At 68.9% G+C, this 53,714-nt stretch carries 45 protein-coding genes, 1 tRNA gene and 1 pseudogene; 35 read left to right on the forward strand and 12 right to left on the reverse strand.

What is annotated here, in order from left to right; genetic code table 11:
- Window positions 1-592 precede the first annotated feature (592 nt).
- Window positions 593-1,285 carry a hypothetical protein gene (locus J7E89_RS40720; RefSeq protein ID WP_251060365.1) on the forward strand — a complete coding sequence of 231 codons (693 nt, stop codon included), beginning with the start codon at window positions 593-595 and terminating at the stop codon, window positions 1,283-1,285.
- A 194-nt stretch (window positions 1,286-1,479) separates the two neighbouring features.
- On the opposite strand, the gene J7E89_RS10790 is transcribed toward J7E89_RS40720, so the two are convergent.
- The 4 genes from J7E89_RS10790 to J7E89_RS10805 form a co-directional block, all read right to left on the reverse strand.
- Entirely contained in the window at window positions 1,480-1,698 is a 219-nt protein-coding gene (locus J7E89_RS10790; RefSeq protein WP_214971911.1) for a hypothetical protein, read from the reverse strand.
- A 625-nt stretch (window positions 1,699-2,323) separates the two neighbouring features.
- Window positions 2,324-4,333, reverse strand: coding sequence for a glycosyltransferase family 2 protein (locus J7E89_RS10795; RefSeq protein ID WP_214971913.1), 2,010 nt, complete (start codon window positions 4,331-4,333; stop codon window positions 2,324-2,326).
- Window positions 4,334-4,678: 345 nt separating this feature from the next.
- Complete coding sequence (locus tag J7E89_RS10800; RefSeq protein WP_214971916.1) at window positions 4,679-6,892, reverse strand: trypsin-like serine protease; 2,214 nt, start codon at window positions 6,890-6,892, stop codon at window positions 4,679-4,681.
- An 82-nt stretch (window positions 6,893-6,974) separates the two neighbouring features.
- Window positions 6,975-7,520: a hypothetical protein gene (locus J7E89_RS10805; RefSeq protein WP_251060366.1), complete on the reverse strand. Its 546-nt coding sequence runs from the start codon at window positions 7,518-7,520 to the stop codon at window positions 6,975-6,977.
- 621 nt (window positions 7,521-8,141) lie between these two features.
- Here J7E89_RS10805 and J7E89_RS10810 point away from each other — a divergent pair.
- Both J7E89_RS10810 and J7E89_RS40725 read left to right on the forward strand, forming a co-directional pair.
- On the forward strand, window positions 8,142-11,519 hold the full coding sequence (locus tag J7E89_RS10810; RefSeq protein ID WP_214971919.1) for an ALF repeat-containing protein: 3,378 nt from the start codon (window positions 8,142-8,144) through the stop codon (window positions 11,517-11,519).
- Between the two features lie 81 nt (window positions 11,520-11,600).
- Window positions 11,601-11,984 (forward strand): hypothetical protein, encoded by a 384-nt coding sequence (locus J7E89_RS40725; protein ID WP_251060367.1) that lies wholly within the window; start codon window positions 11,601-11,603, stop codon window positions 11,982-11,984.
- A gap of 88 nt (window positions 11,985-12,072) precedes the next feature.
- Here J7E89_RS40725 and J7E89_RS10820 read toward each other — a convergent pair.
- Window positions 12,073-12,222: pseudogene (locus tag J7E89_RS10820) on the reverse strand (transposase); the annotation flags it as partial.
- A gap of 376 nt (window positions 12,223-12,598) precedes the next feature.
- Window positions 12,599-12,670: transfer RNA gene (locus J7E89_RS10825), tRNA-Arg, on the reverse strand.
- 151 nt (window positions 12,671-12,821) lie between these two features.
- Here J7E89_RS10825 and J7E89_RS10830 point away from each other — a divergent pair.
- The 26 genes from J7E89_RS10830 to J7E89_RS10955 all read left to right on the forward strand — a co-directional run bounded on the left by J7E89_RS10830 (window position 12,822) and on the right by J7E89_RS10955 (window position 40,328).
- Entirely contained in the window at window positions 12,822-13,256 is a 435-nt protein-coding gene (locus tag J7E89_RS10830; RefSeq protein ID WP_214971925.1) for a response regulator, read from the forward strand.
- Window positions 13,257-13,334: 78 nt separating this feature from the next.
- Entirely contained in the window at window positions 13,335-14,327 is a 993-nt protein-coding gene (gene nrtL / locus J7E89_RS10835; protein ID WP_214971928.1) for an ArgS-related anticodon-binding protein NrtL, read from the forward strand.
- A gap of 25 nt (window positions 14,328-14,352) precedes the next feature.
- Entirely contained in the window at window positions 14,353-15,744 is a 1,392-nt protein-coding gene (lysA, locus tag J7E89_RS10840; protein ID WP_214971932.1) for a diaminopimelate decarboxylase, read from the forward strand.
- A gap of 96 nt (window positions 15,745-15,840) precedes the next feature.
- Window positions 15,841-17,142 (forward strand): homoserine dehydrogenase, encoded by a 1,302-nt coding sequence (locus J7E89_RS10845; RefSeq protein WP_214971935.1) that lies wholly within the window; start codon window positions 15,841-15,843, stop codon window positions 17,140-17,142.
- Window positions 17,143-17,148: 6 nt separating this feature from the next.
- The gene (gene thrC, locus J7E89_RS10850) at window positions 17,149-18,219 is read left to right on the forward strand and encodes a threonine synthase (RefSeq protein WP_214971937.1); all 1,071 of its coding nucleotides are present in this window, start codon (window positions 17,149-17,151) and stop codon (window positions 18,217-18,219) included.
- A gap of 268 nt (window positions 18,220-18,487) precedes the next feature.
- Window positions 18,488-19,408 carry a homoserine kinase gene (thrB, locus tag J7E89_RS10855; RefSeq protein WP_214971938.1) on the forward strand — a complete coding sequence of 307 codons (921 nt, stop codon included), beginning with the start codon at window positions 18,488-18,490 and terminating at the stop codon, window positions 19,406-19,408.
- A gap of 334 nt (window positions 19,409-19,742) precedes the next feature.
- On the forward strand, window positions 19,743-21,824 hold the full coding sequence (gene rho / locus J7E89_RS10860) for a transcription termination factor Rho (RefSeq protein WP_214971939.1): 2,082 nt from the start codon (window positions 19,743-19,745) through the stop codon (window positions 21,822-21,824).
- 246 nt (window positions 21,825-22,070) lie between these two features.
- Entirely contained in the window at window positions 22,071-23,828 is a 1,758-nt protein-coding gene (locus J7E89_RS10865) for a trypsin-like serine protease (RefSeq protein ID WP_308315429.1), read from the forward strand.
- A gap of 109 nt (window positions 23,829-23,937) precedes the next feature.
- The gene (locus J7E89_RS10870; protein ID WP_214971940.1) at window positions 23,938-25,050 is read left to right on the forward strand and encodes an LCP family protein; all 1,113 of its coding nucleotides are present in this window, start codon (window positions 23,938-23,940) and stop codon (window positions 25,048-25,050) included.
- A gap of 136 nt (window positions 25,051-25,186) precedes the next feature.
- Entirely contained in the window at window positions 25,187-25,405 is a 219-nt protein-coding gene (rpmE, locus tag J7E89_RS10875; RefSeq protein WP_214971941.1) for a 50S ribosomal protein L31, read from the forward strand.
- A 114-nt stretch (window positions 25,406-25,519) separates the two neighbouring features.
- Window positions 25,520-26,608 (forward strand): peptide chain release factor 1, encoded by a 1,089-nt coding sequence (prfA, locus tag J7E89_RS10880; protein ID WP_214971943.1) that lies wholly within the window; start codon window positions 25,520-25,522, stop codon window positions 26,606-26,608.
- Between the two features lie 50 nt (window positions 26,609-26,658).
- Window positions 26,659-27,504: a peptide chain release factor N(5)-glutamine methyltransferase gene (prmC, locus tag J7E89_RS10885; protein WP_214971945.1), complete on the forward strand. Its 846-nt coding sequence runs from the start codon at window positions 26,659-26,661 to the stop codon at window positions 27,502-27,504.
- Window positions 27,505-27,548: 44 nt separating this feature from the next.
- Entirely contained in the window at window positions 27,549-28,196 is a 648-nt protein-coding gene (locus tag J7E89_RS10890) for an L-threonylcarbamoyladenylate synthase (protein WP_214971947.1), read from the forward strand.
- Window positions 28,193-28,843, forward strand: coding sequence for a protein-tyrosine-phosphatase (locus tag J7E89_RS10895; protein ID WP_214971949.1), 651 nt, complete (start codon window positions 28,193-28,195; stop codon window positions 28,841-28,843). Before J7E89_RS10890 ends, J7E89_RS10895 begins: the two co-directional genes overlap by 4 nt.
- 106 nt (window positions 28,844-28,949) lie before the next feature.
- Window positions 28,950-30,212 carry a serine hydroxymethyltransferase gene (gene glyA, locus J7E89_RS10900; protein ID WP_214971951.1) on the forward strand — a complete coding sequence of 421 codons (1,263 nt, stop codon included), beginning with the start codon at window positions 28,950-28,952 and terminating at the stop codon, window positions 30,210-30,212.
- 105 nt (window positions 30,213-30,317) lie between these two features.
- Window positions 30,318-31,655, forward strand: a complete 1,338-nt coding sequence (locus J7E89_RS10905) for an MraY family glycosyltransferase (protein ID WP_214971953.1) — start codon at window positions 30,318-30,320, stop codon at window positions 31,653-31,655.
- A gap of 266 nt (window positions 31,656-31,921) precedes the next feature.
- Window positions 31,922-32,359: a hypothetical protein gene (locus tag J7E89_RS10910; RefSeq protein WP_214971956.1), complete on the forward strand. Its 438-nt coding sequence runs from the start codon at window positions 31,922-31,924 to the stop codon at window positions 32,357-32,359.
- Between the two features lie 225 nt (window positions 32,360-32,584).
- The gene (gene atpB, locus J7E89_RS10915) at window positions 32,585-33,403 is read left to right on the forward strand and encodes a F0F1 ATP synthase subunit A (RefSeq protein ID WP_214971959.1); all 819 of its coding nucleotides are present in this window, start codon (window positions 32,585-32,587) and stop codon (window positions 33,401-33,403) included.
- A gap of 75 nt (window positions 33,404-33,478) precedes the next feature.
- Window positions 33,479-33,727, forward strand: a complete 249-nt coding sequence (locus tag J7E89_RS10920; protein WP_070343060.1) for a hypothetical protein — start codon at window positions 33,479-33,481, stop codon at window positions 33,725-33,727.
- A gap of 41 nt (window positions 33,728-33,768) precedes the next feature.
- The gene (locus J7E89_RS10925) at window positions 33,769-34,311 is read left to right on the forward strand and encodes a F0F1 ATP synthase subunit B (RefSeq protein WP_028813210.1); all 543 of its coding nucleotides are present in this window, start codon (window positions 33,769-33,771) and stop codon (window positions 34,309-34,311) included.
- Window positions 34,308-35,123, forward strand: a complete 816-nt coding sequence (locus J7E89_RS10930) for a F0F1 ATP synthase subunit delta (protein WP_214971962.1) — start codon at window positions 34,308-34,310, stop codon at window positions 35,121-35,123. The genes J7E89_RS10925 and J7E89_RS10930 overlap by 4 nt, the downstream gene beginning before the upstream one ends.
- A gap of 128 nt (window positions 35,124-35,251) precedes the next feature.
- Window positions 35,252-36,847, forward strand: a complete 1,596-nt coding sequence (gene atpA, locus J7E89_RS10935; protein ID WP_214971965.1) for a F0F1 ATP synthase subunit alpha — start codon at window positions 35,252-35,254, stop codon at window positions 36,845-36,847.
- A 20-nt stretch (window positions 36,848-36,867) separates the two neighbouring features.
- Window positions 36,868-37,785: a F0F1 ATP synthase subunit gamma gene (locus J7E89_RS10940; protein ID WP_214971968.1), complete on the forward strand. Its 918-nt coding sequence runs from the start codon at window positions 36,868-36,870 to the stop codon at window positions 37,783-37,785.
- Window positions 37,785-39,227, forward strand: coding sequence for a F0F1 ATP synthase subunit beta (atpD, locus tag J7E89_RS10945; RefSeq protein WP_214971971.1), 1,443 nt, complete (start codon window positions 37,785-37,787; stop codon window positions 39,225-39,227). Before J7E89_RS10940 ends, atpD begins: the two co-directional genes overlap by 1 nt.
- A 141-nt stretch (window positions 39,228-39,368) precedes the next feature.
- Window positions 39,369-39,743, forward strand: a complete 375-nt coding sequence (locus J7E89_RS10950) for a F0F1 ATP synthase subunit epsilon (RefSeq protein ID WP_214971974.1) — start codon at window positions 39,369-39,371, stop codon at window positions 39,741-39,743.
- Window positions 39,744-39,881: 138 nt separating this feature from the next.
- Window positions 39,882-40,328 carry a DUF2550 domain-containing protein gene (locus tag J7E89_RS10955; RefSeq protein WP_214971977.1) on the forward strand — a complete coding sequence of 149 codons (447 nt, stop codon included), beginning with the start codon at window positions 39,882-39,884 and terminating at the stop codon, window positions 40,326-40,328.
- 90 nt (window positions 40,329-40,418) lie between these two features.
- Here the strand turns inward: J7E89_RS10955 and J7E89_RS10960 are convergent, their stop codons facing one another.
- The 4 genes from J7E89_RS10960 to J7E89_RS10975 all read right to left on the reverse strand — a co-directional run bounded on the left by J7E89_RS10960 (window position 40,419) and on the right by J7E89_RS10975 (window position 45,739).
- The gene (locus J7E89_RS10960) at window positions 40,419-42,269 is read right to left on the reverse strand and encodes a glycoside hydrolase family 18 chitinase (RefSeq protein ID WP_251060369.1); all 1,851 of its coding nucleotides are present in this window, start codon (window positions 42,267-42,269) and stop codon (window positions 40,419-40,421) included.
- Between the two features lie 183 nt (window positions 42,270-42,452).
- Window positions 42,453-43,103: a response regulator transcription factor gene (locus J7E89_RS10965; RefSeq protein WP_214971983.1), complete on the reverse strand. Its 651-nt coding sequence runs from the start codon at window positions 43,101-43,103 to the stop codon at window positions 42,453-42,455.
- Entirely contained in the window at window positions 43,100-44,305 is a 1,206-nt protein-coding gene (locus J7E89_RS10970) for a histidine kinase (protein WP_308315428.1), read from the reverse strand. Before J7E89_RS10970 ends, J7E89_RS10965 begins: the two co-directional genes overlap by 4 nt.
- Window positions 44,306-44,515: 210 nt before the next feature.
- Window positions 44,516-45,739 (reverse strand): RNA-guided endonuclease TnpB family protein, encoded by a 1,224-nt coding sequence (locus J7E89_RS10975; protein ID WP_214971985.1) that lies wholly within the window; start codon window positions 45,737-45,739, stop codon window positions 44,516-44,518.
- Between the two features lie 17 nt (window positions 45,740-45,756).
- On the opposite strand from J7E89_RS10975, the gene J7E89_RS42035 reads away from it, so the two are divergent.
- A complete protein-coding gene (locus J7E89_RS42035; RefSeq protein WP_214971988.1) occupies window positions 45,757-45,972 on the forward strand; it encodes an Arc family DNA-binding protein in 216 nt (71 codons plus the stop codon).
- 36 nt (window positions 45,973-46,008) lie between these two features.
- Window positions 46,009-46,548, forward strand: a complete 540-nt coding sequence (locus tag J7E89_RS10985; protein ID WP_214972017.1) for a hypothetical protein — start codon at window positions 46,009-46,011, stop codon at window positions 46,546-46,548.
- A 49-nt stretch (window positions 46,549-46,597) separates the two neighbouring features.
- Here the strand turns inward: J7E89_RS10985 and J7E89_RS10990 are convergent, their stop codons facing one another.
- Both J7E89_RS10990 and J7E89_RS41785 read right to left on the reverse strand, forming a co-directional pair.
- Window positions 46,598-47,170 (reverse strand): cob(I)yrinic acid a,c-diamide adenosyltransferase, encoded by a 573-nt coding sequence (locus J7E89_RS10990; RefSeq protein WP_214971991.1) that lies wholly within the window; start codon window positions 47,168-47,170, stop codon window positions 46,598-46,600.
- 82 nt (window positions 47,171-47,252) lie between these two features.
- A complete protein-coding gene (locus tag J7E89_RS41785) occupies window positions 47,253-47,384 on the reverse strand; it encodes a hypothetical protein (protein ID WP_285439225.1) in 132 nt (43 codons plus the stop codon).
- A 256-nt stretch (window positions 47,385-47,640) separates the two neighbouring features.
- Between J7E89_RS41785 and J7E89_RS10995 the strand changes: the two genes are divergently transcribed.
- The 4 genes from J7E89_RS10995 (at window position 47,641) to J7E89_RS11010 (ending at window position 53,631) form a co-directional block, all read left to right on the forward strand.
- Window positions 47,641-48,489, forward strand: a complete 849-nt coding sequence (locus J7E89_RS10995) for a 3-hydroxyacyl-CoA dehydrogenase family protein (RefSeq protein ID WP_214971993.1) — start codon at window positions 47,641-47,643, stop codon at window positions 48,487-48,489.
- A gap of 147 nt (window positions 48,490-48,636) precedes the next feature.
- Window positions 48,637-48,960 (forward strand): STAS domain-containing protein, encoded by a 324-nt coding sequence (locus tag J7E89_RS11000; RefSeq protein WP_069926899.1) that lies wholly within the window; start codon window positions 48,637-48,639, stop codon window positions 48,958-48,960.
- A 242-nt stretch (window positions 48,961-49,202) separates the two neighbouring features.
- Complete coding sequence (locus J7E89_RS11005; RefSeq protein ID WP_214971995.1) at window positions 49,203-51,965, forward strand: ATP-binding protein; 2,763 nt, start codon at window positions 49,203-49,205, stop codon at window positions 51,963-51,965.
- A 337-nt stretch (window positions 51,966-52,302) separates the two neighbouring features.
- On the forward strand, window positions 52,303-53,631 hold the full coding sequence (locus J7E89_RS11010) for an IS110 family transposase (protein WP_214971997.1): 1,329 nt from the start codon (window positions 52,303-52,305) through the stop codon (window positions 53,629-53,631).
- The last annotated feature ends 83 nt before the right edge of the window (window positions 53,632-53,714 follow it).

Below are 53,714 nucleotides of genomic sequence, written 5' to 3' on the forward strand. Positions count from 1 at the left end.
GGCAGCGCGGTCGCGGATTTGGCGGGCGAGTTCGGTGCGGAGCTGGTCCGTGCCATTCGCGTGGGCCTGGCCCAAGGGGGCAGCTCTGCCTCCGGGGCTCGGGGGCCGTCACAGCTGAGCTGGTACGCCTTCGCGACCGAGTACGCGCGGGCGCACTGGCCCGGGCGGGCGGCGAAGACCCGGAACGAGGTCAGCGAGGCGCTGACGGCCGTCACTGTGGCGATGCTCTGGGACCTTCCCGGCCGTCCGCAGGAGCAGCTGCTGCGCCGTGCCCTACGGCACTGGGCCTTCGTCGTACCTGGGCCAGGGCAGGGGGAGATGCTGGCGGAGGACCGGCTGGTGCTGCAGTGGGTGGCGAAGGCATCCCGGCCCCTGGCCGACCTGCACGATCCGGTCCTGGCACGCGATGTGCTGGAGTCGCTGCGGCGCAAGCTGGACGGGGGTGAGGCGGCGGTGGAGACGATGCGCCGCAAGCGCAAGGTGCTGGTGCACGCGCTCCACTACGCCGTGGAGAGAGGCGAGTTGGGCAGTCATCCACTGCAGCGGATCCGCTGGCGGGTGCCCAAGCCGGCGGGTCTCGGTGGATCCGCGGGTGGTGGCCAACCCGTACCAGGCGCGGGATCTGCTGAACGCCGTCTCCTATGTGGGTGGCTACCGGAGGGCTCGTGGTCGTCGGCTGGTCGGGTTCTTCGCGGGCATGTACTACGCGGGTCTGCGTCCGGAGGAGGCGGTCGCGGTGGCGCTGCCGGACTGCCGCCTGCCCCGTGCCGGTTGGGGGCGACTGATCGTGCACCGCACTCTGCCGCAGGCGGGCAAGCGGTGGACCGACACCGGCCAGTACCACGACGAGCGCGGGCTGAAGAACCGCCCGCCGGGAGAAACGCGGGTGGTGCCGCTCCCGCCCCATCTGGTGGCCCTGTGGCGCGAGCACGTCGCTGCATTCGGCACGGCCGACGACGGGCGGCTGTTCTTCACCGAACGCGGCCGGATCATCAGCTACACCACCTACCACCGGGTCTGGCACGAAACCCGCGCGCTTGCCCTGCCACCCGCGCTCACCAGCACCCCGCTTGCGAAGCGCCCGTACGACCTCCGGCACTCGGCACTGTCCACGTGGCTGTGCGCGGGCGCCGACCCGGCCGAGGTCGCCCAGCGCGCCGGCAACAGCGTCGAGGTCCTGCTGAGCCGGTACGCGAAGTGTCTGTACGACCGGCAGTCCATCAACAACCAGCGCATCGAAGGACTCCTGAGCGCCTACGACCAGCCACCCGACCTCGATCAGTAGCGCCTGAGCCGAAAAGTGCTACCTCATCGATGACGGGCCGACCAGACCTTGATCACGGTGGTCCGTCCGCCGCACAGCGCGGTCAGGTCCTCGGGATCCGAGGTGACCCACCGTTCGGCGAGCACTCGGAGCCGCACCACGGGGGCTGGCGCTGAACCAACCGATCCTTGTACGGGCCACGTCGCCCGGGACGGTCAGCTTTCCAGGTCGATCACGATGCGCCCGTTGTCTTCGACCCAAGCGTCGTAGATGGTGCCGTCGACGATCGCGCCGTCCACGATGACTTCCAAGTCGTCATCGGCGTCGATGCACAGCACGCCGTCGTCGTCCGTGTACGTCGGCCCGATCACCCCGTCGGCGATCACCGAGTCGAACATGACGCCTTTCGGCTCATGGCGTGTGAACCAGCCCATCACCGCCCCCTTCCGTTTTGTGCATACGGCCTGACGCGCCGCCAGGCCCTTCCAACAGATCCCCGTGCACACCTCCGGACAGCCCGGCCCCGGCTCCCGACCGGCTCAAGAACGCGCAGAGTTCGGGTGCACCGAAGCAGGCCGCCCGGCCCGCACCGTTACCGACGCACCCCAAGCAGCGCTTCACCTTCCCGCCGCCCCAGGCTGGGGACTACCAGCCCGCGAAGCAGCCGCGGTTCGCCGCCGCGCTGCGTGAGTGGTCAGACGACGCGCGGGACGACGGCGGTGTGATGCACGACCGCTGGAGGACCCGTGTCGGGCTCCGGAACTCGGCTGGCACGGCATGGCGAACTGGGTGAAGGCGGCGGTTGGCCTCGCTGGGATCTGCGCGGTGATCATCCTACTGGGCGGTGCGACCGACGTTCTGGCCGAAGCGACGCACCGCCTGCTGACCGCCGTGCCCCCCAAAACGTGCAGGTCGGCGCAGACACCCCACCGAAATCACGGCCGTGGCCGACCAACCGATCCGCTGGACCGATTCGCCCCACCACGTCTACCTACCCAGGCAAACAGCTCGGAGTGTGCAACTTATTCATCGCACGGAGGTCAATGGACGCCGAGGTGGTCAGCGTTTCATGCGGTTGGTTATCGCTTTGCTGATCTTCACACGGTCGACGCTCAGAGTGAGTTGGCCGTTTGCGTTGGTGAGTTTGGCGTACCGGGGAAGGCCGAGCCGTGACCAGCGCGCAGTCTCGGCGCTGGGCCGGACGGTGACGGGCACGTTCCATCCGGGGTCGTTGTCGGCGCCAAGGTGCAGGGACGCGGTCCAGGTGCCGGGCGTGAGGCGGGAGACAGGGACGCTGATCGTGAAGCGATCACCTTTGGTGCTGGCGGGGAAGTGAGTGCTCGCGCCGTGCTGGTCGGTCATCTGCAGCGTGAGGCGGTGGGTGGGCATGGCGGAGAGGGCGCACGTTCCGGTGATCTCCAGCACCGGCCGCTTCTGGGCGGACCAGGAAGCGCACTCGAGGCGAATCTTGTCTGGTACGCGGTGCTTGTTCTCGCCGATGTCCAGGGTGAGGTTGTCGTAGGGGTGGGTGTAGTACAGCGCGGCGGCCATCAGCTTGGAGTCGGTCACGATGATGTAAGTCCGCGGCTTGCTGGGGATTTCGGGCAGACGTGAGTTGCCGAGGCGAATTTCGCGCGTGAGGCCGCCGTCGAAGTCGAGGCTGAGGAACAGGTCCCACAGTCCCCTGGGGAGCGGTGCGTCGTCGGCGGCGCGGGCGATGTCGACGGTCACCTCGAAGCCGGCGTCTGGGTAGGCGTACAGGCCGCCGTCCTCTCCGGTGCCCGCGTCGGGGGCCGGCGCCGGGGTGAGCGGGAAGCGGTGCTCGGTCTTGCTGGTCCGCTCCCGCAGCACGAGTTCGCCGCCGGTACGGGCCCGAGGCAGGCGACGCAGGTAGGCATGGCCGGTCAAGGTCAGCAGGCTGCCGTTCACCTCGGCGTTGTCCAGCCGGTGGCGGCCGGGCAGCTCGCTGGTGACGTCGTATGCCTCGTCCGGGATGCCCCGGTGGGGATCGCGGAAGAAGGGCAGCTGCGCGTAGGCCCGTCCGCCGTCTAGCACGATGTCCGGGTACGTCCCGTCGGCCCGATGAGCCTCATCCACGCGCTCCAGCTCCACCACCCCATCCAGCAGTCCGCGCGTGATCAGGGTGTGGCGCAGCCGGTTCACCGTGCCTAGGCGCCGTACCAGCGACTCGTCGCCGATGCGCTCCACCAAGCACCTGAGTTCGGCGAAGTTCTTCTGCTGTAGTACCGGGTCACTCTCCTGGGCCAGGTGGATCAGCGCGTTGCAGACGTCGATCGAGAAGTGCCGGTGCATCAGCGCGTCGCGGCCGGCGCCGGGGTCGGTGTGCTCCTCGACCAGGTCGATCATCATGTCTAGTGCCCGGATGCGCTGGTCGGCGCCGCGGGTGGTGGAGGTGATGTTGCCGCCGTCGTCTCGCTTGACGATGTGGACACAGTCGTAGTCGGCCACGACCGAGATGCCGTTGGCATGGAGGTAGGCCATCGCCGTGAACGGCTGGTCCTCGCACACTGCGTATCCGGTCGCGAACCGCAGGCCAAGGCGCTCGATCAGCTCTCGCCGGAACAGCTTGAGCGGACTGAGGGTCCAGTACACCCGGGAGGAGAACACGTCGGTGCGCGGCTGGTTCTCCCGGAACATCGATGCCGGTGCGCCGCGGCCGTTGACGCCGACCATCTTGCCCAGGACCACGTCGGTGTCGTTGGTCTCGGCGGCGCTGAGCATCCGCTCCAGGGCCTCGGGGCCGAGGAAGTCGTCGGCGTCCAGGAAGAAGACGAACCGGCCCCGTGCGTGGTTCAGGCCCACGTTGCGTGGTTCGGCCGGACCGCCGGAGTTCTTCTGGTGCAAAACCGTGAACAGCGCCGGGTGGGCCGCCGCGAACCGCTCCAGCTCCTCGCCTGTACCGTCCGTCGACCCGTCATCGACCGCGATGACCTCCAGCCGCTCACGGCCGAGGGACTGCTCCAGCAGGGAGGTGAGGGTGTGGGACAGGTAGGGCATGGCGTTGTATGCCCCGATGATCACAGTGATGTCCGGCGTGCGCGTGCCCATGGCTCGTTTCTCAAGACTGAGGTGTTACAGAAATTTTGGCTGAAAAGTTCTTCGGTCGGACATTGTGCGTGTTCGCACAGTTTTTAGCTATCCGAAGGTGTTTCCGTCGATGTGGGGCAGGGCAGGGGGCCAGCTCGCTTCTGGTTGACTCACCTGCGCACCTGGAGTCGAGGGAGTCCCGCGGAGCAAGCGGCGGGCGGCGAAGAAGGGGCCATGTAGAGCATGGCCGTGCCTGGCCAGCCGTCTGCGGAACGACTTGCCACAGGCGGGCGAGAGCCCCGGAAGGCCCTGGTGGGTCCTTCCGGGGCTCTCGCCGTCTCAACGGGTTGGTCCGCTGGTTGTTGACTAGCGCGCCGCGTAACCGAAGCGTGCGCCTGCGGCCGGGAGGCCGCCTGTGCCCGGCTTGTATGTGGTTACCGCAGTGACCGTACCGCCTGCGGTCACGTTGGACATCGGCAGCGCGTAGAGGGCGCCGTAGGTGGACGGGCCGTAGGGCATGCCGACGTACAGCTTGGTGCCGGTGAAGTGGATGCTGGAGCCCAACTGCTGGTTGGCGCCTGGGGTGCCGGGGATGCCGTCGCCGTCGCCCGCCTCGATCCAGCGGTCGTTGGCGCCGGCCGAGCCGAGGAGCGAGAACGTGTGCACCGCGCCAGCCTTGGTCGCAGTGCCGACGAACTCGTTCGGGGTGCCGACCGCGAGCTTCATCGTCGCCGTGGTGCTCACCGCGCGAGGTGCGGTGTTCACGGCGGTCACCGCCGAGCCCATACGGTCGCCGGCCTCGGAGGTGCCGGAGACGTCATCGTCCCCGGCGCCCTGCTTGATGTCTTCGAGCTGGGTCCAGGTGCCCGCGGCGGTGATGCGGAGGGTGACGACCCTGCCCGCATCGGCCTTGCCGACGCTGTCGATGGTCAGGTCCTCGCCGGGTGAACCGATAGCGAGGATTGACTCGGTGGCGGCCGCAGCGCCCGACGGGCGGTACTCGGTCATGGACAGCGACGCACTGAACTGGTCACCAGGCTCGGCATCGCCGGAGATCGCGTCCAGGTCCTGGTCGATGCCGCTCAGCGGAGTGGGGATGTTGGCGGCATTCAGCTTGTGGTCGAAGATCGTCACGCCGCCGGAGCCCGCGTCGGAGCCGATGGCCTCGGTGGGCACACCGATGGCCAACTTGTTGGAGTCGGCCGCGATGCTGCCGCCGAAGGCGTCGTTCGCCTCCGCGTCGCCGGGGACGTCCGTCTTGTCCTGGTGGATCGAGACGTTGGTCGCACCACGCAGGTAGAAGGCCATGCCCGCCTTCGTGATGGAACCAAGGGCCTCGCCGGGCACACCGATGACGATGTACGGCTCGCCGGCGGCGGTGGTGCCGGCGGCGAGGGCGTCGCCCATGCGGTCGCCGCTCTCGCCGGCCGCCGCGGCGATGGCTCCCGAGCCGGCGCCCTGCTCGAAGTGCGTGGCCTTCTGGGTACCCGTGCCGAGACCGCCGCTCCCGCCGTAGAGGACGTCGACCATGCCCGCTGCGGTGGCGCCTTCGATGTCCTCGGATGGGGTGCCGACGACCAGGTCGGTGTAACCGTCCTCGTTGTAGTCGACGGTGTCGAGGCTCTCGCCGAACCAGTCACCGGCCTCGGCGCCGCCGGTCACCCAGTCGAGGTCCTGGCTGATCTCGGCAGTGCCCTTGCCACCGCCGTACACGGCCCGGACCACGCCGGCATCGGCGTCGCCGCCGACGGTGGCCTTGGGGTCGGATATCGCGACGTCCTCGACGCCGTCACCGTTGAAGTCGGTGATGCGGGTGGCGCCGACCTTGGAACTCACCCAGGAGGCCAGGTCGTCGACGCGGGCGGCGATGCCGCCGGTGCGGGTCTCGGCGGTGTCGATGCCGAAGCAGCCGCCCTGGTGGGACCGGCTGCTGAGGGCCACCAGCTGATGCGTGCCGTTGACCACGCGGACCAGCGGGCCACCGGTGTCGCCCATGCAGGCGGCCGCGCCGTCCTTGCCGGTGACCGTGGCGGTGGTGGCGGCGGAGGCGGAGGCGTCCACCGATAGCACGCCGGTGTGCAACTTCAGCGGCGCCCACTCGGTCTTGGTACGGCCGTACCCGGCGAACTTCAGCTCCTCGCCCGCGGTGGGCGCGGCGGTGGACAGGGCGGTGGGGGCGACGTTGGTGACTGGGCGGTTGAGGCGGGCCAGGACCACGTCGCGGTCGCTGCGTGGGACCAGCTCGACGACCTGGCGCACAGCGCCGCCGGTGGCGCTGGTGTCATTGCGGCCGATTGTCGCGGTCGTCTTCAGCTTCGGCGTGCCGGCCGGCACCGCGAGACTGGTGGCCGGGTTGTCGGCGAAGCAACTGGCCGCAGTGAGCAGCCACTCGGTGTCGACCAGGACACCGGAGCATCCGCGGTCGTGGTTGCCGACGATGATCTGCGCGGTGGAGCTGAAGGTGGCGTCGGCGGCGGGCGTGCCGGTGACGGCGGACGCCGGCGTGACGCACAGCGCGACCGGGCCCGCGATCAGGGCTGCGGCCAACGCGGAGAGGCGGAGGGGTCTGTTGTGTGGCATGACCTTGTATTCCTTGGTGCGGAGGTCTGCGCATCCGGTCAACGGATTGCGGCAGGGCGGACGTTGAGGCGCTGACCGGGTGTTACTTGGAGGACCTGATCTCCACGAGCATGTGCTCGCGGCCCTGCTCGTCCGCGCTCTCGCCCACTGCGGTCCAGGAGTTCTTGGCGACGTCGAAGGACTTCTCCTCGGTGCCGGTGGTCATGTCGACCTCCGTCGAGTAGTCGTTGCCCTTGACGGCGAAGACCGCGGGGATCTCCAGGGTCAGCCAGCCGGAATTGCCGACGACCTGGAAGCAGATCTTTTCCTTCTCACGGGCCCAGACCTCGAGGAAGCCGGTGCCGCTGGCGCAGTCGACGAGGGTGATGTGGCCGTCGCCGCGCTTGAGGACGATGTTCTTCTCCGCGAGGATTTTGTCTGCCTGCGGGTAGTTGAAGTCCTCGACAGCGTAGCCGGGGGCCTCGTCGGCGATGGGCACGGCCGCCCGAGCCTTGGTGCCGGTTTCGACGGGGGCGCCGCCCGCGAGCGCGAGCCATGCCAGGGCGCCGGCGGTGGCAGCGGCGCCCAGCGTGCGCGCTATGAATCTCTTCCGCTGCGGCTTCGCCGCATTTGCGGTACGTGCCTTCATCACAGTCCTAAATTCGTGGGTTCCGGTCGATGGCCGGAACGTTGTTCAAGACGGGCTTGAAGGCGACTGGAATAGAAATACAGCCCCCCACTTCCCGGCCGGAGCATAACCGTCGGCGAGGGTTTCCACTTCGGCGTACGCCGAAAGGGAAATTCTCGCTCAAGTTGGGGAGCTACTTCGGCTTGGCCATGGAATCTCCCTCTCCACACTTTGTCCACTCCGTGAACTACCCCAAACCAGCCGAAGGTTACGGCCCCGTTGTGACCCTCCTCACCTTCCGGAAAGGTTGTACGGTTCCTTATGGAGGAAGTGTAAAGGATCTTGGGGGTCCCCCTCCCCCGCGACGGCCGATAATCCTCGGGGTGGCGTCCTTATTTCCCTGAAACTAGTTGGATGACCCACATAAATATGGACAACTCGTCACGGCGATGCCGTGCAAATTTTTTCTAACTGCGCTGCGCTGCTGTCTGCATAAAAACGCGTTGGTATCGTCGCTGCACTGCGCAGGCACTCCCATACGCCTCACTCGCGCCACAGGTAACTGCCGGGCGGGCGGGGGGCCTACCGCGTCAGTGATCACTGAGCTGCCTCACGGGCAAACACCACGAGGACCACACCCTTATGCAGACGATGTTTTGGAGTCGGCGCCGACTCCTCGGCGCCCTGGCCGCCGTCACGGCCGCCGCCGCGTGCCCCACGGCGTTCATGCCCATAGCCCGCGCCGCCACTGCGGAGGGCGAAGCCACTGATCCGCTCACGCTGCCGGACACCGACCGGGCGAAGGTGATCAAGGCATGGATGACGGGCGGAAAGGCCGTCAGAGCGGCAGCGGCCGATGCGCTTTACGGCACCGATGTCGCCATCCAGACCTTCCTCGCCGAAACCCTGCCGAAGGCGACCGTGGAGGACAACCGCGTCGCCATCGTCGCCTACCTCGCCCGGGCCGGCACGGGACTGCGCCGTGAGGCCGTCGCAGCCCTCAACAACGGTGACAGCACTATCGCCGCCTTCCTCAACGACGGCTTCAAGCCCGCCCTCGAGGAAGACCTGCGAGTGGCCACGGCCACCGTCTCGAATACCGGCGGCAAGGCGGTCAAGCGCGAAGCCTCCGCTGCCCTAACCGCCAACACGCAGACGGCTCTGGAGGACTTCCTCACCAGCGGCCAGTTCACCGCCCGCGTGGAGGACATGCGGGTAGAGGCCACCACCATGCTGTTCAGGGGCGGCCCGGAGGTGAAGAAGTACGCGGACCGCGCCCTCAGCGGCACCGCGGCGGACGTGAAGTGGTTCCTCGACACCGGCCAGCACATCGCCCGCGCCCGTGACCAGGAGTCGGCGACGATCGAGGAACTCGTCGCGGTGGTCGAGCGGGAGGGGAAGCGCGCGCAGGCCGAGACCAACCTGGCCGTCGAAGCATCCGATCGCGCACAGACCGCCGCACTGAAGGCGAAGGAGGCGGCCGAGAAGGCGGCGGCGGAGGCGGCAGCGGCCAAGGACGACGTGAAGAAGTCCGGGGAAGCGGCCCGCAAGGCGGCCAGTGCCGCCAAGGGCGCGGCAGACGCCGCCCGGAACGCCATCAACGCCTCCCACGCCGCCGTGGCCGCATCCCGCCGCGCCTCCTTTGCCTCCACCGCCGCCTCCCAGGCCGCCGCGACCGCCGGATACGCCGCATCCCGCGCCTACAATGCCGCGATCGCCGCCTCCAAGGACGCCTCCCAGACCGAGGCGGCCAAGAACGCCGCGGTCGTGGCCCGCAACGCCGCCGCGAAGGCGCGCTCGGCGGCCAAGGCGGCCGATCAGGCCGCGATAGCCTCCGCACAAGCTGCCAGTGCCGGCTCCACAGCCGCCTCCGCCGCCCGCAACGCCGCCGCCGCTGCAAGCGCCTCGGCCCAGGCCGCCGCATCCGCCGGCGTAGCGCAGCACGAAGCGGCGGAAGCGAAGCGTCAGGCCGCCATCGCGACCACCGCCGCGAACCGGGCCACCAACGCCGCCTCCACCGCACAAGCCCTGGCCAACTCGGCCGCAACGGCCGCGCGCACCTCGCGCGATGCCGCCAACTCCGCTGCCGACCATGCCGAGAAGGCGGCAATCGCGGCCGAGGAGGCGGTGAAGTACGCGGGTCAGGCGGTTGACTACGCGAACAAGTCCACCGCCCACGCGGCCGAGGCGGTGAAGGCTGCCAACACCGCAACCAAGGCCGTCGACGATGCCCTCACGGTGGAGCAGGCGGCCCGGGACGCGGAGCTGGCGCGCCTGGAGGAGGACAAACTGCAAGGCCTGGACGAGGCCAGGCAGCTTGTCCAGATTGAAGCGGACGAGCGGGCGACGTACGAGGGCAAGCGCGCGCAGGCGGAGCAGACCGAGCAGGCCGTCAAGGACCTGATCGCCAATGCCGAGCAGGCGCTGGCGGGCAATGACCTGGCAGTGGCGGCCACACTGGGCCGCAAGGCCGCCGTGGGCCTGCTGAACGCGAAGGGTGCTTGGACGCGGGAGGCCGCCCAGTTCGCCCTGTCCGGCACGGACGCCGACGTGCACGCCTGGATCGACACAGACCGGGCCCTCGCACAGGGGCAGGACGACCGGGAAACCGCCCTCTACCTCGCCCAGATATCCGCCCCCAAGATCGGAACGGCGGCGCAGACGGCACTGGCGAGCGATGCCCCGGACGCGGCGCGGGACTTCCTCACCACAGGGCTGATCGAAGCCGCCGCGGACGACAACCGCGTCCAGATCTTCCGCGTCCTCAACGACAGCCCCGGAACGGCCGTCAGGGCGGCGGCTGAGGCCGCGATCGAGACGAACACCGCGAAGGCGCTGCAGGACTTCTTCGACCACGCCTACCCCGACGCGGTGCGGGAGGACGACGCGGTCACCACCGCGACGCTCCTCAGCAACGGCGGCCCCTACACCAAGGCGCACGCCGAGGTGGCACTCGAGGGCCCGACGTGGATGCGCAGGAACTTCGTCGATGTGGTGCAGCACAAGACGGCACAGTTCGACCACGACTCCGCCACCCACATCGCGGCGATCCGCGGCGCAATCGCGGCAGCGGCCAAGATCGCCCACAAGGCGCAGCAGGACGCGGCTCTGGCATCGAAGGCGGCAGCGGAGGCCCGCAAGGCGGCGGCGGAAGCTCAGGAGTGGGCAAACAAAGCGCTGGCCTCGGCGGACAAGGCCGCCGGATACGCCACGCAGGCGAAGCAGCACGCCGATGACGCGGACAAGTCCGCCGCCGCCGCTCAGGCATCGGCGGACAAGGCCAAGACAGCGGCAACGACAGCGCGCGGCGCCGCCCGCTCGGCGAACTACTCAGCGAACAAGGCGATCGACGCAGCCCGCAGCGCCCTAAACTCTTCGTACAGCGCCCAGGCGTCGGCATCGAGCGCGCGTCACTCCGCAATCGCGGCGGGCCAAGACGCACAGACTGCCGCGGTTGCGGCCACCGACGCCCGCCGCATCGCCACCGAGAAGCGCAGGGCCGAGCTGGCGGAGGCCGTGCAGAAGGCTGTCGAGGCGGCGAAGGCCACCCAGGCGAGCGGGAGCGACCCCGCCAACAGCACCACACACGACCAGGTCAACCCGAACGGCACCAGCACCAGCACCGAGAAAGACGAGTTTTGGACCGACGCCGGGTGGTGGGCTGACACGTTCAACTACGTCAGCATCGGAACCGGGTTCATCTCCGCCGGACTCGGCCTCGCCAGCATCTGGTTCCCCGTGGTGGCCCCCTTTGCAGCGGGCTTCGGCTACGCCTCCCTTGCGACCGCCGGGCTCAGCTCCCTGTTCACGGGCCTCGAATACGGGTTCTCCAGCGGTGAGTTCTCCTCCTCTGCCGGGGGAACCGCCCTGGGACTGCTCACGTTCGGCCAGTCCAAGTGGATCGGAGCGATCACCAAGGTCGGTGACGAGGTGGTGGCCCCTGTGGCCACGAAGATCGGGCAGTTCGGCCACGATCTCGTGTCCCCGATCACTGGGACACTGGGCTCAGTGTTCGGATAGGGACCCTCACGTAAGCTGACCAGCAGGGGCTGGTGTCGTCACCAGCCCCTGCACCGTTCTCAGGGAAAAGGACCTCACATCATGCTCGCGTCCGTTGCCACCGGTTGGCTGTGGCTGATGGCCGCAGCAGCCACCGTGATCCACTGCTCCGCCATGGCGAAGTGGATTCCCCGCCGGAAGTTCCGGATGGTGTATCCGTTCATCATTACCGGATGCGGTATCGGCACGATCGCGTTCGGCCAGCTCAGGGGATTCACGCTGGCTGCCATGATCGCCCTGTACTCGTTCTCCCTCATCGGCCTGACCGTGGGGTTGTTCCCGAGCCGCAAGCTGTTCACCATGTGGGCCCACGAGCTCAACGAGGGCGTGACACGCGAAAGGTACGACTTCCCGCGCTGGCACGTCCCATTCAGTATCTTCTGCGTGATCGTCATGCTGATTGCCGCGTCCGTGCTGACGCGGTGATAGCCACTGTCCTCCCGCAGCTACACGCGCCGATCGTCATCGCGGTCCGTGCCAGGATGTCCGCCAGTTGGTGGTTAAAGAGGTCGTCTCAGTTGGTGTAGCGGCAGCAACAGATGAGGACGCTGGCGATGCCGACGAAGGCCAGGAAGTGCTCGGCTTTGCGCTCGTAGCGCGTGTGCGGGCGGCGGCAGCCATTGAGCCAGGACGTGGTGCGCTCGACCACCCAGCGGTGGCGGCCCGTCAAGGACCTCCACGTCTTGATAGGCGGCCTCGGCCTGGGCGTATCGCTTGTCGGTCGGCGAACAGGCCACCAGACCGCTTACGTTTCCGCGTGGCGGCAGCCACATTTAGGCAGGTCAGACGCAGTCATCTGGAACGAGATGATGTTCCCCGCCAGATCGGCGCCAGGGTCGGATTTCCGCCGCGAGTACGGCTCCCGAGAACCGTGCCGAGTTGCTTCGATCTGCGGATACATGCCAACCGAGCGAGACGGCCACGTTGTTCGGAGTGCCGCAGGACCGGAAAAGAGCAACGGTCAAAAGACCGTTTGCGTTTTGGCGTGTACGCAAAAGCTCCCGACCTGTATTTCTGCAGGTCAGGAGCTTTTCCCGGAGTGCCCCCGGCAGGATTCGAACCTGCGCACACGGCTCCGGAGGCCGTTGCTCTATCCCCTGAGCTACGGGGGCGTACCGCCGTGGTTAAGCGGCGACGAGTTGAACACTACCAGCTCCGGGCGGGTGTCCATGAACAGGTTTTGCGGGCTCCCGGCGTCCCCCTCGCGGGGCGGAAGTCGGCAAAAGCCGGACGCGGCGGTCGGGGGCGACCTACTCTCGAGTTGTGCCAGGCGTGTCCGGCCGCGTGCTTGTTGTGGACGACAACAAGGTCATCCGGCAGTTGATCAGGGTCAATCTCGAGCTGGAGGGCTTCGAGGTGGTGACCGCGGCCGACGGTGCCGAGGCTCTGGACATCGTTCACCGGGTCTGCCCCGATGTCGTGACGCTGGACGTCGTGATGCCACGGCTCGACGGGCTGCGTACGGCCGCCCGGCTCCGAGAAGACCCGCGGACCAGTCGGCTCCCTGTCGCGATCATCAGTGCCTGCACGCAGTACGAGGTGGAGAGCGGCCTCGCCGCCGGCGTCGACGCCTTCCTCTCCAAGCCCTTCGAGCCCGCCGAGCTGGTCAGGCTCGTACGGCAGTTGATGCACCGGGAGGGCCCGCCGTCTGCCGACGGCAGGCATGAAGCCGGGCAGGCGGGGCGTACAGTCGGTTGAGGTGGCCGCCGACCCGCGGGTGACCGGATGGCGAAACCGGTTCGCGTTGTGACCCCCCTCCTCCCATACGCTGGTCCCGTGACCCCCGCAGAGCTCTCCCGTACCGTGCTGCGCGCCGTGCGTCGCGCCGTGGACGAGGACGTGCTGCGGGCGCCGGTGCCGGAGCACGCCGTCGTCGAGCGGCCGCGGCCCGGCGGCCGCGGCGATTACGCCACCAACGTCGCCCTCAAGCTCGCCGGCCCCGCCGGCCGCCCCGCCCGTGAGGTGGCCGAGATCCTCCGGGGTGTGTTGCTGGAGATGGAGGAGGAGGAGGGGACCATCTGCGACGTCGAGGTCACCGGGCCCGGCTTCCTGAATCTCACGCTCGCGCACGACGCGCACGCTTCGCTTGTACGTACCGTCCTCTCCCAGGGGCATGCCTACGGGCACGGCCACGCGCTCGCCGGTGACGTCGTCCGGGTGGGCAGCGGGCCCCACGCCGACGCCGTGGCCCGGCTCGTCCACGCCCAGGGCGGGACCGTCGTGCGTACGAGCGCGACTGATGCCCCGGTGGCCGACCTTGGTGCTCTCCGCGCCCGGCTCGGGCGCGACGGTGCCACGTGGCGGCTGATCTGGCCCACCGCGACCGCCGCCCCCGACGACCTCCTCGTGCAGCGCGAGACCAATCCCCTCTTCCGGGTGCGGTACGCCCACGCCCGTTGCCGCGCCCTGGTCCGCAACGCCGCCGCACTTGGGTTCATCGGCGATGGCGACAGGGGAGAGGGAGAGGGAGCGGGAGTGGGAGGGGGAGGGGGAGTGAGTGAGGAGTACGGGGTGGCTCGGGTTCTTGCCGATTACCCCGGCGTCCTCGACGCCGCTGCCCGCCATCGCGCGCCCGACCGGCTCGCGCGGCACCTCGACATGGCTGCGGAGGCATTCTTCCGCTTCCACGACACCCACCCCGTCCTCCCCCTCGGCGACGAGAAACCCTCGGTCGCCCACCGTTCCCGGCTGGCCCTCGCCGAGGCCACCGCAACGGTGCTCGCCGGCGGCCTGTCCTTGCTCGGCGTCAGCGCCCCCGAACATCTGTGACAGCTGTGAGAGAGACAGAAGAGACATGAGCCGTTCCGCACACCCCGCCGGGCCCCGTCACGCCGACGTCTACCCCGAGGGCCACTACACCGCCCCGGCGGCCGACCTCAACGTCCTCGACGAGAAGGTGTGGGCCAGGACCGTCCGCCGTGATGACGACGGTGTCGTTTCTGTCGGCGGCATCGAAGTGAGCCGCCTCGCCGAGGAGTTCGGCACGCCCGCCTACTTCCTCGACGAGAGTGACTTCCGCGCCCGCTGCCGCGCCTGGGCCGACGCCTTCGGGCCGGACGCCGACGTGTTCTATGCCGGCAAGGCCTTCCTCTCGCGGGCCGTCGTCCGCTGGCTTCAGGAGGAGGGGCTCAATCTCGATGTCTGCTCCGGTGGGGAGCTCACCACCGCGCTCGACGCCGGGATGCCCGCCGAGCGCATCGCCTTCCACGGCAACAACAAGTCCGTGGAGGAGATCGAGAGGGCCGTGCGCGTGGGCGTCGGGCGGATCGTGCTCGACTCCTTCCAGGAGATCGTCCGTGTCGCGCACATCGCGCAGAGCATGGGCCGCCGGCAGCGCGTGCAGATCCGCGTGACTGTGGGTGTCGAGGCGCATACGCATGAATTCATCGCCACCGCCCACGAGGACCAGAAGTTCGGGATCGCGCTCGCCGACGGGCAGGCGGCGGAAGCGGTACGTCGGGCCCTGCGGCTCGACGGGATCGAGCTCATCGGCATTCACTCCCACATCGGGTCGCAGATCTTCGACATGGCCGGGTTTGAGGTTTCCGCGCGGCGCGTCGTTCAGCTGCTTGCCGAGGTACGGGACGAGCACGGCGTCGAGCTGCCCGAGATCGACCTCGGCGGCGGGCTCGGCATCGCGTACACCTCCGAGGACGACCCCAGCGAGCCGCACCAGATCGCCAAGGCGCTCAACGAGATCGTCAGCAGGGAGTGCGAGGCGCACGGGCTGGCCACCCCCCGCATCTCCGTCGAGCCCGGTCGCGCCATCGTCGGGCCCACCGCCTTCACCCTCTACGAGGTCGGCACCATCAAGCCGCTGGAGGGGCTGCGTACGTACGTGAGCGTGGACGGCGGCATGTCGGACAACATCCGTACCGCGCTGTACGACGCCGAGTACAGCGTGGCGCTGGTGTCGCGCGCCTCGGACGCCGAGCCGATGCTCGTCCGTGTCGTCGGCAAGCACTGTGAGAGTGGCGACATCGTGGTGCGGGACGCGTTCCTGCCTGCCGATCTCGCGCCCGGTGATCTCATCGCCGTGCCCGCCACCGGGGCGTACTGCCGGTCCATGGCCAGCAACTACAACCACTCCCTGCGCCCGCCCGTCGTAGCGGTCAATGACGGCCGGGCGCGCGTAATCGTCCGGCGCGAGACGGAGGAAGATCTCCTGCGTCTCGATGTCGGCTGATGAAATAGATGTCTCGCAATCTGGACCGGGGATAGAAACTCCCGTCCGGTGAGTGAGACTGGTTCACACTCAAGCAAGAAGACGAAACGAGGTCGGATGATGCGTACGCGTCCGCTGAAGGTGGCGCTGCTGGGCTGTGGTGTGGTCGGCTCAGAGGTGGCGCGCATCATGACGACGCACGCCGACGACCTCGCCGCCCGCATCGGGGCCCCGGTCGAGCTCGCCGGGGTCGCGGTCCGCCGCCCCTCCAAGGTCCGCGAGGGCATCGACCCCGCCCTGATCACGACCGACGCGACCGCCCTGGTCAAACGGGGCGACATCGACGTCGTCATCGAGGTCATCGGCGGCATCGAGCCGGCCCGCACCCTCATCACCACCGCATTCGAGCACGGCGCCTCCGTCGTCTCCGCGAACAAGGCCCTCCTCGCCGAGGACGGCGCGGCCCTGCACGCCGCCGCCGAGGAGCACGGCCGGGATCTGTACTACGAGGCCGCTGTGGCAGGTGCCATTCCGCTCGTACGGCCGCTGCGCGAGTCCCTCGCCGGCGACAAGGTCAACCGGGTGCTGGGGATCGTCAACGGCACGACCAACTTCATCCTCGACAAGATGGACACGAGCGGAGCCGGTTACTCCGAGGCGCTCGACGAGGCCACCGCCCTCGGGTACGCCGAAGCCGACCCCACCGCCGACGTCGAGGGCTTCGACGCCGCCGCCAAGGCCGCCATCCTGGCCGGCATCGCCTTCCACACCCGGGTGCGGATCGGCGACGTACACCGGGAAGGGCTGACCGAGGTCACGGCCGCTGACATCGCTTCCGCGAAGCGCATGGGATGCACCGTCAAGCTGCTCGCCATCTGCGAGCGCGCCGCCGACGGCCAGTCCGTCACCGCGCGCGTCCACCCCGCGATGATCCCGCTGACCCACCCGCTGGCCTCGGTCCGCGAGGCGTACAACGCGGTCTTCATCGAGGCCGAGGCGGCCGGGCAGCTCATGTTCTACGGTCCGGGCGCCGGCGGCGCTCCGACCGCCTCCGCCGTTCTGGGCGACCTCGTCGCCGTCTGCCGGAACCTGGTCGCCGAGACCACCGGACCGGGCGAGTCCGCGTACACCCAGCTTCCTGTCAGCTCCATGGGCGAGGTCGTCACGCGCTACCACATCAGCCTCGATGTGGCCGACAAACCGGGTGTTCTCGCCCAGGTCGCTACGGTCTTCGCCGAGCACGGTGTCTCCATCGACACCGTGCGCCAGCAGAGCCGGCAGGACGGAGGCGGCGAGGCATCCCTCGTCGTCGTCACCCACCGCGCGCCCGACGCCGCCCTTTCGGGGACCGTCGAGGCGCTGCGCAAGCTCGACACCGTGCGCGGTGTCGCCAGCATCATGCGTGTTGAAGGGGAGTAAGGACCCATGACCAGCATCGGCACCCACCAGTGGCGCGGCATCATCGAGGAGTACCGGGACCGTCTTCCGGTGACGGAGACGACGCCGGTCGTCACGCTCGGCGAGGGTGGCACGCCGCTCGTACTGGCGCAGGTCCTCTCCGAGCGCACGGGCTGCGAGGTGTACCTCAAGGTCGAGGGCGCCAACCCGACCGGGTCCTTCAAGGACCGCGGCATGACCATGGCGATCACCCGCGCCAAGGAGGAAGGCGCGAAGGCCGTCATCTGCGCCTCCACCGGCAACACGTCGGCCTCGGCCGCCGCCTATGCCGTACGAGCCGGGATGGTCTGCGCCGTCCTCGTACCGCAGGGCAAGATCGCGCTCGGCAAGATGGGCCAGGCGCTGGTGCACGGCGCCAAGATCCTCCAGGTCGACGGCAACTTCGACGACTGCCTGACGCTGGCCCGCAGCCTGTCGGACAACTACCCCGTCGCGCTGGTCAATTCGGTCAATCCGGTCCGCATCGAGGGGCAGAAGACCGCCGCCTTCGAGATCGTCGACCGGCTCGGTGACGCCCCGGACATTCACGTACTTCCCGTCGGCAACGCCGGAAACATCACGGCGTACTGGCGCGGGTACCGCGAGTACGCGGCCGACAAGATCTCGACGCACAACCCCCGAATGTGGGGCTTCCAGGCCTCCGGCTCGGCGCCGATCGTGCGCGGCGAGATCGTCAAGGACCCGCACACCGTCGCCACCGCGATTCGCATTGGCAACCCCGCCTCGTGGCAGTACGCCCTTGAGGCCCGGGACGAGTCGGGCGGCTTCATCGATGAGGTGACGGACCGGCAGATCCTGTCCGCCTACCGGCTGTTGGCGGCTCAGGAGGGCGTCTTCGTCGAGCCCGCCTCGGCGGCCAGCGTCGCCGGTCTGCTCAAGGCCGCGGACGAGGGCAAGGTCGACCCGGGCCAGAAGATCGTGTGCACGGTGACCGGAAACGGCCTCAAGGACCCGGACTGGGCGGTGGCCGGAGCGCCGCAGCCAGTCACGGTGCCCGTGGACGCCGCCACGGCCGCGGAGCGCCTCGGCCTCGTGTAGGCGGCAGGCGCCCGGGGCAGACGTAGAATGTGGCCGGGGCAGACGTAAAAACCCCGTAAGCGCCCGTAAGCCCAGACATAGGCGCACAGGATGGCTCGCGACACGCATCGTGCGCCTCCTGTGCGCCCTATGTCGTCACAGAACCTTCCTTCGATAGGCTGTACTGAACCCGCCCCGCCGCATATGCCGCGGTGCTGTTGCCGTCATGGCCTTCGGGTGTTCGTACTTCGTCAAAATCTCGCAGTCCCACAAGGAGAGTCGTCGAGCGATGGCCGGTCCCGCGTTCCGCGCCGCCGCCGTAAGGGTGCGCGTCCCCGCCACCAGCGCAAATCTTGGTCCCGGCTTCGATGCCCTGGGCCTGTCGCTGGGGCTGTACGACGATGTCGTCGTCCGGGTCGCCGACTCCGGGCTGCATGTAGACATCGCAGGTGAGGGCGCCGAGACGCTGCCCCGCGACGAGAGTCATCTGCTCGTACGGTCGCTGCGCACCGCCTTCGACCTGCTCGGCGGACAGCCGCGCGGCCTCGAGGTCGTGTGCGCCAACCGCATCCCGCACGGCCGCGGCCTCGGCTCCTCCTCCGCCGCCATCTGCGCCGGCATCGTCGCCGCACGCGCCGTGACCATAGGCGGCGACGCGCGGCTCGACGAGGCCGCGCTGCTGGAGCTGGCGACCGAGATCGAGGGCCACCCCGACAACGTCGCCGCCTGCCTGCTCGGCGGCTTCACGCTCGCCTGGACCGACGGGGGAGCGGCCAGGGCGATCAGGATGGATCCTGCGGCTTCCATCGTTCCGGTGGTTTTCGTCCCCGGAAAGCCGGTGCTCACCGAGACCGCCCGCGGCCTGCTGCCGCGGACCGTCCCCCATGTGGACGCGGCCGCCAACGCCGGTCGCGCCGCCCTGCTCGTAGAGGCCCTGACCAGGCGTCCCGGGCTGCTGCTCGCGGCGACCGAGGACCGACTCCACCAGGACTACCGGGCCCCGGCGATGCCGGAGAGCCTGGCCCTGGTCAACCGACTGCGCGCGGACGGCGTCCCGGCAGTCATCTCCGGCGCGGGCCCCACGGTGCTCGCGCTGGTCGAGGACAGTGCGGCCGACAAGGTCGCACAGCTGGCGGGCGAGGGGTGGGCGGCCAACCGGCTGGCTCTCGACGCCGCCGGAGCGAGTGTTCTGCCGCTCGGAGCGCAGTGACACGCGATTGCCGGTGAACGAGAGGGGGAATATTTATTGGATCCGGTAGTGTTAATCTCAAGTCTGCACCCGGCGTCCTTGTGGCGCGGTGCACCGTGTCCCCGTTCGGGACCACCATTCTTCCGGGAGCCTCCCCAACTGCCTGAGCAGCCTGCCTGAGCAGTTTCGAGCACGCTCCGGAACCGGTAATGCAAGAGCCGGACCCCCAGCACGTTATTTCTTCCGCCGTATCCGGCGGACCACCGCCCCGGCACGGTTTACCAAGACCGCAGTCGGACAGCACAACCGGTCGCCGAGCCAGAAGGCCGACGTCCGCTCCAGGGAAGGACCCTTCGTGAGCGACACCACCGATCTGATGGGCGTGACTGCCGACAAGAATGTCGACAACACCGCGTCCGCCGCAGGTGCTGCCACTGGTAGTGCCGCACGGCGCCGCCGCTCCGGCACCGGCCTCGACGGCATGGTCCTGGCCGAGCTGCAGCAGGTCGCGTCCGGCCTCGGCATCAGGGGCACCGCGCGTATGCGCAAGAGCCAGCTGATCGAGGTCATCAAGGAAACGCAGGCCGGCGGCTCTGCCCCGGCGAAGAGCGCCGACACGGCCGGCTCCGCTGCCGAGACCAAGCCGAAGCGCCGCGCCACCTCCAAGGCTCGTACGGGAGACGAGGCCGCTGCGGCCCCGGCCCCCGCGCCTGCCGCCGAGAAGGCTGTGGCCCAGCAGCAGATCGAAATCCCCGGTCAGCCTGCCAGTGACGACCAGCCGGCCGGCGAGCGCCGCCGGCGTCGGGCCACCGCCCAGGCGGGCAGCCCCGACACGGCCGTCGCCACCGAGGTGAAGGCCGAGCCCAAGGGCGACGTCAAGACCGAGCCGAGGACCGACGCGCAGCCCGAGGCCAAGGCCGAGACTGCCGTCGACACCTCCGAGGGCCGCCGGGGTGACCGCCAGGAGCGCGGTCAGCGCGGTGACCGCCGCGAGCGCGGCGACCGCCAGCGTGACCGCGGCGACCGTGGTGACGGCGCGCGTGGCGACCGCCAGGACCGTGGCGACCGCGGCGACCGTGGCGACCGCCGTGACCGTGGCGGCAAGGCCGACGACCAGGGCGGCCAGCGCCAGCAGCGCCAGGGTGGCCAGGGCCAGGGCGGCCCCCAGGGCGCCGGACCGCAGGACGACGACGATTTCGAGGGTGGCCGTCGTGGCCGCCGCGGCCGCTACCGCGACCGCCGGGGCCGTCGTGGCCGCGAGGAGTTCGGCAGCGACGCGCCGCCGGTCTCCGACGACGACGTCCTGATCCCCGTCGCGGGCATCCTGGACATCCTCGACAACTACGCGTTCATTCGTACGTCCGGCTACCTGCCGGGCCCGAACGACGTGTACGTGTCGCTGGCCCAGGTCCGCAAGAACGGCCTGCGCAAGGGTGACCACGTCACCGGCGCCGTCCGCCAGCCCAAGGACGGCGAGCGCCGCGAGAAGTTCAACGCGCTTGTCCGGCTGGACTCTTCGAACGGCATGGCGGCCGATTCCGGTCGCGGGCGCCCGGAGTTCAACAAGCTGACGCCGCTGTACCCGCAGGACCGTCTGCGTCTCGAGACCGACCCGGGCGTCCTGACGACCCGGATCATCGACCTCGTCGCGCCGATCGGCAAGGGCCAGCGTGGCCTGATCGTGGCCCCGCCGAAGACCGGTAAGACCATGATCATGCAGGCGGTCGCCAACGCGATCACCGTCAACAACCCCGAGTGCCACCTGATGGTCGTCCTCGTCGACGAGCGTCCTGAAGAGGTCACCGACATGCAGCGGTCGGTGAAGGGCGAGGTCATCTCCTCGACCTTCGACCGCCCGGCCGAGGACCACACCACCGTCGCCGAGCTGGCCATCGAGCGCGCCAAGCGTCTCGTCGAGCTGGGTCACGACGTGGTCGTCCTGCTGGACTCGATCACCCGTCTGGGCCGTGCGTACAACCTCGCGGCTCCCGCCTCCGGACGCATCCTGTCCGGTGGTGTCGACTCGACCGCGCTCTACCCGCCGAAGCGCTTCTTCGGTGCGGCGCGCAACATCGAGGACGGCGGCTCGCTGACCATCCTGGCCACCGCGCTGGTCGAGACCGGCTCGCGCATGGACGAGGTGATCTTCGAGGAGTTCAAGGGCACCGGCAACATGGAGCTCAAGCTCGACCGGAAGCTCGCCGACAAGCGCATCTTCCCGGCTGTGGACGTCGACCCATCCGGCACCCGTAAGGAGGAGATCCTCCTCAACGCGGAAGAGCTCGCCATCGTCTGGAAGCTGCGCCGGGTGCTGCACGCACTCGACTCGCAGCAGGCGATCGAGCTCCTGCTGGACAAGATGAAGCAGACGAAGTCGAACGCCGAATTCCTGATGCAGATCGCGAAGACGACTCCTTCGGGCAACGGCGGCGACTAACTGTCGCCGGCGTAAACAGCGCCAACTGAGCCGCCCCGTCACGAAAGTGGCGGGGCGGCTTTGTCGTGTCCGCCCATGAAAGCCCGGCCGTAAACGCATCTCGGACGGAGATGTTGCCAAGTTGTGTTCACCAGTTGGTCACAAGTGACTGTTGGTGTACGGGAGTCGGTCGTACGATCGGTCGGCCACAGGTGGGGGGATCCATTTGGGGCGCCTCATCAATATCTGAATCAGGAGTCCCGAGTGATCTCTGGCAAGCAGGGCGGAAAGCACCGCCGCCGGATACGCATAGCCGTGCCGGCCGCGGCCGCCGCGATCGCGGCCGCCGTCGCCGGTGCGATGCTGATGGCCCCGGCCAACGCCGCCGCGGATCCGCTGCCCAAGCCCACGATCAAGCCGGTCATCAGCTCGGCCACGCAGGCCGAGCTGGAAGCGCGCCTGGAGGCCGCGGCCCAGAAGGCCGAGGAGCCGTCCAAGGGCGCGAAGTTCTCCGGCTCGTCGGGCTCCTCGGTCGACCCGAAGGTCATCGGCGGTACGGAGACCAGCATCAGCTCCGCCCCGTGGATGGCGCAGCTCTTCTACGAGGACGGCGACAACTCCTTCTTCTGCGGCGGCGCCGTCATCGCGCCGACGAAGATCCTCACCGCGGCGCACTGCGTCAAGGGCGCGGACTGGAAGAACAAGGGTGTCGTCGTCACCGGCACCGAGACGCTGGCGACGGACGCGAACCACGGCGGCACCGTCACCGGTGTCTGGCGCCAGTGGAACCACCCGTCGTACAGCGACTACACGCTCGACAACGACATCGCGGTGCTGACCCTGGCCTACCCGGTCACGGCCAAGCCGATCAACATCACGAAGTCGGACGACACCACGTCGTACAAGCCGGGGACCACCGCCACGGTCTACGGCTGGGGCCGCACGACCTCCACCAACAACGACATCTCGCCGACGCTGAAGAAGGCGAGCCTGCCGATCAACTCCGACGCCACGTGCGCCGATTGGCAGCTCGGCGGCGAGTTCATCCCGAAGCACATGGTCTGCGCGGGCAACCCCGCGAGCGGTCAGGACGACGGCACGACGACCGCCTGCAACGGCGACTCGGGCGGCCCCCTGGTCGTCGGCGGCAAGATCGTCGGTGTGGTCTCGTGGGGCATCCAGGACTGCGTGGAGAAGGGCGCGTACAGCGTCTACTCCAAGGTCAGCTGGTACGCCGGCTCCGTCGTCCCGCGCGTGGACGACGCCAACATCACCAACGACCACCGGTCCGACGTGCTGGCCCGTCGCAGCGCGTCCGACGGCACGCTCTACTACTACGCGTCCAAGGGCACCTCGTTCGCCACGCGCGTCTCGGCCGGCAACTACAGCGGCACCAATGTGATCCTCCAGACGGACCTCAACAGGGACGACTACGAGGACATGGTCATCCGGACCACCGCCGGTGACGTCTGGTGGTCGCACTACGTGCCGTCCACCGGTGAGTGGGCCGACACCAGGATCGCGACCGGCTGGAAGACCAGGAAGCAGATCATCGTCCCCGGTGACGTCACCGGCGACGCCGTGCCCGACCTGCTGTCCGTCGACTCCGCGGGTGTCCTGTGGATCTACCCGGGCAAGGGCAACGGCACGTTCTCGGCCCGCGTCCAGGTCGGCACCGGCTGGAGCCAGTTCAACTCGGTGCGCGGCAACGGTGACTTCACCGGCGACGGCAAGGCCGACCTGATCGTGCGCAAGGCCAGCACGTCCGAGATGTTCCTCTACAAGGGCACGGGCAAGGCCGGCACGACCGCCTTCGCGGCCAAGCAGAAGGTCCGTACGTGGAGCGGCTACAACGCCTTCGACGCGGCCGGCGACGTCACCGGTGACGGCAAGGCCGACTACCTGGCCCGTACGCCCGGCGGCACGCTGTACCTCTACCCGGGCACCGGCAAGGCCTCCTCGGAGATCTTCGCCACACGCATCACCATCGGTACCGGCTGGCAGCAGTACAACATCTTTGGCTGAAAACCCTGGTGAGAGGGGCCTTTGACCCCTTTCCGCCGGACCGTTCGAACGACGTCCTGTGGCCCCTGCCCCCAGCAGGGGCCACAGGACGTTGTGCAACCCTTCACGGATGTCCGAGCAGCAGCAGACCAGGAGCAGCCGAATACGGGGGACCGGCAGACGCCGGAAGGAACCCAGTGTCCGCACGAAGGCGGCCACCGTCACGGCGTGGGCCGCGGCGGGCGCGGTGCTGCTGGGCGGCACCGGACTCGGCTACGTGTACTTCAAACTCAACGGCAATCTCAAGGCTGTTGACATCAACACCCAGCTCGGCAGCGACCGCCCCGACGACGTCGACAACGGTTCCCTGGACATCCTCGTCCTCGGCTCCGACTCGCGCTCGGGCGACAACTCCGAGTACGGCGAGGACGAGGGCGGCGCCCGCTCCGACACCGCGATGGTCATGCACGTGTACGAGGGCCACAAGAAGGCCAGCCTCGTCTCGATACCGCGCGACACCCTGATCACCCGCCCCACGTGCACCTCCGACACCGGCGGCGGGACCGTCCCCGGCGGCGAGCACCGGATGTTCAACACGGCGTACCAGGTGGGCGGCCCCGCCTGCGCGGTCAAGACCGTCGAGAAGATGTCCGGCATCCGCATGGACCACTACGTCGAGGTCGACTTCACCGGTTTCAAGAAGCTCGTCGACGATCTGGGCGGCGTGGAGATCACCACCACCCAGTCAATCCACGACGACAAGAGCCACCTCGACCTGAAGCCGGGCACGCACACCCTCGACGGCGAGAAGTCGCTCGGTCTCGTACGGACCCGCAAGAGCGTCGGCGACGGCAGCGACCTCGGCCGCATCCAGCTCCAGCAGGCCTTCATGAAGGCACTGATCAACCAGGTCAAGGACGTCGGCGTCTTCACGAGCCCCAAGAAGCTGTACGACCTGGCCGACAGCGCCACCAAGACCGTCACCACCGACTCCGACCTCGCCTCGGTCAACGAGCTGGTGAGCTTCGGGGGCGGCCTCAAGGGCATCGGCCCGGGCGACATGAAGATGGTGACGCTGCCCGTGCAGTACGACCCGGCCGATCCCAACCGCGTCCTGCCGCTCCAGCGCCAGTCCAAGCGGGTCTGGGACGCGCTTCGCCAGGACAAGCCCGTACCGGCCTCCGCGACCAAGGGTTCGGCGGGCGACAAGGGCGGCGCGGGCAAGGTCGTACAGAGTCAGTAGCGGGATGGGAATAGTTCCGCCCCGTCCCCGGTTTTGGGAGATGCGGCCAGTGCTGGCAGACTGGTACGTCGGCCCCGGTTCACGTCCGCGCAATCCGCGCGTGCGACCCGGCGCCCTCCCGAAACTAGGAGACACCTTGAAGCGCGAAATCCACCCCGAGTACGTCGAGACCCAGGTCAGCTGCACCTGTGGCGCGACGTTCGCCACCCGTAGCACGATCTCCAGCGGCACCGTCCGCGCCGAGGTCTGCTCCGAGTGCCACCCGTTCTACACGGGCAAGCAGAAGATCCTCGACACCGGTGGCCGCGTGGCCCGCTTCGAGGCCCGCTTCGGCAAGGCTGCCGCCGCGAAGTAGCGAGCCACTGCGCCGGTCCTCGGCCGCTCCGTACAGGGGTGGGGAGGACCGGCGCTTTGTCGTGACGCACAGGCCGCAGTTCCCTTATCTTTTTTGCAACCCAGGAGCCCGAAGATGTTCGAGGCGGTCGAGGATCTGATCGGCGAGCACGCCGATCTTGAGAAGAAGCTGGCCGATCCCTCGGTCCACGCCGACCAGGCGAACGCGCGCAAGCTGAACAAGCGCTACGCCGAGCTGACCCCGATCATCGGGACGTACCGGGCCTGGAAGCTGACCGGCGAGGACATCGTCACGGCGCGCGAATACGCCCACGACGACCCGGACTTCGCCGCCGAGCTCAAGCTGCTGGAGAAGCAGCGCGACGAGCTCACCGAGAAGCTCCGCCTGCTCCTCGTCCCGCGCGACCCCAGCGACGACAAGGACGTCATCCTCGAGGTCAAGGCGGGCGCGGGCGGCGACGAGTCGGCCCTGTTCGCCGGCGACCTGCTGCGCATGTACCTGCGGTACGCGGAGCGCGTCGGCTGGAAGACCGAGATCATCGACGCCACCGAATCCGAGCTGGGCGGCTACAAGGACGTCCAGGTCGCGGTGAAGACCAAGGGCGGCAACGGCGCGACCGAGCCCGGCCAGGGCGTCTGGGCGCGGATGAAGTACGAGGGCGGCGTGCACCGCGTGCAGCGCGTGCCCTCCACCGAGTCGCAGGGCCGTATCCACACCTCCGCGGCGGGCGTGCTGGTCACCCCCGAGGCGGAGGAGGTCGACGTGGAGATCCACGCCAACGATCTCCGTATCGACGTCTACCGCTCGTCGGGCCCCGGCGGCCAGTCCGTCAACACCACCGACTCCGCGGTCCGCATCACGCACCTGCCGACCGGCGTCGTCGCCTCCTGCCAGAACGAGAAGAGCCAGCTCCAGAACAAGGAGCAGGCCATGCGCATCCTGCGCTCGCGGCTGCTCGCCGCGGCCCAGGAAGCGGCCGAGCAGGAAGCCTCCGACGTACGCCGCAGCCAGGTCCGCACGGTTGACCGCTCGGAGAAGATCCGTACGTACAACTTCCCGGAAAACCGGATCTCGGACCACCGCGTGGGCTTCAAGGCGTACAACTTGGACCAGGTACTCGACGGCGACCTGGACGCAGTGATCCAGGCCTGCGTCGACGCCGACTCCGCTGCCAAGCTCGCGGCAGCCCAGGAAAGTCAGTAAGCCAGTAAGCCAGCAAAGCCAGTAAGCCCCCTGCAAGTCGGAGGACCGGGATGAATCTGCTGCTCGCCGAGGTGGCTCAGGCCACCCAGCGGCTGGCCGACGCCGGCGTGCCCTCACCGCGGTTCGACGCGGAGGAGCTCGCCGCGTTCGTGCACGGCGTCAAGCGGGGAGAGCTGCACAACGTCAAGGACGCCGACTTCGACGCGCGCTACTGGGAGACCGTCGCGCGCCGCGAGGCCCGCGAGCCGCTGCAGCACATCACCGGACGCGCCTTCTTCCGCTTCCTGGAGCTCCAGGTGGGCCCAGGCGTCTTCGTACCGCGACCGGAGACCGAGTCGGTCGTCGGCTGGGCGATAGACGCCGTACGGGCCATGGACGTCGTCGAGCCGCTCATCGTCGACCTGTGCACGGGATCGGGCGCCATCGCGCTCGCCATGGCGCAGGAGGTGCCGCGCTCGCGCGTGCACGGCGTGGAGCTGTCCGACGACGCCATCAAGTGGACCCGCAAGAACGCCGCGGGCTCGCGCGTCACGATCCACCAGGGCGACGCCAAAGACGCGCTCCCGGAGCTCGACGGGCAGGTGGATCTGGTCGTCTCCAACCCGCCGTACATCCCGCTCACCGAGTGGGAGTACGTCGCTCCCGAGGCCCGCGACCACGACCCGCAGATGGCCCTCTTCTCCGGCGAGGACGGCCTCGACCTGATCCGTCACATCGAGCGCACCGCCCACCGGCTGCTGCGGCCCGGCGGCGTCGTCGTCATCGAGCACGCCGACACCCAGGGCGGCCAGGTGCCGTGGATCTTCACCGAGGAGCGTGGCTGGGCCGACGCGGCCGACCACCCCGACCTGAACAACCGGCCCCGCTTCGCGACCGCCCGCAAGGCCATGCCGTGACCGCCGGCCGCAAAAACCAGTTCCCGCACGAGGAGGCCCGTTAAATGGCACGGCGATACGACTGCAACGACGCGACCGACCGCAAGACCGGTCTTCGCGAAGCCGCGGCCGCCGTCCGTCGTGGCGAGCTGGTCGTCCTGCCGACCGACACCGTCTACGGCATCGGGGCCGACGCCTTCAGCGCCGAGGCCGTCGGCGACCTTCTGGAGGCCAAGGGCCGTGGCCGGAACATGCCCACGCCGGTCCTCATCGGCTCGCCGAACACCCTGCACGGCCTGGTCACGGACTTCTCCGAGCAGGCGTGGGAGCTTGTCGACGCGTTCTGGCCGGGAGCTCTGACGCTCGTTGCCCGCCACCAGCCGTCCCTCCAGTGGGACCTGGGCGAGACGCGTGGCACGGTCGCCGTCCGTATGCCGCTGCACCCGGTCGCGATCGAGCTGCTGACCGAGTTCGGCCCGATGGCCGTCTCCAGCGCCAACCTCACGGGACACCCGGCGCCCGAGGACTGTGACGCCGCGCAGGAGATGCTCGGCGACTCGGTGTCCGTGTACCTCGACGGCGGGCCGACGCCCGGCATCGTCCCGTCGTCGATCGTCGACGTCACGGGCAAGGTCCCGGTCCTGCTGCGAGCCGGCGCGCTGTCCGCCGAGGAGCTGCGCAAGGTCGTACCCGACCTCGAGGTGGCCAGTTGACCGCCCTTGACGGGCGTGGCATAGCCGAAGGCAGCACCAGCGACACCTTCCGTATCCTCCACGTCAGCACCGGCAACGTCTGCCGCTCGCCGATCACCGAGCGGCTGACCCGCCATGGCCTCATCGACCGGCTGGGCGACCCTTTGACGCGTGGCCTCGTGGTGGAGAGCGCGGGCACGTGGGGGCACGAAGGCGCGCCCATGGAGGCCAATGCCGCCGCGGTGCTCGCGGACTTCGGCGCGGACGCGGCGGGGTTCACCGGGCGTGAGCTGCTCGACGAGCACGTGATCCGCGCGGATCTTGTCCTGACGGCGACGCGGGACCACCGCGCGCAGGTCATCTCCATGGGCCATTCGGCGGGTCTGCGCACCTTCACGCTGAAGGAGTTCACGCGGCTGGTACGGGCCATAGACCCGGCGACTCTGCCTGACCCCCTTCAGGACGGCGTGGTCGAGCGTGCGCGGGCGCTGGTGCGGGCGGCGGCGGCGCTTCGGGGGTGGCTGTTGGCTCCGAGCGTCGAGGCGGACGAGGTGTACGACCCGTACGGCGCGCCCATCACTTTCTTCCGGTCGATCGGCGACGAGATCAACACGGCGCTGGACCCGGTCGTCACCGCCCTGACGGGGATGCCGGCCCGCACGGGCTGAGTGGGCTTTTCCTTTCCCCACCCCGCTGTGGCGTACGGCGGGCGGAGCGGCCTGGCCCGGCCTACATTGGAGGGGCCGCACCCCTTCGCCAGGCCCGGAGCCAGCCATGCCGGTCACCGCCGCACCCGTTCAGCAGGAGCACGCGCCCCTCGGGAAGGGGTTCGACGAGCTCCGCCGTCAAGACCCGGAGATCGCCGACGTCATCCTCGGTGAACTCCAACGCGAAGCCACCGGCCTCCAGCTGATCGCGGCCGAGAACTTCACCTCGCCCGCCGTCCTGGCGGCCCTCGGCTCCCCGCTCGCCAACAAGTACGCCGAGGGCTACCCCGGCGCCCGCCACCACGGCGGCTGCGAGCTGGTCGACGTCGCCGAGCGCATCGCGATCGAGCGCGCCACGAGCCTTTTCGGGGCCGACCACGCCAACGTCCAGCCGCACTCCGGCTCCGCCGCCGTCCTCGCCGCGTACGCCGCCCTGCTGCGTCCCGGTGACACCGTGCTCGCCATGGGGCTCCCGTACGGGGGACACCTCACCCATGGTTCCCCGGCCAATTTCTCCGGCCGCTGGTTCGACTTCATCGGGTACGGCGTCGACCCCGACACCGGCCTGATCGACTACGACCAGGTGCGCCTCCTCGCCCGTACGCACCGCCCCAGGGCCATCGTCGTCGGCTCGATCGCCTACCCCAGGCACCCGGACTACGCCCAGTTCCGCGAGATCGCCGACGAGGCCGGCGCGTACCTCATCGCGGATGCCGCGCACCCCATCGGCCTGGTCGCCGGGGGAGCGGCGCCCAATCCGGTCCCGTACGCCGATGTCGTCTGCGCCACCACCCACAAGGTGCTGCGCGGCCCGCGCGGCGGAATGCTGCTGTGCGGCGAGGAGCTCGCCCAGCGCATCGACCGCGCGGTTTTCCCCTTCACCCAGGGCGGCGCCCAGATGCACTCGGTGGCCGCCAAGGCGGTCGCGTTCGGTGAGGCGGCGACCCCCGCATTCTCGACGTACGCCCATCAGGTCGTCACCAACGCGCGCGCACTCGCCGACGGCCTTGCGGCGCAGGGTTTCGCCGTCACCACCGGCGGTACGGACACCCACCTGATCACCGCGGACCCGGCCCCGCTGGGTGTGGAGGGCCGCACGGCACGCGGCCGGCTGGCGGCGTCCGGCCTGGTGCTGGACTGCTGCGCTCTTCCGTACGGCGACGAGCGCGGCATCCGCCTCGGCACCGCGGCCGTCACCACCCAGGGGATGGGCGAGGCCGAGATGGCGCGTATCGCGGAGCTTTTCTCACTGGCTTTGCGGGGGGACGGCAGGGAGGCGGCAGCGGAAGTACGCGATCTGGCCGCTGTTTTTCCGCCGTATCCCGCCTGAGAGCGGGTCGTGCAACCATCTGCGGATACCCGAATGTCCTGAAGCATGTGGCCGCGAAGCTAGGGTGTGGGGCTGAGATGGCCGTCGATACCTGTGGGGCAGCCCGTGCGTGAATATCTGCTGACGCTCTGTGTCACGGCGGCGGTGACTTACCTGCTGACCGGACCGGTGCGGAAGTTCGCCATCGCGACCGGCGCGATGCCGGAGATCCGTGCTCGCGACGTACACCGGGAGCCGACACCGCGGCTCGGTGGCATCGCGATGTTCGGCGGTCTGTGCGCCGGGCTGCTGGTCGCGGACCACCTGCAGAACCTCAGCAGTGTCTTCGATTTGTCGAACGAGCCGCGGGCGCTGCTCTCGGGCGCCGCCGTGATCTGGCTCATCGGCGTACTGGACGACAAGTTCGAGATCGACGCGCTCATCAAGCTGGGCGGCCAGTTCATCGCCGCCGGCGTGATGGTCATGCAGGGGCTGACGATCCTGTGGCTGCCGGTGCCCGGCGTCGGCCCGGTCTCGGTGACCGCCTGGCAGGGCAATCTGCTCACGGTCGCGCTCGTCGTCATCACCATCAACGCGGTGAACTTCGTGGACGGCCTGGACGGCCTGGCCTCCGGCATGGTGTGCATCGCCTCCGCGGCGTTCTTCATGTACGCGTATCGGCTCTGGTACGGATACGGCATCGAGGAGGCCGCTCCGGCCACCCTTATCGCCGCCATCCTGTTGGGCATGTGCCTCGGCTTTCTGCCACACAACATGCATCCGGCGCGCATCTTCATGGGAGATTCGGGATCCATGCTCATCGGCCTGGTGATGGCGGCGGGCGCCGTCTCGATCACCGGCCAGGTGGACCCGGACCGGCTCGGGCTCTTCACGGGAAGCCAGCGCGAGGTCACGCACGCGATGCTGCCGGTGTTCATCCCGCTGCTGCTGCCGCTGACGATCATCGCGATTCCGGTCGCGGACCTGCTGCTGGCCATCGTGCGGCGTACCTGGCAGGGCAAGTCGCCGTTCGCGGCGGACCGGGGCCACCTGCACCACCGACTGCTGGAAATCGGCCACTCGCACAGCCGGGCCGTGCTGATCATGTACTTCTGGTCGGCCCTCATCGCCTTCGGCGCCGTCGCGTACTCCGTGCACTCGGCGAGCATGTGGATCCTGCTCGGCATCGTCGCGCTGAGCGCGGTCGGCCTGGTGCTGCTGCTCCTCCCGCGCTTCACACCGCGCGCCCCGCGCTGGGCGGAGTCCTTCATTCCGCCGCGCTACCGCCGGAGCAGCAGGGCATTCTCCTCCGCGGCGTACGAGACGCAGGAGGCGGCTGAGGTCTCCGGGGCGGTGGAGGAGCCGCAGGAGCGCACCCCGGTCCCGGCGGGCGTCAACGGGGCGACCGCCATCGGGCCCCGTTCGCGCTTCCCCGAGCGGCGTAAGGCCGGAACGTCTCGCTGACGATTTGCCGCGCTGGGTCCCAATAGCAGACAAAGCGCCGAGTTGTCGTGCACAGACGGGCGCTGTCACTCTCATGTGTGACAGTTGGCACACCTCTTGGTAAAGACCTCATCAAATAGTTTGTGATACCGTTCACGAGACCCGGCGACAGAGCCGAAGGGCCGTAGTGCGACGGCCTTTTGGCCGTGAGGTGCCACCTCGGTCCCGGCTTACGCTCGTCCATGACGACACCTATCTGCCCCCACCAAGCAAGCGGAGCTGCCGCCATGCCGTCCAACGACGTCCGGAGTCTCCTCCAGACCGCCGTACCCACCGCTGTCGCCGGCGCGATCGCCGCCGCCGTCAGCGCTGTGGTCGCGGGCGGCGAGGGAGCGCTCGGAGCCGTTGTCGCGACGCTGGTTGTGATCCTCTTCATGGGGGTGGGACTCGTCGTACTCCAGCGGACCGCGAAGTCGCTGCCGCAGCTTTTCCAGGCGATGGGGCTGATGCTCTACACCGCCCAGCTGCTGCTGCTGTTCATCTTCGTGGCGCTGTTCAAGGACACCACCCTGTTCAACCCCAAGGCGTTTGCCATCACATTGGTCGCGACGACCCTTGTGTGGATTGCCGCTCAGGCACGTGCGCACATGAAGGCCAAGATTCTTTACGTCGAACCGGAATCCTCCGAGGCGAAGAAGCCCGGAGACTCGGGGTCATCGTCGTGAAGGGTAGGGCCGGTATAAAGGCGCGTTCGAGATCCTGCTATCGTCCGGTGCCAACTGCGGCACTGCGGGCGCGGGCATCCGAGCTGACGCCTGTTCCATCGCGAGGCTCAATGCCTGACAGCCGCCCCCACATCCGTTACACCAGTCCAGTGCCGAACCGCGGCCGCTTGCCGCGCCGACACAACGAGGTTGCCGTACCTATGCGCCACGCTGAAGGAGCCCGCGGTGAGTGCTGAAAAGACGACGCTCGCCTTCGATTGGAGCTGCCGCATCCTCGCCGACAACGGCTGTGGATTCCCGGCCCCGGGCCTGCACTCCTTTCTCTTCAAGCCGATGTTCACCGTCGGTGGCTACGAGTTCAACAAGCCGATGCTTCTGGCGCTGATTTCGACCGCCCTGGTCGTCGGCTTCTTCTGGGCGGCGTTCAGCAAGCCCAAGCTCGTGCCGGGCAAGCTTCAGATGATGGGCGAGGCGGGCTACGACTTCGTACGCCGCGGCATCGTCTACGAGACCCTCGGTAAGAGGGACGGTGAGAAGTACGTGCCGCTGATGGTGTCACTGTTCTTCTTCATCTGGATCATCAACATCTGGTCGATCGTTCCGCTCATGCAGTTCCCAGTGAGCTCGATCATTGCCTTCCCGGCCGCGCTGGCGCTCATCGTTTACGTGCTCTGGATGTCGCTGACTTTCCGCAAGCACGGTTTCGTCGGCGGACTGAAGAATGTCTCCGGTTACGACAAGTCGCTCGGCGCGGTACTGCCGCTCGTCGTCGTCATCGAGTTCTTCTCGAACGTCCTCGTCCGGCCGTTCACGCACATGGTCCGACTGTTCGCGAACATGTTCGCCGGTCACCTCCTGCTGGTGATGTTCACCGTCTCCAGCTGGTACCTGCTGAACAGCTGGATGATCCCGGCCGCCGGTGTCTCGTTCGTCATGACCATGGTCATGATCATCTTCGAGCTCTTCGTGCAGCTTGTGCAGGCGTACGTCTTCGTGCTCCTCGCCTGCACCTACATCCAGGGCGCGCTCGCCAAGCACCACTGAGTGCCTGCCCTACCCACCCCATAGATGTCCGGTGGCCAACCCCCACCGGTCCGTGAAAGAGAAGGAAGAACCGGCATGTCCGCTGCTCTCACGAACCTCGCCGCCGTGTCCGGCGACCTCAAGGCCCTCGGCTCCATCGGCTACGGTCTCGCCGCCATCGGCCCCGGCGTCGGCGTCGGCATCATCTTCGGTAACGGCACCCAGGCCCTGGCCCGCCAGCCCGAGGCTGCCGGCCTGATCCGCGCCAACCAGATCCTCGGCTTCGCCTTCTGTGAGGCGCTCGCCCTGATCGGCATCGTCATGCCGTTCGTCTACGGCAGCTGACGTATCGCTACGAACAGCTCTTTTCGACGAAAGGCATTGATGTGAACGCGCTGGTATTGGCGGCGACCGAGGAGCAGAATCCCCTCGTTCCGCCCGGTCCAGAGTTCGTCGTCGGGCTGCTCGCCTTCGCCGTCGTCTTCTTCTTCCTCGCGAAGAAGCTCCTCCCGGCCATCAACAAGGTCCTGGATGAGCGTCGCGAGGCGATCGAGGGCGGCATCGAGAAGGCCGATGCAGCTCAGACCGAGGCCCAGAGCGTGCTTGAGCAGTACAAGGCTCAGCTCGCCGAGGCCCGCCACGAGGCCGCCCGCCTGCGCCAGGAGGCGCTGGAACAGGGCACTGTCCTGAAGGAAGAACTTCGGGCAGAGGGTCAGCGCCAGCGCGAGGAAATCATCGCCGCAGGCCACGCCCAGATCGAGGCGGACCGCAAGCAGGCCGCACAGTCGCTGCGTCAGGACGTGGGCAAGCTCGCCACCGACCTGGCCGGCAAGCTCGTCGGCGAGTCCCTCGAGGACCACGCCCGGCAGAGCCGCACCATCGACCGTTTCCTCAGCGAGCTCGAGGAGAAGGCCGAGGCTGCCCGATGAACGGAGCGAGCCGCGAGGCACTGGCCGCCGCACGTGAGCGTCTCGACGCGCTGACCGACAACACGTCGGTCGACGCTGCGAAGCTCGCTGGCGACCTGGCCGCCGTCACCGCGCTGCTCGACCGCGAGGTGTCGCTGCGTCGGGTCCTGACCGACCCGGCGCAGGCCGGATCGGCCAAGGCCGACCTGGCCGCGCGACTGCTGAGCGGTCAGGTGGGTGGCGAAGCCGCCGACCTGGTCTCCGGCATGGTCCGCTCCCGCTGGTCGCGGTCGCGTGACCTGGTCGACGCGATCGAGGAGCTGTCGGCCACCGCCGACCTCACCGCGGCGCAGCAGGCCGGCGTACTCGACGACGTGGAGGACGAGGTGTTCCGGTTCGGCCGGATCGTCGCGTCCGCCACCGGGCTGCGGTCCGCGCTGACCGACAAGTCGGCTTCGGCGTCCGCCAAGAGCGAGCTGCTGCGCAGCCTGCTCGGCGGCAAGGCCCAGCAGGTCACCGAGCGTCTTGTGGTGCGTCTCGTGGTTCAGCCGCGTGGACGTAGCCTGGAGGCGGGACTCGAGACCCTGTCCAAGATCGCCGCGGCGCGCCGGGACCGTATGGTCGCCGTCGTCACCACGGCGGTGCCGCTCACCGACCAGCAGAAGCAGCGCCTCGGCGCCGCACTGGCGAAGCTGTACGGGCGCCAGATGCACCTGAACCTCGAAGTGGACCCCGAGGTCCTCGGCGGGATTCAGGTACAGGTCGGTGAAGAGGTCATCAACGGGACCATCGCGGACCGTCTCGAAGAGGCGACCCGCCGCATGGCCGGCTGACCAGCCAGCAACTGAACACGTATCACTAGCGGCCCGGTTGGGCCGTGCAGAGATTGCAGAAGATTCCTGGGGGACGGCCCCCAGACCCCCAAGAACTTCGGGCCCAACAAGGAGAGCAGGGAACCCAGATGGCGGAGCTCACGATCCGGCCGGAGGAGATCCGGGACGCGCTGGAGAACTTTGTCCAGTCGTACCAGCCGGACGCGGCCTCGCGCGAGGAGGTCGGAACGGTAAGCGTTGCCGGCGACGGCATCGCGAAGGTCGAGGGTCTTCCCTCGGCCATGGCGAACGAGCTGCTGAAGTTCGAGGACGGCACCCTCGGTCTCGCCCTCAACCTTGAGGAGCGGGAGATCGGTGCGATCGTCCTCGGCGAGTTCAGCGGTATCGAGGAGGGCCAGCCGGTGCAGCGCACCGGTGAGGTGCTCTCCGTCGGCGTCGGCGAGGGTTACCTCGGCCGCGTCGTCGACCCGCTCGGCAACCCGATCGACGGTCTCGGCGAGATCGCGACCGAAAGCCGTCGCGCCCTCGAGCTGCAGGCCCCCGGTGTCATGGTCCGCAAGTCGGTCCACGAGCCGATGCAGACCGGCTACAAGGCCGTCGACGCGATGGTGCCGATCGGCCGTGGCCAGCGTCAGCTGATCATTGGTGACCGTCAGACCGGCAAGACCGCTCTGGCTGTCGACACGATCATCAACCAGCGCGACAACTGGCGCTCGGGTGACGTGAACAAGCAGGTTCGCTGCATCTACGTCGCCATCGGCCAGAAGGGCTCCACCATCGCGTCCGTTCGCGGTGCGCTGGAGGAGGCGGGCGCGCTCGAGTACACGACGATCGTCGCCGCCCCGGCTTCTGACCCGGCCGGCTTCAAGTACCTGGCGCCGTACACCGGTTCGGCCATCGGCCAGCACTGGATGTACGCCGGCAAGCACGTCCTGATCATCTTCGACGACCTGTCGAAGCAGGCCGACGCCTACCGCTCGGTTTCGCTGCTGCTGCGCCGTCCGCCGGGCCGTGAGGCCTACCCGGGCGACGTCTTCTACCTGCACTCGCGTCTGCTCGAGCGCTGCGCGAAGCTGTCGGACGACATGGGCGCGGGCTCGATGACCGGTCTTCCGATCGTCGAGACCAGGGCGAACGACGTTTCGGCGTTCATCCCGACCAACGTCATCTCCATCACCGACGGCCAGTGCTTCCTGGAGTCCGACCTGTTCAACGCGGGCCAGCGCCCGGCGCTGAACGTCGGTATCTCGGTCTCGCGTGTCGGTGGCTCCGCCCAGCACAAGGCCATGAAGCAGGTTTCCGGCCGACTGCGCGTGGACCTCGCCCAGTACCGTGAGCTGGAGGCGTTCGCCGCCTTCGGTTCCGACCTGGACGCGGCCTCCAAGGCGTCGCTGGAGCGCGGTAAGCGCATGGTCGAGCTGCTGAAGCAGCCGCAGTACGCGCCGTTCCCGATCCAGGAGCAGGTTGTCTCCATCTGGGCCGGCACCACCGGCAAGATGGACGACGTACCGGTCGAGGACATCCGTCGCTTCGAGGCCGAGCTGCTGGAGTACCTGCGCCGCGAGCGCAAGGACCTCCTCACCTCGATCGCCGAGGGCGGCAAGATGTCGGACGACACGCTGCAGTCCGTCGGCGATGCCATCGCGGCCTTCAAGCGGCAGTTCGAGACCTCGGACGGGCAGCTCCTGGGCGAGGACGCGCCGGCCGTCAACGTCTCCAAGTGACGACGGAAGGGACCTGACTCATGGGAGCGCAGCTCCGGGTCTACAAGCGTCGCATCCAAGCCGTCACCGCGACCAAGAAGATCACCAAGGCGATGGAGATGATCGCCGCCTCGCGCATCGTCAAGGCGCAGCGCAGGGTGGCGGCATCGATGCCGTACGCGACCGAGCTCACCCGTGCGGTGACCGCGGTGGCGACCGGCTCCACCACCAAGCACCCCCTGACCACCGAGGTCGAGGCGCCGACCCGCGCCGCGGTTCTGCTCATCACGAGCGACCGCGGTCTGGCCGGCGGCTACTCCTCCAACGCCATCAAGGCGGCAGAGCGGCTTCGTGAGCGCCTCGCCGCCGAGGGCAAGGAGGTCGACACGTACCTCGTCGGCCGCAAGGGTGTCGCCTACTACAACTTCCGCGAGCGCAAGGTCGCGGAGTCGTGGACCGGCTTCACCGACAGCCCGTCGTACGGGGATGCCAAGAACATCGCCGCACCGCTGATCGAGGCCATCCAGACGGAGACGGCCGAGGGCGGTGTCGACGAGCTGCACATCGTCTTCACGGAATTCGTGTCGATGATGACGCAGAACCCGGTGGAGAACCGGATGCTGCCGCTCTCGCTCGACGAGGTAGCGGACGAGAGCAGCAAGAAGGGCGAGATCCTTCCGCTGTTCGACTTCGAGCCGTCGGCTGAGGACGTCCTCGACGCCCTTCTGCCGCGCTACGTCGAGAGCCGTATCTACAACGCACTGCTGCAGGCCGCCGCTTCCGAGCACGCCGCCCGCCGTCGTGCGATGAAGTCGGCGACCGACAACGCCGGGGATCTCATCAAGAGCCTCTCCCGGCTTGCCAACGCGGCCCGCCAGGCCGAAATCACCCAGGAAATCAGCGAGATCGTCGGTGGCGCCAGCGCTCTGGCCGACGCGACCGCGGGGAGTGACAAGTAATGACGACCACTGTTGAGACGGCCGCCGCCACGGGCCGCGTCGCCCGGGTCATCGGCCCGGTCGTCGACGTGGAGTTCCCCGTCGACGCGATGCCGGAGATCTACAACGCACTGCACGTATCGGTCGACGACCCGGCCGAGGAGGGTGCGCGCAAGCTGCTCACCCTCGAGGTCGCCCAGCACCTCGGTGAGGGCGTCGTCCGCGCGATCTCGATGCAGCCCACCGACGGTCTGGTCCGCCAGGCCCCGGTGACCGACACGGGCGCGGGCATCATGGTGCCGGTCGGTGACATCACCAAGGGCAAGGTGTTCAACACCCTTGGTCAGATCCTGAACGACCCGGAGGCCGAGGCTCAGATCACTGAGCGCTGGCCGATCCACCGCAAGGCCCCGGCCTTCGACCAGCTCGAGTCCAAGACCGAGATGTTCGAGACCGGCCTGAAGGTCGTCGACCTTCTCACCCCGTACGTCAAGGGTGGAAAGATCGGTCTGTTCGGTGGTGCGGGCGTCGGCAAGACGGTCCTCATCCAGGAAATGATCATGCGTGTGGCGAAGCTGCACGAGGGTGTTTCCGTGTTCGCCGGTGTCGGTGAGCGCACCCGTGAGGGCAACGACCTCATCGACGAGATGACGGACTCGGGTGTTCTGGACAAGACCGCGCTGGTCTTCGGCCAGATGGACGAGCCGCCGGGCACGCGTCTTCGCGTCGCCCTGTCCGCCCTGACCATGGCGGAGTACTTCCGCGATGTGCAGAAGCAGGACGTGCTGCTCTTCATCGACAACATCTTCCGCTTCACCCAGGCCGGTTCCGAGGTCTCCACGCTGCTCGGCCGTATGCCGTCCGCAGTGGGTTACCAGCCGACCCTGGCTGACGAGATGGGTGTGCTCCAGGAGCGCATCACCTCGACGCGTGGTCACTCGATCACCTCGATGCAGGCGATCTACGTCCCCGCGGACGACCTGACCGACCCGGCGCCGGCGACCACCTTCGCCCACCTGGACGCGACGACCGTTCTGTCGCGTCCGATCTCGGAGAAGGGCATCTACCCGGCGGTCGACCCGCTGGACTCGACGTCCCGCATCCTGGACCCGCGCTACATCACGCAGGACCACTACGACGCGGCCAGCCGCGTCAAGGGAATCCTGCAGAAGTACAAGGACCTCCAGGACATCATCGCGATCCTCGGTATCGACGAGCTGGGCGAAGAGGACAAGCTTGTTGTCCACCGCGCCCGTCGCGTCGAGCGCTTCCTGTCGCAGAACACCCACGCCGCCAAGCAGTTCACCGGCCTGGACGGTTCGGACGTGCCGCTCGACGAGTCGATCGCCGCGTTCAACTCGATCTGCGACGGCGAGTACGACCACTTCCCCGAGCAGGCGTTCTTCATGTGCGGTGGCATTGAGGACCTCAAGGCCAACGCCAAGGAGCTCGGCGTCTCCTGAACGAAGTGAGCCGCGTGAATCACGTAAGTGACTCACGCGACTCGTGGGAGAGGGGCGGGTGCGTCCCGCCCCTCTCCGTACGCCCCCTAGAATTGACCCAACACCCGGCACAACCGCCGGGTGGTGACCCGAGGAGCCACCTTGGCTGCTGAGCTGCACGTCGAGCTGGTCGCGGCGGACCGTAACGTCTGGTCCGGCGAGGCCTCCCTGGTCGTCGCGCGCACCACGTCCGGCGACATCGGCGTCATGCCCGGTCACCAGCCGCTGCTGGGTGTGCTGGAGTCGGGCCCGGTGACGATCCGTACGAGCGACGGCGGCACTGTCGTCGCCGCTGTGCACGGCGGTTTCATCTCTTTCGCCGACAACAAGCTGTCTCTGCTCGCGGAGATCGCTGAGCTGGCGGACGAGATCGACCCCGCGCGTGCCGAGCGGGCGCTGGAGCGGGCGAAGTCGGAGGCGGATGCCGCCGCCGAGCGCCGCGCCGCCGTCCGACTGAGCGCGGTTGCGGGACACTGAGTCCCGCGACAACGAGTTTTGACCTCAGCCGCGGCCCGTACTGGATACTCCAGGGCGGGTCGCGGCTGAGGCGATACATCTGGAAAGTTCTGTTTTGTTGCCGGTACTGGACGAGATGACGCGAGGAGGTCGGTGGAGATGTTCCTCGCTCTGCTCGTGAGCGGCTCGGTAGTCGCGCTGGTACTGGTGGGACTCTTCGTCTTCGGGCTGCGCCGGCGGCTGATCCAGCGCTCCGGCGGCACCTTCGACTGCAGTCTGCGCTGGAACATCCCCGAGGAGCCCGACCGCTCCGGCAAGGGGTGGGTGTACGGCGTCGCCCGCTACAGCGGTGACCGCATCGACTGGTTCCGCGTCTTCTCGTACGCCCCCCGTCCGCGCCGCACCCTTGAACGCTCGGCGATCGAGGTGCTCTCGCGCCGTTCCCCCGAGGGCGAGGAGGAGCTGGCGCTGCTGTCCGACGCCTGCATCCTCGGCTGCTCGCACCGCGGTACGCGGCTGGAGCTGGCGATGAGCGAGGACGCTCTCACCGGTTTCCTCGCCTGGCTGGAGGCCGCGCCTCCCGGTCAGCGCGTCAACGTGGCGTAGACGCGGAAAAAGTAGTCGGGGGGACGGGTCATGGACCCGTCCCCCCGACTGTTTCAAGCCTTATTGCTGCGAATCTTTACTACTGCGGTGCTACTTCAGACCGTTGTTGATCGCGGTCACCAGCTCGCCATTGGCGGTGTCACCGCTGAACTCCCAGAAGAACGCGCCTCCCAGGCCCTGCCCCTTCGCCCAGCTCATCTTGGAGCCGATGGTGGCCGGGGTGTCGTAGCTCCACCAGTCGGTGCCGCAGTGGGCGTACGCCGTGCCCGCGACCGTACCGTTGGCGGGACACTTGGTCTTGAGGACCTTGTAGTCCTCGATGCCGGACTCGTACGTACCGGTGGCGGCGCCGGTCGCCGTGCCGCCCGGCTCCTTCTGGGTCACGCCCGTCCAGCCGCGCCCGTAGAAGCCGATGCCGAGCAGCAGCTTCTTGGCGGGGACGCCCTTGGCCTTGAGCTTGGCGATGGCCTCGGCCGAGTTGAAGCCGGCCTGCGGGATGCCGGCGTACGAGGTCAGCGGGGAGTGCGGGGCCGTCGGGCCCTTGGCCGCCCAGGCGCCGAAGAAGTCGTACGTCATCACGTTGTACCAGTCGGAGTACGCGGCCGCTCCGGCGTAGTCGGTGGCGTCGATCTTGCCACCGGCCGAGGCGTCGGCCGTGATGGCGGCGGTGACCAGGTTGTTCGTACCGAACTTGCCGCGCATGGCCTGCATCATGGTCCTGAACGCGGCCGGGCCGCTGGTGTCACAGGACAGGCCGCAGGCGTTCGGGTACTCCCAGTCCAGGTCGATGCCGTCGAAGACGTCGGCCCAGCGCGGGTCCTCCACCAGCTTGTAGCAGGAGTCGGCGAACGCGGCCGGGTTCTTGACGGCCTCGGTGAAGCCGCCGGACCAGGTCCAGCCGCCGAACGACCACAGCACCTTGAGGTTCGGGTACTTCGCCTTGAGCTTGCGCAGCTGGTTGAAGTTGCCGCGCAGCGGCTGGTCCCAGGTGTCGGCCTTGCCGTCGACGCTCTGGTCGGCGGTGTAGGCCTTGTCTATCGCGGCGAAGCTGTCGCCCATGGTGCACTTGCCACCCTGGACGTTGCCGAACGAGTAGTTGATGTGCGTGATCTTGCCGGCCGAGCCGGAGGTGTCCAGGTTCTTCACGTGGTAGTTGCGTCCGTAGATGCCCCACTCGGTGAAGTACCCAAGCTTGACCTGGTCGCCGGGGCCGGGCCCCGGGTCGGTGCCGCCGCCGGTGGTCCTGACAGCGCGGGCGCCGCTGACCGGGCCCGTCTGGTCGGCGGTGTCACGGGCCTGGACGGAGTACGAGTAGTCGGTGCCGGCGGTCAGCCCGCTGTCCGTGTACGTCGTCGCGGTCACCGTCGCGACCTTGGCGCCGTCGCGCAGCACGTCGTAGTTCTTGACGCCCTTGTCGTCAGTGGCGGCGGTCCACGACAACTTCACCGACGTGTCGGTGATGGTGCTCGCGGAAGGCGTGCCGGGTGCGGTCGGCGGAGTGTCACCGGGCACCGAACCGCCGTCGCACGAACCGCCATTGAGCTTGCAGCCGCTGGGCGAGCCGGTGCCGGTGCCGTTGAAGCCGAAGGACGCGCTGGCGCCGGGCGCGAGGTTGCCGCCCCAGCTCTTGTTCTTGGCGGTCCAGTGGTTGCCCGAGTTGGTGACGTCGGCGTCCCAGGCGGAGGTGACGGACGTACCGGCGGGGAAGTCCCACTCCACGGTCCAGGTGCTGAGGGTGGTGGTACCGGTGTTCTTCACCGTCCACTTGCCCTCGAAGCCGGTGCCCCAGTCGGAGACCTTGGTGTACGAGGCGGTGGCCGACGCGGCGGCCTGCGCGGGGGAGGCCAGGCCGACCATGGCGGCGAGCGGGACGATCAGCGCGGTGAGACCGGCTGCCGCTCTGGTTCTGAAGCGGGTGCGTAGGGGGGTGGTTGTACTCAAGGGTGCTCCCAAGAGAGAGGTCCGGCGGTGAACGGGGATAGGACCTGCGCCGCCGGGCGAGCACGCTGTTGTCATGACACGCTCACCACTGCGGTGCGGTGAGCGTAGGAAGGTCTGGACCAATCGTCAAGAGGTCTGGACCAGAGGAGTCCGTGAGGCCGTCACCCGCAGGCCACCGCCCGGTCAGATTCGCAACTCCTGAGCGAGTACGGCGGCTTGCACCCGGCTGCGCAGCTCCAGCTTCCCGAGCAGGCGGCTCACATGGGTCTTCACCGTGGCCTCGGCCATGGTCAGACGTACGGCGATATCCGCGTTCGACAGTCCTTCCCCGAGACACGACAGCACCTCGCGCTCGCGCCGGGTAAGCGAATCAAGGGCCTCGGGACCGGGCGCGTTCGCGGACCGTACGGGCGCGGGCGACGCGAACTCCGCGATCAGCCGGCGGGTGACGGCGGGCGCGATCAGACCCTCGCCGCGCGCCACGGTGCGTACCGCCTCGATCAGGTCCTTCGCGTCGGTGTTCTTCAGCAGAAAACCCGCGGCGCCGGCGCGCAGCGCCCCGAAGACGTACTCGTCAAGATCGAAAGTCGTCAGCACCAGCACGTCGGCCAGCTGCTCCGCCACCACCAGCCGGGTCGCCGACACCCCGTCCATGCGCGGCATCTGGACGTCCATCAGCACCAGGTCCGGGCGCAGCTCGCGCGCCATGGCGACCGCCGCCTCGCCGTCCCCGGCCTCCCCCACCACCTCAATGTCCGGGGCGCTGTTGAGGATGAGCACGAGGCCCGCCCGTACGGCCGACTGGTCTTCGGCGACCAGTACCCGAATCGTCATGCGTACAGCTCCGTATCGTCCTCTGCGGGCAGTCGCGCCCGTACTTGCCAGATCTTCGTGCCGTCCGCCGCGGTGACGGGGCCCGCCTCCAGCGACCCGTCGAGCAGCGTCACTCGCTCCCGCATCCCCACCAGACCCGCACCCGAACCGGGCGCGCGCGGGCCGGGCCGCTCGCCGTACGGGCTGGTCACGCCGACCGTCAGCGTGTGGTCGGTGTGCGCGAGCGTCACCGTGACCGTGCCGGGGGAGGCGTGCTTGAGCGCGTTGGTGAGGGACTCCTGGACGATCCGGTACGCGGCCAACTCGACCGGCGCCGGGAGTCGGCCGCCGCCCGCTTCGCGGCCGTCGTCGAGGACGAAGACGAGTCCGCTGTCGGAGCCGACCGTACGCACCTGAGCGAGGAGGGCGTCGAGTCCGTCGAGCGCCGGGGCGACGGCCGGCTCCTGGCCGGCTCCGCCGCTGTCGCGGAGCAGCCCGATGAGCCTGCGCATCTCGGACAGGCCCTGGACGCTGTTCTCGCGGATGACGGCCAGGGCGTCCGCCGATGCCTTGGGCTCTCCGATCGACAGCGCGGCCGTGGAGTGGATCGCGATGGCGGAGAGGTTGTTGGCGACCATGTCGTGCAGCTCGCGCGCCATCCGGGCGCGCTCGGCCGTGATGGCCTGGTTACGGTCGATCTCGGCCAGCAGCGCGGTCTGTTGGGCCCGCAGCCGGGCCGCCTCGGCAGCCTGGCGGTGGTTGCGGAGGGTGGCGCCGGTGAGCGCGGGCGCGAAGGAAACGAGCCCGGTGACGACGCCGATGAGCAGTGCTTCCGGCTGACGGAGCCAGGCCAGGGCGCCGAACGTCATGGCGACGGTGATGAGCCCCGTGATGACGGGGATACGGCGGGCCGCGCCCGGGCTTCCGTAGACCACGGCGGCGTACATCAGGTCTGTGTACATGATGACGGTGGCCAGGTTGCCGAAGGTGAACTGGTCCGCGATGAGGGCGGCCGTGCCGATGAGCAGGGCCGCGCGGGGGCACGACCTGCGCAGCAGCTCCAGGAACGCCATCACGGCGAGCGGTACGAGGGTCACCCACGACGGCATGAGTTCGCGCATGGCGGTGGTGTGCAACCCGAGGCCCCACAGCAGGACCCCGCCGAGCAGGCCGATCACCGCGATGAGTACGTCGTCGTGGTGCGGACGGGGGAAGCGGGTCACGCCACCATCCAACACGTCGCGGACCGGCTCGTCCTCCCCGTGCGGGGTGAGCCGGGGCTACATCGAAGGATGCAGTGCGGTTCGTCACTGGCGATGACGATTCGGGGCTACGCGGACGGGAGGCTTGAGGGCGTAACGGGAGGAGATTGACTGCTCCCCTCCCTGAAGGGAGGAGAATCTCTCCTTCAGGGCTGAGCGGGGATTCCTGGCTCAGGCGGCCTGATGGGGCAGCGCCCCAACAGGTGTTACGCCATCAGCACCAGCAGGGCACAGACCAGCCCTGATGAGCATCACGCGTGCGGAGTTCTTGTCCCGTGGGCTCACGGTTCCGCATCGTGTGCAGGTGTAGGTGCGCTCTCCCAGCGGCAGTGCGTGCTTGGCTCTCGCTCCGCACTGCGCGCAGTCCATCGTGGTGTGCGCGGGGTGTACCAGGTGCACGGCACGGCTGTGCTTGCGGCCCATCTCGATCAGGGCTCGCTTGGTTGCGCCGATGGCGGCGTCAGCGGCCTTCTTGGCCATGGTGGTCCTGGCCAGGAACTTCGGGCGGAAGTCCTCCACCGCAAGATGGTCGTGGTCGCGGACGACCTTCTTGGCCCACTTGCGGCCGGTGTCCTCCCGCTGCCGGGCGACCTTCTTGTGCAGCTTGGCGCGCAGCTTCTTGGCTTCGCGGTAGCCCTTTGATCCGGCCTGGCCCTTCTTCGGTTTACGGCGGGCCATCATCCGGTCATAGCGGGTCAGCTTCGTAGTGGCTTTCTTGCCGTGCCCGGCGTGCGGGAGGTCGTGGTCATCGCTCGTGGTGGTGGCGGTCTCCTTCACGCCCCAGTCGATCCCGATCACCGACCCGGCAGAGGGTAGCGGCTGCGCCCCGGTGGCGACGACGAAGCTCGCGTACCAGTGGCCAAGGCTGTCCCGGTACACCCGCACCGAGCTGGGCTCGGCGGGCAGCTCACGCGACCACACCACCGTCGCAACGATCCCGCCCGCCAGGTGCAGACGGCCGTCCTTCAACCGGAAGCCGCGCTTGGTGTAGTTCAGGCTCGGGTCGGCCTCACGCTTCTTCTTCCAGCGGGGCATACCGGCCCGCCGGCGCATCGGAAGCCGGTCCTTGATGTCCTTCTGCGCCTTGGCGCGGGACTTCCCGAAATCCCGTATGAGCTGCTGCTGAGGAACCGACGATCCCTCGCGCAGCCACGGAGTTCGGGTGCGGGCCTCGGTCAGCATCTTGTCGAGCTGCGCCGGACCACAGGTCCGCTTGCCGCCGGGGTTGGCCTTGTTGTGCAGGTGGGTTGCCTTGGACTTGGCCACGCACTCGTTCCAGATCCAACGGCACCGGTCCCACTCGGAGAGCAGCGCGGCGAGCGCGGTGGACGACACGCGAAGTCTGTAGGTGTACCGGGCGCGCCCGGTCTCCTCGACTCTCATTGGTGTCGCCATGCCATCATAATACCACCATGATCGATGAAGTTCGTATGACTCTGCGCCTTCCCGAGGATCTTCGCGACCGGCTGCGCGCTCACGCCAAGTCCGAACGGCGGTCCCTCAACTCCGAGCTGGTCTACATGCTTGAGGTCGGCCTCCGCGCCTCGGGGGTGAACACCGAATCGCCCGGCGGCGATTCGGCTACCTCTGCCCCGCTACGCGGGAAGCCGGGTTCCTCCCCCACATAAATGTGGGGGCATCCTCCGGTCCACTCGGTGAACACCGTGATCGTCACAGTGATCATCATCTGCGAAGTCGGCTTCTGGGTACTGCTGGCACGGGGCCTGGCCCTGCGCTACCTGGCGAAGATGCCGCGCGCCGGGGCAGCCGTGCTGCTCATGGAGCCGCTGCTGGAGGTCGTGCTGCTGGTCGTCACGGCTGTCGACCTGAGGAACGGCGCGGAGCCCGACTGGAAGCACGGGCTGGCGGCCGTCTACATCGGCTTCACGGTCGCGCTCGGCCACCGCACCGTCAAGTGGGTCGACGCCCGGGTCGCCCACCGCTTCGCGAGCGGACCGGCGCCGGTGCCGCCGCCGAAGTACGGGGTGGCGCGCGCGGTGCACGAGTGGAAGGTCGCGGGGCAGCGGATGCTGGCGGCGGGGATCGCGATGGGGCTGCTGCAGGCGGCGATCTGGTACGTCGGGGGTGACGGCGGCATCGGGTCGCTGCGGATGTGGCAGCAGAAGATGCTGTTCGTGATCGGCAGCAACGCGATCATCGCGGGGACGTACACGGTGTTCCCGAAGCGGGAGCCGGTGGGGTAGGCGGGCCGGGTGTGCCGGGGCTCCGCCCCGGCACACTGCTCACAAGAACTCAGCGGTCGCCGCCCGGTACCCACAGCACGTCGCCGACCTCCTTGTTGGCCACCCGGGCCAGGATGAACAACAGGTCGGACAGCCGGTTCAGATACGTCGCCGTCAGCGGATTCATGACCTCGCCGTGGACCTCGAACGCCGCCCACGTCGACCGCTCCGCCCGCCGCACGACCGTGCACGCCTGATGCAGCAGCGCAGCCCCCGCCGTGCCCCCCGGCAGAATGAAGCTGCGCAGCTTCTCCAGCTCCTCCAGGAAGCGGTCGCAGTCCGCCTCCAGCTTGTCGATGTACGCCTGTTCGACACGCAGCGGCGGGTACTTCGGGTCCTCGACGACCGGCGTCGACAAATCCGCGCCCACGTCGAAGAGGTCGTTCTGGACCCGGACGAGGACCTTCACGACCGCCTCGTCGAGCTGCCCCAGCGCGATCGCCGTCCCAATGACGGCATTCGCCTCGTTCGCGTCGGCGTACGCCGCGATCCGCAGATCGGTCTTGGCGGTGCGGCTCATGTCGCCCAGGGCGGTGGTGCCCTTGTCGCCGGTACGGGTGTAGATGCGCGTCAGATTGACCATGCAGCCGAGCCTAGCTATGTCCCCGCCTTCCGGAAGACGCGTGTGCCCACCGTCACGGCGGCCACCACCAGCACAGCGGACATCAGGGCGCCGTACGGGCCCGCGCCGCGTCCACCAGGTCGGCAGCGTTGCCGTTTCCAGCGCCGGTCGCTGATGCCCACTCATCCGGCGAGGCGAGGAAACTCCTGAGCTCGGGGCGTGCGGTCGTGGCCAACCACACCGTTCGTCATACGCCTCAAGGACCGCGCTTTGGACGAGTCGGAGGTGATTGGAGTCGAAGTGCGGATCGACCCTGAGAGCAAGGGGACAGGGGTGCTGAGGGGTGATGGGCCTCGGTGGCAATGTGATGTCCGTCATTTGGACAGTGACGCGCATCTCTTCGCCGCCACTCGGCCCCTCACGGGCGCTAACCTCCGCCGGAGAGCCTGAAGTAAACAGGCGTTAAGGCCTAAGGAATCAAGGGGTGTGTCGTGGCCAGGAAGCTCGCCGTCATCGGGGCCGGACTCATGGGGTCCGGTATCGCGCAGGTCTCGGCGCAGGCGGGCTGGGACGTCGTTCTGCGCGATGTCACCGATGCCGCGCTGACCCGCGGCCGTGACGGCATCAAGGCCTCGTACGACAAGTTCGTGTCCAAGGGGAAGCTGGACGCCGCGGACGCCGAGGCGGCGCTCGGCCGCATCACGACGACCACCGACCTCGACGCGGTCGCCGACGCCGACATCGTCGTCGAGGCCGTCTTCGAGAAGCTCGAGGTCAAGCACGAGATCTTCCGCGCGCTCGACAAGATCGTCCGGCCGGACGCGGTCCTCGCGTCCAACACCTCCGCCATCCCGATCACCAAGATCGCGGCCGTGACGGAGCGTCCGGAGCGGGTCGTCGGCGCGCACTTCTTCTCGCCCGTACCGATGATGCAGCTGTGCGAGCTCGTACGGGGCTACAAGACCAGCGACGAAACGCTCGCCACCACGCGGGAGTTCGCCGAGTCGGTCGGCAAGACCTGCATCGTCGTCAACCGCGACGTGGCCGGCTTCGTCACCACCCGCCTCATCTCGGCCCTCGTGGTCGAGGCCGCGAAGCTGTACGAGTCGGGCGTCGCCTCGGCAGAGGACATCGACATCGCCTGCAAGCTGGGCTTCGGGCACGCCATGGGCCCGCTCGCGACCGCGGACCTGACCGGCGTCGACATCCTGCTGCACGCGACCAGCAACATCTACACGGAGTCGCAGGACGAGAAGTTCGCCCCGCCGGAGTTGATGCGCCGGATGGTTGATGCCGGTGACATCGGGCGCAAGAGCGGGCAGGGCTTCTACAAGCACTGATGCCCTGTCAGCCCCTGGGGTCACTCCCAGGGGTGAATTCGGTATCGGTTCGCTTACGGACGGCAACTTCCTGACCCGTAAGGCAGTCAGTTGGGTGCAGGGAAAGAAACAAGACACGGAGAACTGACGCACTCTCGGGGAGCGCATATGCACATCAGGGGCGACCACGTCGAGCTGGTCGTCGGGGGCCGCCTCGACGTCCGCAGCGCGGCGGACGCCCGTACGGTCCTGCACTCGGCCGTCGACGACGGTGTCGGCGATCTGGTGCTGGACCTGACCGAGCTGGATTCCTGGGACGCCACCGGACTGGGCGTGATCATGGGCGCCCACCGGCGGGCCGGGCGGGCGGGCCGCAGGCTCGTGCTGCGCGGCGTACCGGCCCAGATGCAGCGCCTGCTGGTCGCGACCAGGCTGCACCGCATCCTCGCCATCGAGGGCGGCCTCGCCGCCGAGTCGCTGCCGCGGGTCTGAGCGGTACGGCGTAGGGCGCGAAGCGGCGCGATACGTACTGCGGGCGCACAATCCTCACGAGACTGTGACGTCCCGGGCGGGGTGGCACCCCTCGTGTTCCCGGATACTGTGCGAAGGTCTAGGGTTCGGTCGCCTGCTGATTGACGAACCCGAGTACGGCGGGCACCGGACCAGAAGCGACAGCGCGCGTGGGAAAGGCCGGGAGGGGCATCCGCACGCAACGCATCTGGGGGGCTTTGACCATGGACCCGATGAACCGGGGACCGGAAGAGTACGGCCACGACAACGACGGATTCGGCGAGAGCGAAGCCGGTGACGGATCGCGCCGGCCACCACGAGACGCGATGCCGCCGGCCCTTGCGCAGAGCAGCAGCCAGAGCAGTCAGGGCATTTCCGGCAGTCCGGGCAAGGGGAGCGGGCAGACCTCGTCGGCACCCGCCCGCACCGTGCAGGTCGTCGCGGGCGACTTCCTGCTCACCGTCAACCCCGTGGACGGCAGCGAGATCGAAGTCTGCCCGCCCGGTGAGCGTCCCGCGCGGCCGGTCAGGCACAGCGCCGACGACCGCGCCGAGCTGCTGCGGGCGTCCAGGCCGCCCGTACCGCCGGGGCCCGTCGTTCCCGAGCTGCCGCTCCTGGAGCGTCAGGAGGAGCGCGAGAGGCTCGTACGGCTGCTCGCGCGCGGCCGCTCGGTGCGGCTGACCGGGCCGTCGGGATCCGGGCGTACGGCGCTGCTCGATGCCGTCGCCGCCGACTGCGCGGACCTCGCGCCCGACGGAGTCGTACGGCTCAGCGGAGCCCACCGCACGCCCGAAGAGCTGCTCCACGACCTGTTCGCCGCCGTGTACAGCGCGCCGCTGCACCGCCCGGACCGGGCGGGGCTGCTCGATCTCGTCCATGACATCGGCGCGGTCGTCGTCCTCGACGACCTGGACTTCGGCGGGGCGGCCCTGGACGAGCTGCTGGAGGCCACGCCCGAGTGCGCCTTCCTGCTGGCGGCGACGCCCGGCGTCGCCGCTCCCTCGCCCGACTCGCACATCGAGGAGGTCTTCCTCGGCGGTCTCGGCCGCAGCGCCAGCCTGGAACTCCTGGAGCGGGCCGTGGAGCGGCCCCTCACCGAGGACGAGGCGAACTGGGCGGGCGACCTGTGGTTCGAGTCCGAGGGGCTGCCGCTGCGCTTCACGCAGGCGGGTGCGCTGCTGCGGCAGCGGGACAAGCTGCGCGCCGATCCCAACGCCTTCGACGAGTACGGGTACTTCAACGAGCAGCCGTTCGACGCGCCCTTCGACGCGGAGGACGGTCACGACGTACCCCTGCCGTCGCTCGCCGAGGGGGCGATGCCGGCTGCGCTGCTCGCGTCCCGGCTGAGCGAGTCGGCACGGGCCACGCTGCGCTTCGCCATCGCGCTCGGCGGGGAGGTGCCGAACCAGGCGCACCTGCCGGCCCTGGTGGGGGACACCCACGCGGACGCCGCGCTCGGCGAGCTGATGAGCTGCGGGCTGCTCTCGCCGGTCGGGGCGCGTTTCCGGCTGGCGGCCGGTGTGGCCGTACAGCTGGAGGCCGCCGGGTTCGCGGACGACGTGGCGGAGCAGGCGCACACCGCCGCCCAGCACTACGCCTGGTGGGCCGGGCACCCCTCGGTGTCGCCCGAGCGGGCGGCCGCGGAGGCCGACGCGATGCTCGCGGCGATGGGCGCCCTGGTGCCGGGTACGGAGGCGGGGCACCCGAGCGCCGCCGTGCTGCTGGCCCGTACGGCGGCTCCCGCCTTCGCCGCCGGGCTTTCCTGGGGCGCGTGGGAGCGGACGCTGCGGGCGGGCCTTGAGGCCGCGCGCATCGCGGGGGAGGTTGCCGAAGAGGCGTACTTCCACCACGAGTTGGGCGTCCTGGCGCTCTGTACGGGCAATCTGGACCGGGCCCGGGCCGAGCTGGAGGCGTCCATCGCCATGCGCGGCGCCGTGGCCGACAAGAGCGGCACCGTCGCCGGACGCAGGGCGCTGGCGCTGGTCGCGGACCGCTCCGGCGCGGGCGCCGGCGGGCTCGTGCTCGGCGGACGTACGCCCGCGGGCGAGGAGGTGCCGGCGGCTCGGTACGAGGAGTCGGCGTCGCCGCCCGGTGGCGTACCGGCAGCGGTCGTACCCCTGTCGCTTTCGGCCAGGGCGGCCGACGGGGCGGGGGACGACAGCACGTTGGTCACCCACCGCTCGCCGGAGGGCGGTGGGGGTGGCGCTGGTGGCCGTCTCGCCGTGCTCACCGGCGCCCGGCGCAATATGGTCGCGGCGGGCGCGGGCGCGCTGCTCGTCGCCGTACTCGGCACCGTGGTGACGCTCGGCGCGGCCTCGGACGGCGACGAGTCGCCGAACAGGGTGACGTCCGAGCAGTCGGCCAATGAGGACGAAGGGCAGGACGGGCTGATCGCCGACGAGCCGACCCAGGGCTCCACCAAGCGCCCGGGGGACCCGGGCGATCCGTCCGGTCCCGGTACGTCGGGACAGCCGCAGCCGGGTGCGAGTGGTGGCAGCGGGTCGGGTGGTGATCCGTCGAAGAGCGGCACGCCGACGGACGACGGTTCGTCTTCGCCGGGCAGCCGGCCGCCGACGTCGGACGATCCGACCTCGGGTGGCCCGACTACCGGTGGGCCGACGACTGGTGGTTCTACTACGGGTGGTCCGACCACGGGTGGTCCGACGACCGGGGGTCCGACCACTGGCGGTCCGACTACGGGTGGCCCGACTACGGGTGGTCCGACGTCGACTGGCGGTACGACCGACGGAGGCACGACTGACGGCGGCACCACCGATGGCGGTACTACCGATGGTGGAACCACGACGGACGGGGGGACGACGGACGGGGGGACGACGGACGGCGGCTCCACGGACGGCGGGACCACGAGTGGTGCCGAGGGCGGGACCACCGACGGTGGCACGACGGACGGCACCACCACCGGGGGCAGCAGCCCGAGCAACAGCGCGCCGGCTTCGTCCAGCGCACCGGTTTCGTCCCCGTCGTAGGGCACGGGTGCCTGCGGCGCCTGTCCCCTGCCCGCCCCTTCTACCCGCCCCTTCCCGCAACTGGGGCTCCGCCCAGACCCCGCTCCCCAAACGCCGGAGGGGCCCCATAGGAGTCAGCCGTTCACCTGCGGATGACGCCTCGCGGGCGTGAAAATCGGTACGGGGGCTGTCCGCCGACGCCGATCGATGTTTGGGCTGTGAGCCCGCATAGGAGTCTGGTGAGGGAGCCGTCCGAGGGGCCGCACACTGTCGCCTTGAGCACGCCGATCAGCCTTTCCGTTCCCCTCAGGCTCCCCGGGCAGCCCCCGCCCGCACCAGCGCAACAGAGGGGTATGTCATGGAGGAGTTGAGAGAGGACCACGACGACGGAACGGTCGCCAGGGTCGCGGCGATCGACATCGCGAAGGCATCCGGGATGGTCTGCCTGCGCGTCCCGCACGACACCATAGAGGGCCGGCGCATCCAGCAGGTCTGGAATGTCGCCTCGACCACCAACGCGATCCTGGAACTCGGAGACCGGCTGGTCTGCCAAGGCGTCGAGCGGGTGGTGATGGAGGCGACTGGCAACTACTGGCGCCCGTTCTTCTACCTGCTGGAAGCCCGCGGCCTGGACTGCTGGCTCGTGAACGCGCGGGACGTGAAGAACGTCCCCGGACGTCCCAAGACCGACAAGCTCGATGCGGTCTGGCTGGCCAAGCTCGGCGAACGCGGCATGGTCCGTGCCTCGTTCGTCCCGCCCAAACCGGTCCGGCAGCTGCGGGACTTCACCCGCACCCGCACCGTGTTCGTCCAGGAACGCACCCGGCACAAGCACCGCGTGGACAAGGCTCTGCAGGACGCGCAGATCAAACTGTCCGGGACCGTCTCCGACCTCTTCGGCCTGTCGGGGCGGGCCATGATGAACGCCATGGTCGCCGGCGAACGCAATCCCCGCACCCTCGCCGAGCTCGCCCAGGGCAGCCTCGTCAAGAAGAAGACGGCCCTGACCGAGGCCCTGACCGGGCAGTTCGAGGACCACCACGCCCGGCTGCTCGGGGTGCTGCTGGCCAGCGTCGACCACCTGACCGCCCAGATCCGCGAACTCGACCAGCTCATCGCCCAGACGCTGGAGGAGATCACCACACCGCACGACACCCCGGGCACCGGGGACGAGCCGGCCACCGCGGTAAGTGCACAGGTCCTGGCCGAGCGCCTGGACGCCGTTCCCGGCATCGGACCGACCACCGCGCAGATCATCCTCGCCGAGATCGGCGCGGACATGAGCCGCTTCCCCACCCCCGAACACCTGGTCTCGTGGGCGAAGTTGTGTCCCCGGACCATCCAGTCCGGAGCGAAGAACACCGCGGGCCCGGCCGGGCAGGGCAACCCCTGGCTCAAGGGCGCCCTCGGCGAGGCCGCCAACGCGGCCGCCCGCACCGACACCTTCCTGGGCGCACGCTACCGCCGCATCGTCAAACGCCGCGGCCACGCCAAAGCCCTGGTCGCCGTCGCCCGCTCGATACTCGTCATCGCCTGGCACCTGATCAACGACCCGGACGCCTCCTACCAGGAGCTCGGCGCCGACTGGCACCGGCGCCATCTCGACCCCGCCCGCAAGACCCGCGACCTCGTCCGCCAGCTCCAGGCCCTCGGCCACCAGGTCGCCCTCACCCCGACATCAGCCTGACCGCCCCACCCCACCGACATCCGGTCCGCAAGCGGACCGGATGCTGCCGCCTGCCCAGCCACAGGTGGATTTTCCGTTCAGCC

Source organism: Streptomyces sp. ISL-100 (assembly GCF_018614615.1).
Classification (GTDB): domain Bacteria; phylum Actinomycetota; class Actinomycetes; order Streptomycetales; family Streptomycetaceae; genus Streptomyces.

What these genes read in the sequence shown, in the direction of transcription:
- J7E89_RS10890 (WP_214971947.1), top strand. Translation starts at nt 27,549, where the DNA reads ATGGCACGGCGATACGACTGCAACGACGCGACCGACCGCAAGACCGGT.
- J7E89_RS10920 (WP_070343060.1), top strand. Translation starts at nt 33,479, where the DNA reads ATGTCCGCTGCTCTCACGAACCTCGCCGCCGTGTCCGGCGACCTCAAG.
- glyA (WP_214971951.1), top strand. Translation starts at nt 28,950, where the DNA reads ATGCCGGTCACCGCCGCACCCGTTCAGCAGGAGCACGCGCCCCTCGGG.
- J7E89_RS10910 (WP_214971956.1), top strand. Translation starts at nt 31,922, where the DNA reads ATGCCGTCCAACGACGTCCGGAGTCTCCTCCAGACCGCCGTACCCACC.
- J7E89_RS11000 (WP_069926899.1), top strand. Translation starts at nt 48,637, where the DNA reads ATGCACATCAGGGGCGACCACGTCGAGCTGGTCGTCGGGGGCCGCCTC.
- J7E89_RS10810 (WP_214971919.1), top strand. Translation starts at nt 8,142, where the DNA reads ATGCAGACGATGTTTTGGAGTCGGCGCCGACTCCTCGGCGCCCTGGCC.
- J7E89_RS10975 (WP_214971985.1), bottom strand. Translation starts at nt 45,739, where the DNA reads ATGGCGACACCAATGAGAGTCGAGGAGACCGGGCGCGCCCGGTACACC.
- J7E89_RS10795 (WP_214971913.1), bottom strand. Translation starts at nt 4,333, where the DNA reads ATGGGCACGCGCACGCCGGACATCACTGTGATCATCGGGGCATACAAC.
- J7E89_RS10955 (WP_214971977.1), top strand. Translation starts at nt 39,882, where the DNA reads ATGTTCCTCGCTCTGCTCGTGAGCGGCTCGGTAGTCGCGCTGGTACTG.
- J7E89_RS10990 (WP_214971991.1), bottom strand. Translation starts at nt 47,170, where the DNA reads ATGGTCAATCTGACGCGCATCTACACCCGTACCGGCGACAAGGGCACC.
- J7E89_RS10940 (WP_214971968.1), top strand. Translation starts at nt 36,868, where the DNA reads ATGGGAGCGCAGCTCCGGGTCTACAAGCGTCGCATCCAAGCCGTCACC.
- J7E89_RS10930 (WP_214971962.1), top strand. Translation starts at nt 34,308, where the DNA reads ATGAACGGAGCGAGCCGCGAGGCACTGGCCGCCGCACGTGAGCGTCTC.
- prmC (WP_214971945.1), top strand. Translation starts at nt 26,659, where the DNA reads ATGAATCTGCTGCTCGCCGAGGTGGCTCAGGCCACCCAGCGGCTGGCC.
- J7E89_RS10965 (WP_214971983.1), bottom strand. Translation starts at nt 43,103, where the DNA reads ATGACGATTCGGGTACTGGTCGCCGAAGACCAGTCGGCCGTACGGGCG.
- J7E89_RS10845 (WP_214971935.1), top strand. Translation starts at nt 15,841, where the DNA reads ATGATGCGTACGCGTCCGCTGAAGGTGGCGCTGCTGGGCTGTGGTGTG.
- J7E89_RS10805 (WP_251060366.1), bottom strand. Translation starts at nt 7,520, where the DNA reads ATGAAGGCACGTACCGCAAATGCGGCGAAGCCGCAGCGGAAGAGATTC.
- J7E89_RS10800 (WP_214971916.1), bottom strand. Translation starts at nt 6,892, where the DNA reads ATGCCACACAACAGACCCCTCCGCCTCTCCGCGTTGGCCGCAGCCCTG.
- J7E89_RS10790 (WP_214971911.1), bottom strand. Translation starts at nt 1,698, where the DNA reads ATGGGCTGGTTCACACGCCATGAGCCGAAAGGCGTCATGTTCGACTCG.
- lysA (WP_214971932.1), top strand. Translation starts at nt 14,353, where the DNA reads ATGAGCCGTTCCGCACACCCCGCCGGGCCCCGTCACGCCGACGTCTAC.
- J7E89_RS11005 (WP_214971995.1), top strand. Translation starts at nt 49,203, where the DNA reads ATGGACCCGATGAACCGGGGACCGGAAGAGTACGGCCACGACAACGAC.
- prfA (WP_214971943.1), top strand. Translation starts at nt 25,520, where the DNA reads ATGTTCGAGGCGGTCGAGGATCTGATCGGCGAGCACGCCGATCTTGAG.
- J7E89_RS11010 (WP_214971997.1), top strand. Translation starts at nt 52,303, where the DNA reads ATGGAGGAGTTGAGAGAGGACCACGACGACGGAACGGTCGCCAGGGTC.
- J7E89_RS40725 (WP_251060367.1), top strand. Translation starts at nt 11,601, where the DNA reads ATGCTCGCGTCCGTTGCCACCGGTTGGCTGTGGCTGATGGCCGCAGCA.
- thrC (WP_214971937.1), top strand. Translation starts at nt 17,149, where the DNA reads ATGACCAGCATCGGCACCCACCAGTGGCGCGGCATCATCGAGGAGTAC.
- atpD (WP_214971971.1), top strand. Translation starts at nt 37,785, where the DNA reads ATGACGACCACTGTTGAGACGGCCGCCGCCACGGGCCGCGTCGCCCGG.
- atpA (WP_214971965.1), top strand. Translation starts at nt 35,252, where the DNA reads ATGGCGGAGCTCACGATCCGGCCGGAGGAGATCCGGGACGCGCTGGAG.
- J7E89_RS10870 (WP_214971940.1), top strand. Translation starts at nt 23,938, where the DNA reads ATGTCCGAGCAGCAGCAGACCAGGAGCAGCCGAATACGGGGGACCGGC.
- J7E89_RS42035 (WP_214971988.1), top strand. Translation starts at nt 45,757, where the DNA reads ATGATCGATGAAGTTCGTATGACTCTGCGCCTTCCCGAGGATCTTCGC.
- thrB (WP_214971938.1), top strand. Translation starts at nt 18,488, where the DNA reads ATGGCCGGTCCCGCGTTCCGCGCCGCCGCCGTAAGGGTGCGCGTCCCC.